This is a genomic window from Acidovorax kalamii, from assembly GCF_002245625.1.
GTDB classification, from domain to species: Bacteria; Pseudomonadota; Gammaproteobacteria; order Burkholderiales; family Burkholderiaceae_C; genus Acidovorax; species Acidovorax kalamii.
This window is the reverse complement of sequence record NZ_NOIG01000011.1, coordinates 506,296-563,966: the sequence shown is the minus strand read 5'-3', so window position 1 is coordinate 563,966 and position 57,671 is coordinate 506,296. Positions and strand designations below refer to the sequence as shown.

At 65.6% G+C, this 57,671-nt stretch carries 45 protein-coding genes (1 of these 45 running past the window's edge); 28 read left to right on the top strand and 17 right to left on the bottom strand.

Going from position 1 to position 57,671, the window contains the following annotated elements; genetic code table 11:
• On the bottom strand, nucleotides 1–939 hold the start of the coding sequence (locus tag CBY09_RS24260) for a bifunctional diguanylate cyclase/phosphodiesterase (protein ID WP_094291175.1). 1,887 nt of this gene lie to the left of the window's left edge; only the first 939 of its 2,826 coding nucleotides appear in the window; its start codon is at nucleotides 937–939; the stop codon falls past the left edge of the window.
• Between the two features lie 179 nt (nucleotides 940–1,118).
• Here CBY09_RS24260 and CBY09_RS19365 point away from each other — a divergent pair, with 179 nt between their 5' ends.
• From CBY09_RS19365 to rsxB, 3 genes are all read left to right on the top strand, one after another.
• Nucleotides 1,119–2,204, top strand: a complete 1,086-nt coding sequence (locus CBY09_RS19365) for a GTP pyrophosphokinase (RefSeq protein ID WP_094291174.1) — start codon at nucleotides 1,119–1,121, stop codon at nucleotides 2,202–2,204.
• 139 nt (nucleotides 2,205–2,343) lie between these two features.
• On the top strand, nucleotides 2,344–3,942 hold the full coding sequence (locus tag CBY09_RS19360) for a polyhydroxyalkanoate depolymerase (RefSeq protein ID WP_094291245.1): 1,599 nt from the start codon (nucleotides 2,344–2,346) through the stop codon (nucleotides 3,940–3,942).
• Nucleotides 3,943–3,980: 38 nt separating this feature from the next.
• Nucleotides 3,981–4,622, top strand: a complete 642-nt coding sequence (gene rsxB, locus CBY09_RS19355) for an electron transport complex subunit RsxB (RefSeq protein WP_094291173.1) — start codon at nucleotides 3,981–3,983, stop codon at nucleotides 4,620–4,622.
• A gap of 57 nt (nucleotides 4,623–4,679) precedes the next feature.
• On the opposite strand, the gene CBY09_RS19350 is transcribed toward rsxB, so the two are convergent.
• Nucleotides 4,680–6,164 carry a methyl-accepting chemotaxis protein gene (locus tag CBY09_RS19350; RefSeq protein ID WP_094291172.1) on the bottom strand — a complete coding sequence of 495 codons (1,485 nt, stop codon included), beginning with the start codon at nucleotides 6,162–6,164 and terminating at the stop codon, nucleotides 4,680–4,682.
• A 172-nt stretch (nucleotides 6,165–6,336) separates the two neighbouring features.
• On the opposite strand from CBY09_RS19350, the gene dapC reads away from it, so the two are divergent.
• The 6 genes from dapC (at nucleotide 6,337) to CBY09_RS19320 (ending at nucleotide 14,092) form a co-directional block, all read left to right on the top strand.
• Nucleotides 6,337–7,542 carry a succinyldiaminopimelate transaminase gene (gene dapC / locus CBY09_RS19345; RefSeq protein WP_094291171.1) on the top strand — a complete coding sequence of 402 codons (1,206 nt, stop codon included), beginning with the start codon at nucleotides 6,337–6,339 and terminating at the stop codon, nucleotides 7,540–7,542.
• A gap of 45 nt (nucleotides 7,543–7,587) precedes the next feature.
• The gene (gene dapD, locus CBY09_RS19340) at nucleotides 7,588–8,421 is read left to right on the top strand and encodes a 2,3,4,5-tetrahydropyridine-2,6-dicarboxylate N-succinyltransferase (RefSeq protein ID WP_094291170.1); all 834 of its coding nucleotides are present in this window, start codon (nucleotides 7,588–7,590) and stop codon (nucleotides 8,419–8,421) included.
• 68 nt (nucleotides 8,422–8,489) lie between these two features.
• On the top strand, nucleotides 8,490–9,653 hold the full coding sequence (locus CBY09_RS19335; protein ID WP_094291169.1) for a PilT/PilU family type 4a pilus ATPase: 1,164 nt from the start codon (nucleotides 8,490–8,492) through the stop codon (nucleotides 9,651–9,653).
• A 163-nt stretch (nucleotides 9,654–9,816) separates the two neighbouring features.
• Nucleotides 9,817–11,010, top strand: coding sequence for a succinyl-diaminopimelate desuccinylase (gene dapE, locus CBY09_RS19330; protein ID WP_094291168.1), 1,194 nt, complete (start codon nucleotides 9,817–9,819; stop codon nucleotides 11,008–11,010).
• On the top strand, nucleotides 11,007–11,948 hold the full coding sequence (gene prmB / locus CBY09_RS19325; protein WP_094291167.1) for a 50S ribosomal protein L3 N(5)-glutamine methyltransferase: 942 nt from the start codon (nucleotides 11,007–11,009) through the stop codon (nucleotides 11,946–11,948). The genes dapE and prmB overlap by 4 nt, the downstream gene beginning before the upstream one ends.
• 110 nt (nucleotides 11,949–12,058) lie before the next feature.
• Entirely contained in the window at nucleotides 12,059–14,092 is a 2,034-nt protein-coding gene (locus CBY09_RS19320) for an ABC-F family ATP-binding cassette domain-containing protein (protein WP_094291166.1), read from the top strand.
• Nucleotides 14,093–14,588: 496 nt separating this feature from the next.
• Here CBY09_RS19320 and phbB read toward each other — a convergent pair whose 3' ends face one another.
• The 3 genes from phbB to CBY09_RS19305 form a co-directional block, all read right to left on the bottom strand.
• Nucleotides 14,589–15,326, bottom strand: a complete 738-nt coding sequence (gene phbB / locus CBY09_RS19315; protein WP_094291165.1) for an acetoacetyl-CoA reductase — start codon at nucleotides 15,324–15,326, stop codon at nucleotides 14,589–14,591.
• Nucleotides 15,327–15,652: 326 nt separating this feature from the next.
• On the bottom strand, nucleotides 15,653–16,831 hold the full coding sequence (locus CBY09_RS19310; RefSeq protein ID WP_094291164.1) for an acetyl-CoA C-acetyltransferase: 1,179 nt from the start codon (nucleotides 16,829–16,831) through the stop codon (nucleotides 15,653–15,655).
• An 80-nt stretch (nucleotides 16,832–16,911) separates the two neighbouring features.
• The gene (locus CBY09_RS19305) at nucleotides 16,912–18,612 is read right to left on the bottom strand and encodes a PHA/PHB synthase family protein (RefSeq protein WP_094291163.1); all 1,701 of its coding nucleotides are present in this window, start codon (nucleotides 18,610–18,612) and stop codon (nucleotides 16,912–16,914) included.
• Nucleotides 18,613–18,737: 125 nt separating this feature from the next.
• Here CBY09_RS19305 and CBY09_RS19300 point away from each other — a divergent pair, with 125 nt between their 5' ends.
• A complete protein-coding gene (locus CBY09_RS19300; protein ID WP_094291162.1) occupies nucleotides 18,738–19,055 on the top strand; it encodes a hypothetical protein in 318 nt (105 codons plus the stop codon).
• On the opposite strand, the gene CBY09_RS19295 is transcribed toward CBY09_RS19300, so the two are convergent.
• The 3 genes from CBY09_RS19295 to CBY09_RS19285 form a co-directional block, all read right to left on the bottom strand.
• A complete protein-coding gene (locus CBY09_RS19295; RefSeq protein ID WP_094291161.1) occupies nucleotides 18,975–19,844 on the bottom strand; it encodes a purine nucleoside phosphorylase YfiH/LACC1 family protein in 870 nt (289 codons plus the stop codon). The two genes, CBY09_RS19300 and CBY09_RS19295, sit on opposite strands and share 81 nt — an antisense overlap.
• On the bottom strand, nucleotides 19,844–20,512 hold the full coding sequence (gene maiA / locus CBY09_RS19290; RefSeq protein ID WP_094291160.1) for a maleylacetoacetate isomerase: 669 nt from the start codon (nucleotides 20,510–20,512) through the stop codon (nucleotides 19,844–19,846). The genes CBY09_RS19295 and maiA overlap by 1 nt, the downstream gene beginning before the upstream one ends.
• Before the next feature lie 84 nt (nucleotides 20,513–20,596).
• Entirely contained in the window at nucleotides 20,597–21,052 is a 456-nt protein-coding gene (locus tag CBY09_RS19285; protein WP_063460880.1) for a MarR family winged helix-turn-helix transcriptional regulator, read from the bottom strand.
• A gap of 168 nt (nucleotides 21,053–21,220) precedes the next feature.
• Between CBY09_RS19285 and CBY09_RS19280 the strand changes: the two genes are divergently transcribed.
• Together CBY09_RS19280 and CBY09_RS19275 are read left to right on the top strand one after the other, a co-directional pair.
• Complete coding sequence (locus CBY09_RS19280; protein ID WP_094291159.1) at nucleotides 21,221–21,916, top strand: fumarylacetoacetate hydrolase family protein; 696 nt, start codon at nucleotides 21,221–21,223, stop codon at nucleotides 21,914–21,916.
• A 124-nt stretch (nucleotides 21,917–22,040) separates the two neighbouring features.
• Entirely contained in the window at nucleotides 22,041–22,592 is a 552-nt protein-coding gene (locus CBY09_RS19275; RefSeq protein WP_094291158.1) for an NUDIX hydrolase, read from the top strand.
• 74 nt (nucleotides 22,593–22,666) lie between these two features.
• Here CBY09_RS19275 and CBY09_RS19270 read toward each other — a convergent pair whose 3' ends face one another.
• From CBY09_RS19270 to CBY09_RS19245, 6 genes are all read right to left on the bottom strand, one after another.
• Complete coding sequence (locus CBY09_RS19270) at nucleotides 22,667–24,952, bottom strand: penicillin-binding protein 1A (protein ID WP_094291157.1); 2,286 nt, start codon at nucleotides 24,950–24,952, stop codon at nucleotides 22,667–22,669.
• A 38-nt stretch (nucleotides 24,953–24,990) separates the two neighbouring features.
• Nucleotides 24,991–27,078 (bottom strand): NAD-dependent DNA ligase LigA, encoded by a 2,088-nt coding sequence (ligA, locus tag CBY09_RS19265; RefSeq protein WP_094291156.1) that lies wholly within the window; start codon nucleotides 27,076–27,078, stop codon nucleotides 24,991–24,993.
• A 14-nt stretch (nucleotides 27,079–27,092) separates the two neighbouring features.
• Nucleotides 27,093–28,202 (bottom strand): cell division protein FtsZ, encoded by a 1,110-nt coding sequence (locus tag CBY09_RS19260; protein ID WP_094291155.1) that lies wholly within the window; start codon nucleotides 28,200–28,202, stop codon nucleotides 27,093–27,095.
• Between the two features lie 16 nt (nucleotides 28,203–28,218).
• Nucleotides 28,219–31,743 carry a chromosome segregation protein SMC gene (gene smc / locus CBY09_RS19255; protein WP_094291154.1) on the bottom strand — a complete coding sequence of 1,175 codons (3,525 nt, stop codon included), beginning with the start codon at nucleotides 31,741–31,743 and terminating at the stop codon, nucleotides 28,219–28,221.
• A gap of 294 nt (nucleotides 31,744–32,037) precedes the next feature.
• Nucleotides 32,038–35,061, bottom strand: coding sequence for a bifunctional diguanylate cyclase/phosphodiesterase (locus tag CBY09_RS19250; protein WP_240515782.1), 3,024 nt, complete (start codon nucleotides 35,059–35,061; stop codon nucleotides 32,038–32,040).
• A gap of 336 nt (nucleotides 35,062–35,397) precedes the next feature.
• Complete coding sequence (locus CBY09_RS19245; protein WP_094291152.1) at nucleotides 35,398–36,858, bottom strand: short-chain fatty acyl-CoA regulator family protein; 1,461 nt, start codon at nucleotides 36,856–36,858, stop codon at nucleotides 35,398–35,400.
• A gap of 148 nt (nucleotides 36,859–37,006) precedes the next feature.
• On the opposite strand from CBY09_RS19245, the gene CBY09_RS19240 reads away from it, so the two are divergent.
• The 9 genes from CBY09_RS19240 to CBY09_RS23910 all read left to right on the top strand — a co-directional run bounded on the left by CBY09_RS19240 (nucleotide 37,007) and on the right by CBY09_RS23910 (nucleotide 47,884).
• Nucleotides 37,007–37,402: an acyl-CoA thioesterase gene (locus CBY09_RS19240; protein WP_094291151.1), complete on the top strand. Its 396-nt coding sequence runs from the start codon at nucleotides 37,007–37,009 to the stop codon at nucleotides 37,400–37,402.
• Nucleotides 37,399–38,556, top strand: a complete 1,158-nt coding sequence (gene prpC, locus CBY09_RS19235; protein WP_094291150.1) for a bifunctional 2-methylcitrate synthase/citrate synthase — start codon at nucleotides 37,399–37,401, stop codon at nucleotides 38,554–38,556. Before CBY09_RS19240 ends, prpC begins: the two co-directional genes overlap by 4 nt.
• Before the next feature lie 171 nt (nucleotides 38,557–38,727).
• On the top strand, nucleotides 38,728–41,364 hold the full coding sequence (gene acnD / locus CBY09_RS19230; protein WP_094291244.1) for a Fe/S-dependent 2-methylisocitrate dehydratase AcnD: 2,637 nt from the start codon (nucleotides 38,728–38,730) through the stop codon (nucleotides 41,362–41,364).
• 35 nt (nucleotides 41,365–41,399) lie between these two features.
• Entirely contained in the window at nucleotides 41,400–42,593 is a 1,194-nt protein-coding gene (gene prpF, locus CBY09_RS19225) for a 2-methylaconitate cis-trans isomerase PrpF (RefSeq protein ID WP_094291149.1), read from the top strand.
• Nucleotides 42,594–42,671: 78 nt separating this feature from the next.
• On the top strand, nucleotides 42,672–43,532 hold the full coding sequence (locus CBY09_RS19220; RefSeq protein WP_094291148.1) for an isocitrate lyase/PEP mutase family protein: 861 nt from the start codon (nucleotides 42,672–42,674) through the stop codon (nucleotides 43,530–43,532).
• 160 nt (nucleotides 43,533–43,692) lie between these two features.
• A complete protein-coding gene (locus CBY09_RS19215; RefSeq protein WP_094291147.1) occupies nucleotides 43,693–45,054 on the top strand; it encodes a sensor domain-containing protein in 1,362 nt (453 codons plus the stop codon).
• 109 nt (nucleotides 45,055–45,163) lie between these two features.
• The gene (locus CBY09_RS19210; protein WP_094291146.1) at nucleotides 45,164–45,631 is read left to right on the top strand and encodes a CopD family protein; all 468 of its coding nucleotides are present in this window, start codon (nucleotides 45,164–45,166) and stop codon (nucleotides 45,629–45,631) included.
• A 124-nt stretch (nucleotides 45,632–45,755) separates the two neighbouring features.
• Nucleotides 45,756–47,612, top strand: coding sequence for an ABC transporter ATP-binding protein (locus CBY09_RS19205; RefSeq protein WP_094291145.1), 1,857 nt, complete (start codon nucleotides 45,756–45,758; stop codon nucleotides 47,610–47,612).
• A 44-nt stretch (nucleotides 47,613–47,656) separates the two neighbouring features.
• Nucleotides 47,657–47,884, top strand: coding sequence for a hypothetical protein (locus CBY09_RS23910; protein WP_165773941.1), 228 nt, complete (start codon nucleotides 47,657–47,659; stop codon nucleotides 47,882–47,884).
• Nucleotides 47,885–47,994: 110 nt separating this feature from the next.
• Here the strand turns inward: CBY09_RS23910 and CBY09_RS19200 are convergent, their stop codons facing one another.
• Entirely contained in the window at nucleotides 47,995–48,834 is an 840-nt protein-coding gene (locus tag CBY09_RS19200) for a hypothetical protein (RefSeq protein WP_133066309.1), read from the bottom strand.
• Between the two features lie 821 nt (nucleotides 48,835–49,655).
• Between CBY09_RS19200 and CBY09_RS19195 the strand changes: the two genes are divergently transcribed.
• From CBY09_RS19195 to CBY09_RS19180, 4 genes are all read left to right on the top strand, one after another.
• Nucleotides 49,656–49,985 carry an EthD family reductase gene (locus tag CBY09_RS19195; RefSeq protein WP_094291143.1) on the top strand — a complete coding sequence of 110 codons (330 nt, stop codon included), beginning with the start codon at nucleotides 49,656–49,658 and terminating at the stop codon, nucleotides 49,983–49,985.
• A gap of 99 nt (nucleotides 49,986–50,084) precedes the next feature.
• Complete coding sequence (locus CBY09_RS19190; protein WP_063460338.1) at nucleotides 50,085–50,462, top strand: Fur family transcriptional regulator; 378 nt, start codon at nucleotides 50,085–50,087, stop codon at nucleotides 50,460–50,462.
• 299 nt (nucleotides 50,463–50,761) lie between these two features.
• Nucleotides 50,762–50,923, top strand: coding sequence for a hypothetical protein (locus CBY09_RS23905; protein WP_165773940.1), 162 nt, complete (start codon nucleotides 50,762–50,764; stop codon nucleotides 50,921–50,923).
• A gap of 116 nt (nucleotides 50,924–51,039) precedes the next feature.
• A complete protein-coding gene (locus tag CBY09_RS19180) occupies nucleotides 51,040–52,308 on the top strand; it encodes a hypothetical protein (protein WP_094291141.1) in 1,269 nt (422 codons plus the stop codon).
• 122 nt (nucleotides 52,309–52,430) lie between these two features.
• On the opposite strand, the gene CBY09_RS19175 is transcribed toward CBY09_RS19180, so the two are convergent.
• A complete protein-coding gene (locus CBY09_RS19175; protein ID WP_094291140.1) occupies nucleotides 52,431–54,407 on the bottom strand; it encodes a tetratricopeptide repeat protein in 1,977 nt (658 codons plus the stop codon).
• A gap of 266 nt (nucleotides 54,408–54,673) precedes the next feature.
• Here CBY09_RS19175 and CBY09_RS19170 point away from each other — a divergent pair, with 266 nt between their 5' ends.
• Complete coding sequence (locus tag CBY09_RS19170; protein WP_240515781.1) at nucleotides 54,674–54,943, top strand: helix-turn-helix domain-containing protein; 270 nt, start codon at nucleotides 54,674–54,676, stop codon at nucleotides 54,941–54,943.
• Nucleotides 54,944–55,036: 93 nt separating this feature from the next.
• On the opposite strand, the gene CBY09_RS19165 is transcribed toward CBY09_RS19170, so the two are convergent.
• Nucleotides 55,037–56,029, bottom strand: a complete 993-nt coding sequence (locus CBY09_RS19165) for a Bug family tripartite tricarboxylate transporter substrate binding protein (protein ID WP_094291243.1) — start codon at nucleotides 56,027–56,029, stop codon at nucleotides 55,037–55,039.
• Between the two features lie 403 nt (nucleotides 56,030–56,432).
• Between CBY09_RS19165 and CBY09_RS19160 the strand changes: the two genes are divergently transcribed.
• Nucleotides 56,433–57,404: a Bug family tripartite tricarboxylate transporter substrate binding protein gene (locus CBY09_RS19160; protein ID WP_094291138.1), complete on the top strand. Its 972-nt coding sequence runs from the start codon at nucleotides 56,433–56,435 to the stop codon at nucleotides 57,402–57,404.
• Between the two features lie 46 nt (nucleotides 57,405–57,450).
• Nucleotides 57,451–57,671, top strand: a 221-nt coding sequence (locus CBY09_RS24165) for a dihydrodipicolinate synthase family protein (protein ID WP_240515780.1), incomplete at its 3' end; no start/stop codon positions are given.

Below are 57,671 nucleotides of genomic sequence, written 5' to 3'. Positions count from 1 at the left end.
CGCGGACGCAGCACCTCTGTCGCCCCCGGGGGCCACCGGTGCCTTGTCGGCCGATGTCCCGTACAGGCGCAATCCATCCGGTTTGGCCACGCCGTCGTACAGAGTGATCTCGATGTCCGGGTCCAGCTCACGCGCCATTCCGGCGATGACGTCGCCCGCCCGGAACGGGGCCGAAACCCAGCCAACCAGACCGGCCCGGCGCACCAGCTGCGTGCTTGTGTCTGCCTGCGGGGCGTAGATAGGCAGGTACATCACCACCCCAGGCTGTGCTGCTGTCGTCGAGGTGTCGTTTTGCAGCAGGGTGAGCGGTGCGCTGAGCGCCAGTTCCCCGCTGTCCCTGGCCCGCTCCAGCGCCTCGCGTGCTGCTGGAATGGTCAGCGTGTCATATCCCAGCGCACGCACGTTGTCGCCCCGCAGTGGCTCGATGTGCGTGATGGGAGCGTATGCAGCGCGCACACCCGGAGGGAGGACGCTGTAGTGGGGAAACCCGCGCCGACGCATGTCGGCAATGTGCAGGTCAATTTGTGGCTCAAACAGGTGAAGTATCAGAGATACCCCCTGCAGGCCGGGCCGGGTCTCCTGCAATTGCAGGGCCTCCACGTAGGTCTTGAACTCCTCTCTGCTGATGCGCTCGGAACCCTCGAAGTACCCTTTCACGCCGCGCAGCACCACCTCATACGTGGCCATGCGGTCCTTGAGGTTGTAGGCCACCTGGTCGGCTGCGACCTCAAAATTCAGAGCGTTCTTGGCCTGGACATTGTCTTCCTCGCCCTGCCAATAGAGATAGGAAAGACCCAGTGCCAACATACCCACCAGCGGTGGCAGGACCAGGGGCACCCAGCGCCGCCTGGTGATGGCGCTGGCGCTGGTTACATCCTCCCGCACGCCAGCGGCGGTGGTATCGTCGTCAGCAGGGACTGGAAGGTGAGATGGAGGCATGGCAAGGCACCAAGGCGTGCACCATTATGGGCCTGCGTTCAGCGCCGCCAAGTGCTGTTTGGCAGCTGGGGCAAGCTCTGCGCCGGCAGGCATTGCCCTGATTGGCCCGGTCCTGCACCAGAGCTTCGGCACTCCTTGGTGGTTGGTTTTCAATTCGGCGCATTCTGCGCACCCCGCACATGGCATCACTTGACTTTGACCTGGAAGAATCACAGTTTCGCACCTACTACGCGCAACAGGCCACGGCGCTGCAGGCCGCATGCACTGCCATCACCAGCCTGGTGGCGGCTGCGGTGGCGCAAGCGGGGGGCATCGACATCGCCAAGGTGGAAGGCCGCGTGAAGGATGCCGACGAGTGCATCCGAAAATTTGTGCGCAAGTACCGCCCGGCGCTGGAAGAAAGCAACACGCCCTATGACATCCAGAGCTACATCTCCGACCTCATCGGGGTGCGGGTGGTGTGCCTGTATGGGGACGAATTGGAGAAGGTGGCGCAGATCATGCGCGCCCGTTTTGCGGTGATTGACGTCACGGACAAGGTTGCGGCCGTGGAGAGCACCGAGGCATCGTTTGGCTACAAGGGCCTGCACCTGGATCTGCGCCTGGGCGCCGCAGAGCGCGACTTGCCGGAACACGCGGCCTATGCCCACTGGGCGTTCGAGCTGCAGGTGCGCACCATCATCCAGGACTCCTGGAGCGTGCTGGACCACAAGATCAAGTACAAGAAATCCATCCCGCAGCAGCTCAAGCGGCGCATCAATGTGCTGTCGGCCTTGTTCGAGCTGGCCGACCGGGAGTTCCTGCAGATCCGCGACGCCACGGCGGCCGAGCTGTTGCAAGCCCCCGACGAGACTGCCGACACTGCGCTGGACGCCCCTGCCGACGCGCAGGCCCCCCACAAGGCGGCAGGCGGCAGCAGCGAGCTGAACGCCTTCACCTTCCTCAAGATCGCCACCCATTTCTTCAAGGACTTCGAGTTCGAACCCTCCAAGGTCGATGGGTTTGTGGACGACATCCAGGCCTGGTCGCCGCGCATGACACGCGCGCGCTTCAACACCCTGATGCGCGAGACCATCGGCGTGGTCAAGCGCTACAAGCAGCACTTCGAGGAGCAGAACCCCCAGGGCAGCTTCAACCCCTACACGGTGATGCGCCACTGTCTGTACCTGAGCAACAAGACCGCCTTCCGCGCGGCGCTGCGCAATTCGGCGCGCGAGGCGTTCGAAGCCTGGCTGGTCGACAACACCGACCCCCGGCCGCATTGACCAGTTTGACGAGGCGCCACGGGCCGGGCAGCCGGAGGCCCCGCATGTCGCATAGGCGACTTGGCATTGGTGGTTTTACTCCATGCGCTTGTTACCAAGTGCTGCTATATTGCACTGCAACAAATCGGAGTTTCGCCCCATGCTGTACCACATCTACGAAACCCAGCGCTCCCTGATGGAGCCCTTTACAGACTTTGCGCAGGCGGCTTCCAAGTTGTTCAGCAACCCGGTGTCGCCCCTGAGCCAGACATCGGCAGCCCAGCGCATGGCAGCGGGCTACGACCTGCTCTACCGCCTGGGCAAGGACTACGAAAAGCCCGCGTTCGACATCCACACGGTGGACGTGAACGGCATCGGTGTCGCCATCCATGAGCGCATCGAGGTGAACAAGCCGTTCTGCGAGCTGCGCCGCTTCAAGCGCTTTTCGGACGACCCCGCCACGCTCACCAAGCTCAAGGGCCAGCCCGTGGTGCTGATCGTGGCGCCCCTGTCGGGCCACTACGCCACCTTGCTGCGCGACACCGTGCGCACCATGCTCAAGGACCACAAGGTCTACATCACCGACTGGAAAAACGCCCGCCTGGTGCCGCTGTCCGAGGGGGAGTTCCACCTGGACGACTACGTGAACTACGTGCAGGAATTCATCCGCCACCTGCAGGGCCAGTACGGCAACTGCCATGTGATCAGCGTGTGCCAGCCCACCGTGCCGGTGCTGGCGGCCGTATCGCTGATGGCCAGCCGCGGCGAGAAGACGCCGCTGACCATGACCATGATGGGCGGCCCCATCGACGCGCGCAAGTCGCCCACCGCCGTGAACAACCTGGCCACGAACCGCAGCTACGAGTGGTTCGAGAACAACGTCATCTACCGCGTGCCCGACAAGTTCCCTGGCGCGGGCCGCCGCGTGTACCCGGGCTTCCTGCAGTACACGGGTTTTGTGGCGATGAACCCCGACCGCCATGCCAACAGCCACTACGACTACTTCAAGGACCTGATCAAGGGCGACGACGCCAGCGCCGAGGCCCACCGCAAGTTCTACGACGAGTACAACGCCGTGCTGGACATGGATGCGGACTACTACCTGGAAACCATTCAGACCGTGTTCCAGGACTACAAGCTGGTCAACGGCACCTGGGATGTGCGCTCGCCCACGGGCAAGATCGAGCGCGTGCGCCCGCAGGACATCACCACCACCGCCTTGTTCACCGTGGAGGGTGAGCTGGACGACATCTCCGGCTCGGGCCAGACCGAAGCCGCCCACGACCTGTGCAGCGGCATCGTGCGCAAGGAACAGCGCCACCTGGAGGCCAAGGGTGCAGGCCACTACGGCATCTTCAGCGGCCGCCGCTGGCGCGATCTGGTGTACCCCAAGGTGCGCGAGTTCATTCTGGAACACGAACTGCCCCGCGCCCAGGCCGCTCCATCCAGCGCTGCGCCCGAGGCCAAGGCAGCAACGCCCTCTGCCAAACCAAAGGCCGCCCCTCAGCCCAAGACCGCAGCAAAGACGGCTCAAGCAGCCAAGGCAGCACCTTCGGCCCCGCGCGCCCGCGCAGCAGCCTCCAAAACTGCCGCGCCCACCGCCACCGTGGCCACACGCTGGGTGAAGACAGAGGGTGCTGCACAGCCGACCGGTGCAGCAGAGCCGGCGCCTGCCGACCTCGGTACAGCCAAGGCCACGGCGGTCACGGCAGCCCCGGCCCGCAGCGCCAGCCGCAGCAGCAAGGCGCGCAAGGCTTGATCCGCCAGCCGGAAGCCCAACCCGCCCGCGCCGCCCCGATGGAACTTGCAGCGCGGATTGACGCCGCGCTGCCCCAGACGCAGTGCACACGCTGCGGCTACCCTGACTGCGCTACGTATGCGCAGGCCATCGCCAGCGGCGAGGCCGCCATCAACCAGTGCCCGCCCGGTGGCTCCGAGGGTGTGGCGCGTCTGGCGGCCATCACGGGCCAGGCCGTGCTGCCACTGAGCGCCGAACACGGCGTGGAAGGCCCGCGCACTGTGGCCTTTATTGACGAAGCCTGGTGCATCGGCTGTACGTTGTGTATCAAGGCCTGCCCCACAGACGCCATCGTGGGCTCCAACAAGCGGATGCACACCGTGATCGAGCCATATTGCACCGGGTGCGAGCTGTGTATCCCCGTCTGCCCGGTGGACTGCATTCAGCTGGAAACCGCTAGCGGCGCAGCCACCGGCTGGGCCGCGTGGTCTGCCCCCCTGGCCGAGCAGGCCAGGGCGCGCTACCAGCAGCATCGCCAGCGGGTGCCTTTGGAAGATGCGGAAGAAGAACCGGCAGCGGCGATGGACGCGCCTGCACCTGACTCCACCAGCCCCCCAACCAGCGCCGCCGACGCGCGCAAGGCCGCCATAGCAGCGGCCATGGAGCGCGCGCGACAGCTCAGGGAACAAAACCCGCGCTGAGATCCGGGGGCTCGCCCCTTCGACCATGCCACGGGGGCAGAGGGAAAAATCACCCCGTCAACGGGCCGCCAGCGACTTGTAGACCCCACAGCCTACGTACAAGTCCCCCACACGGCTCACATAAGACATCTTGGTCTGCACCGCACCCGTGGCCGGGTTGTTGATGTCGTACTCCACCCAGCCAGGGGCCCGGTCGGCCTGCGCCACGATGTCGCTCACCAGCCGGTCGCCCGCAATGCCGGGGATGTCCTGCACCCGGGTGCCCACCTTGGCGGGGTTGCCCCCAAACGCCCGGTAGGTCCCTGCGCTGTCCAGCACAAACACATACATGTCCCGATCGTGGTACGGCTGGTTCTTGTCCGTCAGGCTGCGCAGGAACTGCTCCTGCGAGGTGGTTTTGTAGAGGGCCACGGCCTTCTGGACCAAGGCCACCGCTTCATCGGCCGTGCCCTGCTGCAACCGGAATGCCGCCACCGCCCGAGACAGGGTGGAGGCACGCTGCTCCAGCGCCTCGGCCTGCGCCACCGCCTGGCCCACCATCTGCGCGTTGTGCTGGGTGATCTGGTCCAGCTGCTGCACGGCCGAACTCACCTCGCTCAGCCCTGTGCTTTGCTCTGCACTGGAGCCGGAAATTTCCGTCATGCTGGCGGCCACACTGCGAATACCGCCCGCCATGTTGGCAATCCCATCCCCTGCCGAGCGGATCAACCCGGCGCTGGCCTCGACCTGGCTCACCGAGGCGCCGATCAGCTCCCGGATCTCGCGTGCCGCATCGCCCGAGCGTTTGGCCAGGGTACGCACCTCACCCGCCACCACGGCAAAGCCCCGGCCCTGCTCGCCCGCCCGAGCTGCCTCCACCGCAGCGTTCAGCGCGAGGATGTTGGTCTGGAAGGCAATGCTGTCGATGACGCCAATGATTTCGGTCATGCGGCGGGCGCCCTGCTGGATGGCCTCCACCGACTGGACCGCCCGGGCCATGGCCTCGGCACCCGCATCGGCCGCCTTGCGCACATCGGCCGCCCGCGCATCGGCGCTGCGGGCGGTCTGGGCGTTGTTCTGCACGGCCGACGAGAGCTGCTCGACACTGGCAGCGGTCTGCTCCAGGTTGGCGGCCTGCTGCTCGGTGCGGTCGGCCAGCGAGCGGTTGCCTTGTGCCAGGCTCTGGCCCGCATGGGCTACCAGGGCCGCATTGCTGCGGATGTCGGCCACCATGGACGACAGGGTGAGCACCATCTGGTCCAGCGACTGCGCCATGGCCCCCACTTCGTCCTGGCCGTACACACCGGCACGGGTACTGAGATCGCCTTGGGTGGTCTTTTCCATGGCGCGGGACAGCCCCTCTAGGTCGGACGACAGACTCAGGTACAGCGCCAACAGCCCATAGAGCAAGGCCAAAGCCCCCACTGCCCCGCCCCATCCCGGCGCCGCAGCGGTGGCAACCAGCACCACCGCCATCAACACACCCAGCGTCACCAGTTTGCCGGGCAGGTGCCATCTGCGCATCCACCAGAGTCCGGGGCGCAGTGGTAGAAATCCAGACATCTTGTCTCCTGTTATGGTTCTTTCCAGCGGCGGATGCTATGTCCCCGCTCTTACGTCGGATTGACACAGGGCCCCCGGGGCGACAGGCCTGCTTCCGCAGCGGCGCCTGACGGCCTGGCCACACCTGGCGCACAGGCCTTTGCACAGTGGCCATCGCCCATAATGTCGCACCATGAACCCCCTGCTCTCCCACCTTCAGCCCTACCCGTTCGAGCGGCTGCGGCAACTCTTTGCGGGGGTCACGCCCCCGGCGGCCTACAGCCCCATCAGCCTGGGCATGGGTGAACCGCGCCATACTACACCGCAGTTCATCAAGGATGCACTTAGTAACAACCTGGAAGGATTGGCCAGCTACCCCGCCACGGCAGGCGAGCCCCGGTTGCGCGAGGCCTTCACACGCTGGCTGAACCAGCGCTATGCACTCACCCTGGATGGGGGCACCCAGGTCCTGCCCGTCAACGGTTCACGCGAAGCGCTGTTTGCGTTCGCACAGACCATCATCGATCCCTCCAAGGGCCAGCCGCTGGTGGTCTGCCCCAACCCGTTCTACCAAATCTATGAAGGTGCCGCGCTGCTGGCGGGTGCTCAGCCCTATTACGCCCCCAGCGACCCGGCGCGCAACTTTGCGGTGAACTGGGACACGGTGCCCGAATCGGTGTGGGAGCGCACACAACTGCTGTTTGTGTGCTCGCCCGGCAACCCCACTGGCGCCGTGATGCCCCTGAGCGAGTGGCAAAAACTCTTCGCGCTGAGCGACCGTTACGGCTTCGTGATTGCTTCGGACGAGTGCTACAGCGAGATCTACTTCCGCGACGAACCACCCCTCGGCGGCCTGCAGGCTGCAGAAAAACTGGGGCGGCGCGACTTCAAGAACCTGATCTCCTTCACCAGCCTGTCCAAACGCAGCAACGTGCCCGGCCTGCGCAGCGGCTTTGTGGCGGGCGATGCGGCGCTGATCAAGTCCTTCTTGCTCTACCGCACCTACCACGGCAGCGCGATGAGCCCCATCGTGCAGGCCGCCAGCATTGCCGCCTGGGGCGATGAGCAGCATGTGGTGGAAAACCGCACGCGCTACCGCAAGAAATTTGCCCAGGTCACCCCGCTGCTGGCAGGCGTGATGGAGGTAGCCCTGCCCGACGCCGGTTTCTACCTGTGGGCCAAGGTACCGGATGCCCTGGGGATGACCGATGCCGAGTTCGCGCGGGCCCTGCTGGCTCAATACAATGTCACGGTGCTACCCGGCAGCTACCTGGCCCGCGAGGCCCAGGGCAGCAACCCCGGCGCCCAGCGCGTGCGCATGGCCCTGGTGGCCGAAACCGAAGAGTGCGTGGAGGCCGCGCTGCGCATTGTGCAGTTCATCCAGTCCCGCACTGCCTGATTTCTGAATCCCGATCCACAGACTGACCGACTGACAGACAACAACATGACCCAACAACTGCAAACCATCATCGACAACGCCTGGGACAACCGCGCCAGCCTCTCACCTGCCGCCGCGCCCAAGGAAATCCAGGACGCCGTCGAGCATGTGATCGCCGAGCTGAACAACGGCAAGCTGCGCGTGGCCACCCGCGAAGGCGTGGGCCAGTGGACCGTGCACCAGTGGATCAAGAAGGCCGTGCTGCTGTCCTTCCGCCTGAAGGACAACGAAGTCGTCAAGGCTGGCGACCTGGGCTTTTATGACAAGGTGCAGACCAAGTTCGCCCACCTGACGGAAGAAGAAATGAAGGCCACCGGCGTGCGCGTGGTGCCGCCCGCCGTGGCCCGCCGTGGCAGCTTCATCGCCAAGGGCGCGATCCTGATGCCCTCATACGTGAACATCGGCGCCTATGTGGGCGAAGGCACCATGGTGGACACCTGGGCCACCGTGGGCTCGTGCGCACAGATCGGCGCCAACGTGCACCTGTCTGGCGGCGTGGGCATTGGCGGCGTGCTGGAGCCTCTGCAGGCCGGCCCCACCATCATTGAAGACAACTGCTTCATCGGCGCCCGCTCCGAGGTGGTTGAAGGTGTGGTGATCGAAGAGAACTCCGTGCTGGGCATGGGCGTGTACATCGGCCAGAGCACCCCGATCTTCAACCGCGCCACCGGCGAGATCAGCTACGGCCGCGTGCCCTCGGGCTCGGTGGTGGTGAGCGGCAACCTGCCCAAGACGGCAGCCAACGGCGCGCCCTACAGCATGTACGCCGCCATCATCGTCAAGCAGGTCGATGCGCAAACACGCTCCAAGACCAGCATCAACGACCTGCTGCGCGACTGATTCCGCTGCACAAGGGCGGCCTGTTCGGCCGCTCTGCCGACAGAGACTGACAACAAGAGGGACACACCATGAGCACAATGGAACGAATTCTTCGCCTGATGGCTGAGAAAAAGGCCTCCGACGTCTACCTGTCGGCCAACGCACCAGCGCTGATCAAGATCAACGGCGAGTGCGTGCCCATCAACAACCAGATCCTGCCGCCCGACGCGCCGCGCAACCTGCTCTCCGAAGTGGTCCCCCCGGACCGCATTGAAGAGCTGGAGGAAACCGGCGAACTCAACATGGGGGTGCCGCTCAGCGGCGTGGGGCGTTTCCGTATCAGCGCCATGCGCCAGCGGGGCAGCTATGCGGTGGTGATCCGCTTCATCTCGCAGCAGATCCCCGAGTTCGACACCCTGGGGCTGCCGCCTGTGATGCGCGAGCTCATCATGGAAAAACGTGGCCTGATCCTCATGGTGGGCGCCACGGGCTCGGGCAAGAGCACCTCGCTCGCGTCCATGATCGACACCCGCAACGAGGCCATGACGGGGCACATCCTCACCATCGAGGATCCGGTCGAGTACCAGTTCAAGAACAAGAAATCCATCGTCAACCAGCGCGAGATCGGCAGCGACACGCAATCGCTGCAAACCGCCTTGAAAAACGCGCTGCGCCAGGCGCCCGACGTGATCCTGATCGGCGAAATCCGCGACCGCGAAACCATGTCGGCCGCTATTGCCTACGCCCAGTCCGGCCACCTGTGCCTGGCTACGCTGCATGGCAACAACAGCTACCACGCGCTCAACCGTATCCTGAGCTTCTACCCCGTGGAAGTGCGCCCCACCATGCTGGGTGACCTGGCCTCGGCCATGAAGGCCATCATTTCACAGCGCCTGGTGCGCACCGTGGACGGAAGCCGTGCCCCCGCCGTGGAGGTCATGCTCAACACCAAGCTGGTGTCGGACCTGATCGAAAAAGGCGATTTCTCGGGCGTGAAGGAAGCCATGGAAAAATCCATGGCCGAGGGCTCGCAAACCTTCGAGGAAGCCCTGGCCCACCTCATCATGGACGCCAAGATCGACCGCAAGGAAGGCATGTCCTACGCCGACTCGCCCACCAACCTCATGTGGCGCCTGCAAAACGACTTTTCCCTGGCCGCCAACGCCGCCAAGGCCCAGAAGGAGGCACGCGACACCCCCGATGACGCCCCTTCGTTCACCGAAATCGTGCTGGACGTCAAACCAGCGGCATGAAATGTCTGCCCCCTGAGTCGCCTGCGGCGCCTTCCCCCCTGGGGGACGACGCCCTCGCTGCGGGGCGGCCCTTGCTAGGCGTCTCTCGCCTAAGCCGCGCTGATGCTTAAGCATCGCTCTCTACTCACCGCTGACTGCACGGCCCCATCCCACCGAATCCCCAATGTCCCGTACCCTGCACCTCGCCGAACAGCTCATTTCCCTGCCCTCCGTCACCCCGGAGGATGCGGGCTGCCTCGACCTGCTGGCCGCGCGGCTGGCCCCGCTCGGGTTTGAGTGCGAGCGCCTGGACAGCGGCCCGGCCGACTTCCGCGTCAGCAATTTGTGGGCAAAAAGGCCTCTACCGCGCGACCAGCTTGCCCAAGTAGCTATCAAAACCGTAGTATTTGCAGGCCACACCGATGTGGTGCCCACCGGTCCGCTGGCACAGTGGGGTAGCGACCCGTTCGTGCCCACGCACAAAGACGGCAAGCTCTACGGCCGCGGCGCCAGCGACATGAAGACCTCGATCGCCGCCTTTGTGGTGGCCGTGGAGGAGTTCCTGGCCGCCACGCCCGAACCCTTGGTCCAGCTCGCCTTTTTGCTCACCAGCGATGAAGAAGGCCCCTCGGTGGACGGCACCAAGGTGGTGGTCGAGCAGCTCAAGGCGCGCGGCGAGCCGCTGGACTACTGCATCGTGGGCGAGCCCACCTCGGTCGAAAAGACCGGCGACATGATCAAGAACGGGCGGCGCGGCACCCTGAGCGGCAAGCTCAGCGTGCGCGGCATCCAGGGCCACATCGCCTACCCGCAACTCGCGCGCAACCCCATCCACCAAGCCCTGCCCGCACTGGCCGAGCTGGCCGCCACCGTGTGGGACAACGGCAACGCCTTCTTCCCGCCCACCAGCTGGCAGATCAGCAACATGCATGGTGGCACCGGCGCCACCAACGTGATCCCGGGCGAGGTCGTGATCGACTTCAACTTCCGCTTCTCCACCGAATCCACGGCCGAAGGCCTGCAGCAGCGCGTGCACGCCGTGCTGGACCGCCACGGCCTGGAATACGACCTGCGCTGGACGCTGGGCGGCCAGCCCTTCCTGACCACGCCGGGCGAGCTGGTCACCGCCGTGCAGCAGGCCATCACCGCCGAGACGGGCATCAGCACCGAACTCTCCACCACCGGCGGCACCAGCGACGGCCGCTTCATTGCGCAGATCTGCCCGCAGGTCATCGAACTCGGCCCACCCAACGCCAGCATCCACAAGATCGACGAGCATGTGGTCGTGGCCGACATCGAGCCACTCAAGAACATCTACCGCCGCACACTGGAAAACCTGCACGCGCAGGCCTTGGCGGCGACGGCGGTGCCCGCATGATCACGCCCGCAACACCACCCCGTACTGCCGTCACGGGCGACACCATTGGCGCCCTGGTCGAATCTGGCGCCCAGTGCCTGCGTGCGGCCCGCGTGTCCTTCGGCCACGGCACCACCAACGCCCATGACGAAGCCGCCTGGCTGGTGCTGTGGCGCCTGGGGCTGCCGCTGGACAGCGACCTCTCGGACGCCTCGGATTCAATAAAAAATCAGCCCGTACCGCCCGACCAGCTTGCCTTGGTCGCTACACTTTTTGAAGAACGTATCACCACCCGCAAACCTGCCGCCTACCTCACACGCGAGGCTTGGCTGCAGGGCGTGCCCTTTTACGTGGACGAACGCGCCATCGTGCCGCGCAGCTTCATTGCCGAACTGCTGGCCGACGGCAGCGTGGACGGTTTTCTGAGCGAAAACACCCACCAGGTGCTGGACCTGTGCACCGGCAACGGCAGCCTCGCCGTGCTGGCCGCCATGGCCTGGCCCGAGGTGGAAGTGACCGGCGCCGACATCTCGCCCGACGCCCTGGCCGTGGCCCGCATCAACGTGGACAAACACGGCCTGCAGGACCGCATCCGTCTGCAACTCTCCGACGGCCTGGCCACCCTGCCCGGCCCCTGGGACCTGATCCTGTGCAACCCGCCCTACGTCAACGCCGCCAGCATGGCCGCACTGCCCAGCGAATACCGCGCCGAGCCCGAACTGGCCCTGGCCGGTGGCACTGACGGCATGGACTTCGTGCGCCAGCTGTTTGCCGCCGCACCCGCCTGCATGACAGAAGATGCCGTGATCATTCTGGAGATCGGCAACGAACGCGCGTACTTCGAAGCGGCGTTCCCCCAACTGCCCGTTTTCTGGCTGGAAACCAGCGCTGGAGAAGACCAGGTTTTGCTGGTCACCCGACAGGCCTTGGGCGCCCAAGCCCGCCTCACGGCACAATAGAGGGTTGCGCCCACGCCTTGTGCATCGGTTCTACCGATTTGCACTCGCTCTGGCCCCCCGATTTTTCATGCCACCCGCCTTGTGCGGGTGCGTCTTTTTCTGAGTTCCGGATGATCACCCTCAAGAACGTTACCCTGCGACGCGGTACCAAGGTCGTGCTCGACAGCGTGTCCACCACCATCAATCCCGGCGAAAACGTCGGTCTGGTGGGCCGCAATGGCGCGGGCAAGTCCAGCCTGTTTGCCTTGCTCAGCGGCAAGCTGCACGAGGATGGGGGCGATTTCTACATCCCCACCAGCTGGCGCATGGCCGAGGTTGCGCAGAACATGCCGGAGACCGACCAGTCGGCCACCGACTTCGTGCTGGAGGGCGACACCCGCTTGGCCGAGGTTCAGCAACAGCTGGCCGAGGCCGAAGCCAGTGACGATGGCATGGCCATCGCCCATGCCTATTCGGACCTGCACGATGCCGGCGCACACGACGCCGTGGCGCGCGCCCAGGCGCTGATCCTGGGCCTGGGCTTTCGCGTGAGTGAGCTGGATCAGCCGGTCAATAGCTTTTCGGGCGGCTGGCGCATGCGCCTGCAGCTGGCGCGCGCGCTGATGTGCCCCAGCGATCTGCTGCTGCTGGACGAGCCCACCAACCACTTGGATTTGGACGCCCTGGTCTGGCTCGAAGCCTGGCTCAAGCGCTACGCGGGCACCATGATCGTGATCAGCCACGACCGCGAGTTTCTGGACGCCATCACCAACGTCACGCTGCAAATCCAGCAAGGTGAGCTAAATCGCTACGGCGGCAACTACAGCAAGTTCGAAGAACTGCGCGCCCAGCAGCTGGAGCTGCAACAGGCCAGCTTTGCCAAGCAGCAGGAGAAGATGGCCCACCTGCAGAAGTTCATTGACCGCTTCAAGGCCAAGGCCAGCAAGGCCAAACAGGCGCAAAGCCGGGTCAAGCAGCTCGAACGCATGGAGAAGATTGGGCCTGTGCTGGCCGAGGCAGAGTTCACCTTCGAGTTCAAGGAACCTGCCAACCTGCCCAACCCGATGCTGGCCATCAGCGACGCATCGTTTGGCTATGTGGACGACGATGGCGTGCCCACCACCATCCTCACGGGCGTGAACCGCTCGGTGCTGGCGGGCCAGCGCATCGGCATCCTGGGTGCCAACGGCCAGGGCAAGTCCACGCTGGTCAAGACCATTGCACGCACCATGAAGGCCCTGGGCGGCAGCATCACCGAAGGCAAGGGCCTGAACATCGGCTACTTTGCCCAGCAGGAACTGGACGTGCTACGTCCCGCCGAAAACCCGCTGGAGCACATGATCCGCCTGGCCAAGGAGCTGGGGGCAGAAGCCAAGCAGCCGAGCCGCGAGCAGGACCTGCGCAGCTACCTGGGCAGCTTTAACTTCACGGGTGACATGGTCAAGCAGGCCGTGGGCACCATGAGCGGAGGCGAAAAGGCCCGACTGGTGCTGGCCATGATCGTGTGGCAGCGCCCCAACCTGCTGCTGCTGGACGAACCCACCAACCACCTGGATTTGGCCACCCGCGAGGCACTGGCCATGGCGCTCAATGACTTCGACGGCACCGTCATGCTGGTCAGCCACGACCGTGCGCTGCTGCGCTCGGTCTGTGAGGACTTCTGGATGGTGGGCCGGGGTGTGGTCGGGCCGTTTGACGGCGATCTAGATGACTACCAGCGTTACCTGCTCGAAGAATCCAAACGCCTACGCGAAGAGGCACGCCTGGCCGAGCAGGCACAGGTGGCGGGGGCAATGCACCCTGCAGATGTGCCCAAGGTCGCACCGTCAACTTCAGCCGCCCCGGTCGCCGCCCCAGCCCCTTCGGTGCCTGCAGCCCGGGATGGCCGCGAACAGCGCAAGATGGACGCCCAGACACGCCAGCAGCTCGCCGAGAAGACCCGTCCCCTCAAGAAAGAGCTGGAGCAGATCGACAAACGCTTGGCAGCACTGTCTGCCGAACGGGCCAGCCTGGAGCAGAAACTGACCGAGCCCCTGCCCCCCTCCGAGATCGCCGAGTGTGGCCGCCGCCTGAAAGCGGGGAACGACGAAACCGCTCAGCTGGAAGAACGCTGGCTGGAAATTTCTTCTGCACTGGAAGAAATTTCGGCAGCCACCCCGACCTGAGGATGTAATTTCCTGTAAACGATCGACCTTTTTTTTGGCATCTATCGCCCTACAGCAAATAGATTTACGCTATACAGTTTATAGCATTTTTTGTTGTAAACAGTCGGGCACTTGCGGTTGCATTTTTTTGCGAAACGCTGTCAACGGACTGTGAATGGGCCGCGTTGTTGGTACATCACAGGAGTTTTCCAGCATGAACACCACCGCAATCTTGTCCGCTTGGCCCGAAGACGAACGCGATCGCAAGCGCGCCCCGACCCGCTTCTGAACGAAGGCGCGGCAGCTCGTTTCCCCATTCGCAGCTCACACAATGGCCGCCACCAAAGTATCGCAAAAATCATGCCATGGCATGTTTGGCGCGCTCACTTCTCAGCCCATTGTTTGAGTCCATCGAAGAAAGGTCCACAGGCAGCCCCTTCCCTCCTGCTCCTCCCAACAAAAAACCCCGCATTGCGGGGTTTTTTTGTTTTCCCAAGGGGCCCACAGGCCCCAAGGATCAGCCCATGTGCAGGCCGCCGTTGACCGAGAAGTCGGCACCCGTGGCATAGCCGCCTTCTTCCGAAGCCAGCCAGGCAATGATCGAAGCGATCTCGCTGGGTTCACCCAGGCGCTTGACGGGCACGGTGGCAACGATCTTTTCCAGCACGTCGGGGCGAATCGCCTTGACCATGTCGGTGCCGATGTAGCCCGGGCTCACGGTGTTGACCGTCACGCCCTTGGTGGCCAGTTCCTGGGCCAGTGCCATCGAGAAACCATGCATGCCCGCCTTGGCTGCAGAGTAGTTGGTCTGGCCCGCTTGGCCCTTTTCGCCGTTCACCGAGCTGATATTGATGATGCGGCCCCAGCCCTTTTCGACCATGTCGGCCACCACCTGCTTGGTGACGTTGAACATGCTGTTGAGGTTGGTTTCGATCACAGCGTCCCAGTCTTCGCGCGACATCTTGAGGAACATGCGGTCGCGGGTGATGCCGGCGTTGTTCACCAGCACGTCGATGGTCCCATGCTCGGCCTTGGTCTTGCCAAACGCTTCCACCGTGGAATCCCAATCGCCCACATTGCCCACCGACGCATAGAAGGTGAAGCCCAGGGCTTTTTGCTCTGCCAGCCACTTGGCGTGATCACGGGTAGGGCCACAGCCGGCGATGACCTTGAAGCCCTCCTTGTGCAGTCGTTGGCAAATGGCGGTTCCGATACCACCCATGCCACCGGTGACATACGCGACTTTCTGGCTCATGTGATTTCTCCTTGTTAGTGATTTGCCCAGCACCCACTCTACCGAAGAAAACAGGCCCCGCCGTGAAGGAAAACACTGAAGCCCTTTCCTTTTTGGCATATCGGCATGCGTCACACATCTGACACAACGCGGGACCTCTTCCCAGTCACATTTTTGGTGCACGGCGCATGCTCGTGGCCGCCTGATGCACATCAAGGGGGCATGGCAACGATCAGAAACAAAAAAGCCGCGTTGCAACAACGCGGCTTCTCACTCAGGCCAAGACCAGCGCATTCACACCGGATGGCGAGACGCCCAGGAACGCGGCGGTGGCGACCGTCAACCCATCAGCGTTCCAGCGCCAAGGACACGCCCATGCCGCCGCCGATACACAGCGCGGCCAGGCCTTTCTTGACATCGCGGCGCTGCATCTCGTGCAGCAGCGTCACCAGGATGCGGCAGCCGGACGCACCAATGGGGTGGCCGATGGCGATGGCACCGCCATTGACGTTGACCTTGGCGGGGTCGATGGCGAGTTCCTTGTTCACGGCACAGGCTTGTGCTGCAAAGGCTTCATTCAGTTCGAACAGATCGACATCGGCAGCGTTCCAGCCGGCACGCTGCAGGGCCTTGCGCGATGCAGGCACGGGGCCCATGCCCATGGTGGCGGGGTCCAGGCCGCTGGTGCCGAAGGCCGCAATGCGGGCCAGGGGCTTGAGGCCGAGAGCCGCAGCCTTCTTGGCGCTCATCACCACCACGGCGGCGGCGCCGTCGTTCAGGCCCGAGGCGTTGCCCGCCGTCACACTGCCCGCCTTATCGAATGCAGGGCGCAGGCCTGCCAGGGCCTCGGCGTTCGTCTTGCGGTTGAGGTACTCATCGGCATTGAAGAGGATGGGGTCGCCCTTCTTCTGTGCCAGGCTCACGCCCACGATTTCGTCGACAAACTTGCCTGCGTCCTGCGCGGCGGCGGCTTTTTGCTGGCTGCCCAGGGCCAGGGCATCCTGCATGTCGCGGGTGATGCCGTAGGCCTTGGCCACGTTTTCGGCCGTGATGCCCATGTGGTACTGGTTGTACACATCCCACAGGCCATCGACGATCATGGAATCGACCATCTTCCAGTCGCCCATGCGCTGGCCGTCGCGCGAACCATTGAGTACATGGGGCGCCAGGCTCATGTTCTCCTGGCCGCCAGCCACCACGATTTCGCTGTCGCCCCAGGCAACGGCCTGGGCGGCCAGCATCACGGCCTTCAGGCCCGAACCGCACACGGCATTGATGGTCAGCGCCGGGGTTTCCTTGGCCACACCGGCCTTCATCGATGCCTGGCGGGCGGGGTTCTGGCCTACGCCAGCCGTCAGCACCTGGCCCATGATGACTTCGCCGATCTGGTCGGACGACAGGCCCGCGCGCGCAATGGCTTCGCGGATCACGATGGCGCCCAGTTCGCTCGCGGGCGTCTTGGCCAGCGCGCCACCAAACTTGCCCACAGCGGTGCGGGCGGCCGAAACGATGACGATGTCTTCCATGGAATGTCCTTGTGGTTGGAGGTTGTTGCTGGGTAATTTTCGGGGTGCAGAAAGCCAGGGCGGGTCAGGACTTTTGCGTATCAGGACTTCTGCTTAACGTAGCTGCCGGGGGCGGGCTCCAAGGCCTTGAACTTGGTGCCCTTGCCATAGCCCTTGGGCGCCGCAATCTGTTTGCCCGCATGGCCCTTGAGCCAGTTCGACCAGTCGGTCCACCAGCTGCCGGGGTGTTCGGTGGCGCCTTCCAGCCATTGGTCCAGGGTGGCGGGGAACTTGCCATCTGCGCGTATCCAGTGGCTGCGCTTGCCCTTGGCAGGGGGGTTGATCACGCCTGCAATGTGGCCCGATGCACCCATCACAAACCGCTTCTTGCCCGGCAGCACCTGGGTGGACGCATAGGCCGCCGTGGCGGGCACGATGTGGTCTTCGCGTGAGCCGTAGATGTACACGGGCAGGTCCACCTGGCCCAGGTCCATCTTCTCGCCGCACACCGTGAGCTTGCCGGGCTTGATGAGGCTGTTTTCGAGGTAGAAATTGCGCAGGTACCAGGCGTAGAAGGGGCCAGGCAGGTTGGTGCTGTCGCTGTTCCAGTAAAGCAGGTCAAACGGAGGCGGCGTTTCGCCCTTGAGGTAGTTGCCCACCACGTAGTTCCACACCAGGTCGTTGGGGCGCAGAAAGCTGAAGGTCGAGGCCAGGTCTTGCCCCTTCATCAGGCCGCCGTTGCCCATCTGCATCTCGCGGAACTTGACGAACGCCTCGTCGATGAACACATCGAGGATGCCGGTGTCGGAGAAATCAATCAGTGTGGTGAGGAAGGTGGCACTGGCCACAGGCTCGTCGCCGCGCGCTGCCAGCACGGCCAACGCATTGCTGAGGATGGTGCCCCCCACACAGAAACCCAGTGCATTGATCTGCTCGGCCCCCGTGATGTTCTGCACCACGTCGATGGCGGCCATCGCGCCGTCTTCCACATAGTCGTCCCAGGTCTTGTGGGCCAGGCTGTCATCCGGGTTGCGCCAGCTCACCACAAAGGTGCGGTGGCCTTGTTCGATGGCATAGCGGATCAGCGAGTTCTCGGGCTGCAGGTCGAGGATGTAGAACTTGTTGATGCAGGGCGGCACGAGCAGGAAGGGGCGCTCGTACACCTTGGCGGTGAGCGGCTTGTATTCGAGCAGCTGAAAGAGTTCGTTCTCATACACCACCGCGCCTTCGGTGGTGGCCACGTTGCGCCCCACCTCGAACAGGCTCTCGTCGGTCATCGACACATGGCCCTGCGTTATGTCGTGCAACAGGTTCTGCATGCCCTTGGCAATGCTCTCGCCCTTGGTCTCGATGGCTTTTTTCTGCGCTTCAGCGTTGAAGGCCAGGAAGTTGCTGGGTGCCATGGCGGCCATCCACTGCTCCACGCCAAAGCGGATGCGGGCCTTGGTCTTTTCGTCGGCCTCCACGGCGTCGGCCAGGCCCATCAGGGTGCGGGCGTTGAGCAGGTAAGCGGCGGCCGAGAACGCGGCCACCGGGTTGCTGGCCCAGCCCTCGCCAGCAAAGCGCTTGTCCTTGACTTCGGGCGTCCCTTGCAGGCCCTGGGCCCACAGCTCCTGGGCTTCTTTCAGGTATTGCTGCTGCAAGGCCTGCAGCTTAGGCTGCGACAGCTGCAGCGCCGGGGGCGTGGGCATTTGCGCGCCCAGGTCCATCTTCTGAAACGATTGCAGCGCCTGCGACCAGCTTTGCCCGAAAATCTGTTGGAACTGCTGGGCGCTCTCAGCCCAGGGTGATTCAGAATTCATGCTCTTTCCTCAATGGTTGATCGCTCGCAGCGGCAGAAGACCTTGGCGATCTCCCCCTCGGGTTCATTGTTGCCGACCCATTGGCGCATGGCAACGGATCCGGCACTTGCAGTGAACACAAGTCAATGTACCTCATCGTCATCGCCTGGACCTACGTCACCCTCATGATGGCCGTGGCCGAAGCCACCAGCCCCACGGGGACGCTGCTCGGCGCCATCATCACCTTTGTGCTGTATGGCGTGCTGCCCATGGGCATCCTGGTCTACATCCTGGGCACACCGTCGCGCAAGCGGGCCATCAAGGCGCGCGAAGCCGCCGAGCAGGCCGCCTACGATGCGGAGCAGGCAGCGGCTGCAACCGCATCAGCCACGCCAGATGCAGGCAGCGAACCGGCCGCTGGCGCCGAGCACGGCGGCGTCGCGCCGGTGCGAAAAGAACCGTGAGGCGTTGGTCACCGTGCACCAGGGCGCCGTGCTGTCATTGCCGTAGATCTGGGTGATGCCCAGGGCCCGCAGCCGCAAGCGGGCCAGGCCTGCCAGATCGCACAGGTACTTGCCCGGGACATCTGCGCGGGGCACAAAGCAGGATTGCGCGGCAACATCCGCATCGCAGAACGTCGCACGCACCTCGGCGCCGACTTCAAACGCCTGGGGGCCGATGCAAGGGCCCAGCCAGGCCAGCGTGTCCGCAGCCACGGCAGGCGCCACGGCGATTGCTCCACTTTTTATAGCTATTGAGGCAGCAGGAGCGCGCGCAAGGGCCTCAAAATCCTCAAAAGTGGACTCCAGAACCCCCCACCCCCCCGTCCCAGCCAACCCCCGCCAGCCCGCATGGGCCGCAGCCACCACCTGGCCATTGCGGTGGGCGAACAACACCGGCAGGCAGTCGGCCACCATGATGGTGCAGACGGCACCCGGGGCCGTGGCCACACAGGCGTCGGCCTCGGTGCCGTCGGGCGTGGCGGCATCCAGGTGGACTACGCCGACGCCGTGCACCTGGTTCAGGAACACGGCCCGGGCCGCTGCCGCGTGTGCCTGCAGCGCCGCTTGCAATGTCTGCCGGTTGGCCTGCACCGCAGCCGGGTCGTCGCCCACATGGGTGCCCAGGTTCAGGCTGTCGTAGGGCGGCTGGCTGCTGCCCCCCATGCGCGTGGTACACAGCGCCCACACGCCGGGCGGCGCGGGCCAGTCGGGCACCAGCCAGTCGGCGCCCACAGGCACAGGGGCGGCCATCAGGCCTCGAAGTCCGGGCAGGCCGAGGGCTGCGCTTGCTGAAACGCTGGCAGCGCCATGCAGGCCTCAAACGCTCCCATCGTCAGCGGCATGCCGTCCATGTTCACGTTGAACCGCTGGCCATTGAAAATCTGCGGCACCAGGCAGCAATCGGCCAGGGTGGGCGTGTCGCCCCAGCACAGCACCGACGGGGCCAGGCCCTGGGCGGCACGCTCCTGCGCCAGCAGCGCAAGCTGCCGCTCGAAAGCCTCCAGCCCGCTGCGCACCCAGTGGCGGTACCACGCGTTCTTTGCGTCCTCGTCCACCTTCAGGTCGCGCACCAGGTACTTGAGCACACGCAGGTTGTTGAGCGGGTGGATCTCGCAGGCCACCATCTGCGCCAGAGCCCGCACGCGGGCGCGGGCCAGCGGGGTGCCGGGCAGCAAGGCGGGCGTGGGGTGGGTCTCGTCCAGGTACTCGATGATGGCCATCGACTGCGACAACGCCGTGCCCCCGTCCGTCACCAGCGTGGGTACCAGCGCGTCACCGATGCGGCTGGCGTACTCCGGCGCCTTGTGCTCGCCTTTGACGAGGTGCACGGGCAGATAGTCGTAGGCCAGGCCCTTGATCTGGAGTGCGATGCGCACACGGAACGAGGCAGAGGAACGGAAGTAGTTGTAGAGCTGCATGGGGAAACCCGTCGATGAATCGATGAACCGGTGGAGGGGCCGGGGATGTTGGTGCGGCGGCGCCCCGGCGGCCAAGGGCGCAGGTCAGGCGCCCGAGGTGCCTGCCGGGTCCTGGTGGTTGTAGACCACTTTGGACAGGATGGACATCAGATCCACCCGCTCCTGCGCATTGAGCGGAGCCATCAGGCGCTCTTGCACGCGCTGTGCGGCATCGCGCATCTGCAGAGCGGCCACTTCGCCCTCGGGCGTGATCCACAGGAGCTTGCGGCGGCGGTCGCGGGTGTCGGGCTCGCGGCGGATCCAGCCGCGTTTTTCCAGCCGCCCGATGACCGAACCCGAAGTCGCCGCATCAAACGCCACCCGCGCGGCCAGCGTGACCTGGTCTTCGCCCGGCTGGGCCAGCAGCTCGTGCAGGATGGCGAACTGCACCGGCGTCACGTCGAACCCGGCGGTTTCTTCCATGAAAAGCGCCACGGTCCGCTGGTGGGCGCGGCGCACCAGGTGGCCCGGCGTGTTGTGGAAATCGAAGCTCTTTGCCATGGGCGCGAGTGTAGCGCCCCACAGCAGGCGGCCCGCAGCCATGGCACACTGCCACGGGGTGCGTACCACCCCACCCGGCCAACACCCCCGGCTTGCGCACAACCCGGTGACAGCGACATGCTGCACCGCTGGTTGGCGCAGGCCCCACCCCATGAAAGACCGACAGACATGAGCTACGTGTTTACCCCCGCCCCCGTGGCCAGCGTGCCCGTGGTGGGCAGCGACAACCGCTTCCCTGTGCACCGCATCTACTGCGTGGGCCGCAACTACGAAGAACACGCCAAGGAAATGGGCTTCACCGGCCGCGAGCCACCCTTCTTCTTCATGAAGCCTGCCGACGCCATCGTGGTGGTCAACACCGGTGAAACCGGCCAGCTGCCCTACCCCAGCCTCACTGCCAACCTGCACCACGAGATCGAACTGGTGGTCGCCATCGGCAAGGGAGGCAAGAACATCCAGGCCGCCGATGCACTGAGCCACATCTACGGCTACGCCGTGGGCCTGGACATGACCCGCCGCGACCTGCAGAACGACATGAAGAAGCAGGGCCGCCCCTGGTGCATCGGCAAGGGCTTTGACGCCAGTGCTCCCATCGGCCCCATCACCCCGGCCGCGCAGGCTGGCGATGTGGCCAAAGCCGCGATCTGGCTGCAGGTCAACGGTGCCGACAGGCAGCGCAGCACGGTGGCACAGCTCATCTGGAACATCGCCGAAACCATCGAGCACCTCTCGGCCGCGTGGGAGCTGCAGCCCGGCGACCTGATCTACACCGGCACCCCCGAAGGCGTGGGCGCCGTGGTGCGCGGCGATGTGCTGGAAGGTGGCGTGGAAGGCCTGGGCACGCTGCGACTGAGCGTGGTGTAAGCCCGCCTGGAGCCTGTACACGGCCCCGCCGGGGGGCGTGCACAGGCCCGTGATACTCATTTTTTGATAGCTATCAGCGCTTACCCAGCGGGCGCAGAGGCCATTTTTAGATCAAAATCCCCGCATGACTTTTCGCAGCCCCATCAAACACTGCCGCGCCTGCGGCACCGCCGTGGTCTACCGGCTGCCGGACGACGGCGACACCAAACAGCGCGCGGTGTGCCCCGCCTGCAACACGGTGCACTACGAAAACCCGTTGAACGTGGTGGGCACCGTGCCCGCACTGCCTGATGGGCGCATCCTGCTGTGCAAGCGCAACATCGAGCCACGCTGGGGCAAGTGGACGTTGCCTGCGGGCTTCATGGAGCTGGACGAGACCACCGCCCAGGGTGCGGCGCGCGAAACGGACGAAGAAGCGGGCGCACAGATCGAGATCGGCCCCCTGTTCAGCCTGCTCAACGTGCGCCGCGTGGGCCAGGTGCATCTGTTCTACCGCGCCACACTGCTCAGCGACCAGTTCAACCCCGGGTATGAAACCATCGAGGCGCGGCTGTTTGCAGAAGACGAAGTGCCGTGGGACGAGATTGCCTTTCGCACCGTCAAGGAAACGCTGGAGGCTTACTTCGCAGACCGCAAGGCCGGGGCCTTTGGCCTCCACGTGATCGATATCGAGTAGCAGCGCGCGCCGCAGGCTTTCTGAATCCGTTGGCGCTGGCGTCCGCCGCTACCTGCCAACGTTACACGCAGTCTTCAGCCGCCCACCCGCTCCTCCGCAGGCACAGGCGGGGCCACATTGCCCGGAACACCTGGCGATCCCCCAGGCATGGACGGCTGGTTGGGATCGCTGCGGAACAGCCCCCGCAGCCAGTCGCGCATGGTGTCCAGTGAGCTGTCGGGCGGCGGCGCCGTGCGGGTGTCGAACTCATCCACAAACCTTGCATTGCCATCGATCACCTTGCTGCGGATGGCCTGCTGCATGAACTCGCCCACCATGGGCAGCGCGCTGCGGGCGCCCTGCCCCCAGTGGTCGCTGCGCAGGGTGATGCGGCCGTCGTTGAAGCCTGCCCAGGCGCCCACCACCACGCGCGGGTTCATCAGGATGAACCAGCCGTCGGTGTTGTCCTGGGTGGTGCCCGTCTTGCCCGCTACATCGGCCTGGATGCCGTAGCGGCTGCGGATGGCGGTGGCTGTGCCATGGTCAATGGCGCCCCGCATGGTGTTGCGCAGGGTTTGCGCAGCGCGGGCGTCGAACACCGCCTCGGGGGCAGTCGGGGCAAAGGTTTCCAGCACCTTGCCATGACGGTCTTCGATGCGGGTGATGAGCACCGGCTCCACATAGCGCCCCAGATTGGCGATGGAGCTGTAGGCCGACACCATTTCCTTGAGTGTGACCGGGCTGGTGCCCAGCGCGAGCGAGGGCACCTCTTCGAGCTTGGACTGGCGCACGCCCAGGGCCCGCGCCACCTCGGCCACACGGGCAGGGCCCACCTGGTGCATGACCTGGGCCGTGATGGTGTTCTTGGAGCGTGCCAGGCCATCGGCCAGCGTCATGGGTTCGTCGCTGGGCGGGCCGCCGTCGGTGGGCCGCCACACGCGGCCGCCACCCAGGGGGATCTCCACCGCTGAGTCCATGAGCGTGTCGTCGGGCGACGCGCCCTGCGCAAAGGCTGCGCCATACACAAAGGGCTTGAAGGTAGAGCCAGGCTGGCGCCGCGCCGCCTGCACATGGTCGAACGGGTCTTGCGCAAAGTCGCGGCTGCCCACCCAGGCCAGCACATGGCCGGTGACCGGGTCTTGCGCCAGAAAACCGGCCTGCACGCGTATCTTCTCGGCGCGCAGTTTTTGCAGGAAGGCGGTGTCATCCAGCAGCGCCTGCAATGCCTCTTCGGGGGCCTGGCCCTTGTCCACGGCGTTGCGGTACTCGGCGCTTTCGCGCACCAGCGTCTGCACCAGTTCGCTCTTCGGGCCCCAGCCATTGCGCTGCGACCAGGCGGTATCGGCCACGCCCTGCAGCTGGCGCCCCTGGCGCAGCACGGCCTGGTTGGCGATGGCCTGCAGGCGCGAGTCGATGGTGGTGCGGATCACCAAGCCATCGGCGTACAGGTTGTAGCCATGGCTGTCGGCCCACTCGATGAGCTGCTTGCGCAACTGCATTGCGAAGTGCGGCGCCGGGCCCATCACCTCGGTCTGGCGCTCGAAGTTGACACGCAGCGGGCGTTTTTGCAGGGCCTCCAGCTGTTTCGCTTCCAGCTTGCCGCGCTTGACCATTTGCGACAGCACCGTGTTGCGCCGCGCCTGCGCGCGCTCGGGGTTGAGCACGGGGTTGTAGTAGGCCGTGCCCTTGAGCATGCCGATCAGCGTGGCACTCTCCAGCACATTGAGCTTGTCGGCCGACTTGTCGAAATACGTGCGTGCGGCCATCTCGATGCCGTAGGCGTTGTACAGAAACGGCACGGTGTTGAGGTAAGTCTCCAGGATCTCGTCCTTGGTGTAGGACGCCTCGATCTTCAGGGCTGTGATCGCCTCCTTGAGCTTGCGCGTGAGCGCCTGCGGGAACACGCGCGAGCGGCCAATCTCGTCCGGAAACAGGTTGCGCGCCAGCTGCTGCGTGATGGTGGAGCCGCCCTGCGGGTCACCGCGCAGTGTGTGCACCACCGACGACGCCGTGCGCCGCCAATCAAGCCCGAAGTGGTCGTAGAAGCGGTGGTCTTCGGTGGCGATGAGCGCATTCACCACGTTGGGCGAAATCTCGTTCAGCTCCACCCATTCGCGGTTGGCCCAGCGGTATTCGGCCAGCAGCTTGCCATCCACCGACATCAGCTGCGCGGGCAGCTCGCTTTTGGCCTTCCGGATGTCGCTGATGGAGGGCGTGAACGGGATCAGTACCAGCGTGTAGGCCAGCACGGCGGCAGGCAGTGCCAACACACCCCACAGCAGCGCGCGGCGCAGCGGACGGGGCATCCAGGCGAACAGACCAGCCAGCCAGCGGAACAGTCCCGCAGCGCGGGCCTGGAGAGAAAGCAGCAAGGTGCGCATCAAAAAACCAGATAAAAAGGAGCGCAAAAAAGAGCGCGTCAGGCGCCGGTGCCGGCCAACAAAGCCAGCATGCCCGCTTCATCCAGCACAGGCACGCCCAGCTCTTCGGCCTTGGCCAGTTTGCTGCCCGCTTCGGCGCCTGCCACCACGTAGCTGGTCTTCTTGCTGACCGAACCGGCCACCTTGGCGCCCGCGGCCTCCAGCATGTCCTTGGCCGCGTCGCGGCTCAATGTGGGCAAGGTGCCGGTCAGCACCACCGTCTTGCCCGCGAGGATCTGCGGGGCACGTTCAGCCACCGGGCCCTCGGGCCAGGCCACGCCGCAGGCGCGCAGTTGCTCGACCACCTCGCGGTTGTGCGGTTGTTCAAAAAAGGTGCGAATGGCCTTGGCCACGATCGGGCCTACGTCATTGACGGCCAGCAGTTGCTCTTCCGTCGCATCCATGATGGCGTCGAGCACCCCAAAATGCCGCGCCAGATCCTTGGCCGTGGCCTCGCCCACGTGGCGAATGCCCAGGGCAAACAGGAAGCGCGGCAACGTGGTCTGCTTGGATTTTTCGAGCGCAGCCAGCACGTTCTGCGCCGATTTTTCGGCCATTCGCTCCAGCGCAATCAGCGAGGTCAGGCCCAGCCGGTACAGGTCGGGCAGTGTGCGGATCACGTTGGCATCCACCAGCTGGTCCACCAGCTTGTCGCCCAGGCCCTCTATGTCCATGGCGCGGCGCGCGGCAAAGTGCAGGATGGCTTCCTTGCGCTGCGCGGCGCAGAACAGGCCGCCGGTGCAGCGGTGATTGGCCTCGCCCTTTTCGCGCACCACGGCGCTGCCGCAGACGGGGCAGGCCGTGGGCATGCGGAAGTTGGGCACATAGCCTGTGCGCTTGCCCGGCATCACACCCACCACCTCGGGGATCACATCGCCCGCACGGCGCACGATGACCGTATCGCCTACGCGCACGCCCTTCTTGCGGATCTCGAACAGGTTGTGCAACGTGGCGTTGGTGACGGTGACACCGCCCACAAACACCGGCGCCAGGCGTGCGACCGGGGTGATCTTGCCGGTGCGCCCCACCTGCACATCGATGCCTTCGATCCTGGTGGCCATCTCCTGCGCCGGGTACTTGTGCGCCACGGCCCAGCGCGGCTCGCGGGTCTTGAAGCCCAGATCGCGCTGCAAATCAAGCCGGTTGACCTTGTAGACCACCCCGTCGATGTCATACGGCAACGCATCGCGGCTGGCGCCCACCTGCTGGTGAAATGCTACTAATTCAGTAGCACCCGCCGCAATCCTTACCTGCGCCGCGACGGGAAAGCCCCAGGATTTCAACGTCTGCAGCATCTCAAAATGCGTGCGGAACTGGGGCCCGCCCTCGCCCGGCGGCGTGATGGCGCCCAGGCCATAGGCAAAAAAGCTCAAGGGCCGCTGGGCGGTGATGCTGGAGTCGAGCTGGCGCACCGCACCGGCGGCCGCGTTGCGCGGATTCACAAACGTCTTGCCGCCCTGCTCCCGCTGGCGCTCGTTCAGCGCATCGAAGTCGGCACGGCGCATGTAGACCTCGCCACGCACCTCCAGCAGCGGTGGCACGCCTTCACGCAAGGTCAGCGGAATCTGCCGGATGGTGCGGATGTTGTGCGTCACATCCTCCCCCACCTCACCATCGCCGCGCGTGGCGGCCTGCACCAGGCGGCCGTTTTCATAGCGCAGGCTCATGGCCAGGCCGTCAAACTTGGGCTCGGCCACGTATTCGATGGCGGGGTCTGCCTCGGTCAGCCCTAGCTCGCGCCGCACGCGCGCATCAAACGCCTGGGCGCCCGTCGCTTCGGTGTCGGTCTCGGTGTGGATGCTGAGCATGGGCACCGTGTGCCGCACGGGGGCCAGGCCTTCCATCACCGCACCAATCACGCGTTGCGTGGGCGAATCGGGGGTGACGAGATCGGGGTGCGCAGCTTCGAGCGCCTGCAGCTCGCGGAATACACGGTCGTACTCGGCGTCGGGGACGGTGGGCTCGTCCAGCACGTAGTACTGGTGGGCCCAGTGGTTGAGCTGGTCGCGCAATGCTTCTATTTTGATAGCTGGTTGCGCAATATCTACGGGCGCAGGGGCCGAAAAAAGATCCAGATTGTCGGTCATGGCCGCACCAGCACTCAGCTGAACAAGCGCCGCGCCAGCACGGAGCCCGCCGACAGATCCCGCCCATCAAGCTGGTCGTACAGCAGCTCCAGGTCGCCCGCGATCGGGTCCATCGCCATCGCGGGCAGCGGGGTGCCGTTCTGGTCGCACAGCACACCGTCCATGGCCTGGCACAGGGCGGCGGCCACGTCGCGCAGGCGCGCAAAGGGCTGTTCGGTGCGGTGGACCTGGGCGACGTCCAGGCTCAGCGTGATGTCGCGAATCGCGGACTGGTCGGGGTCATCGGCCAGGGCCGCCTGGGTGTCGAAACCCAGGGTGAGCAAGGGCGGCAGGCCCTGGGTGCTGGCGGGCAGCACCAGGCGGCCGGGCATGGCGCCGGGCACAAAGCCCAGACGGGCGGCATTCTGCTGCACGTAGCCGGGGCTCCACGCGGCCTGGCGGGCGCGCAGCATGAACATGAGCTGGGCGTCGTGGTCGCTGGCGAACTGGTCCAGCTCGCGGGCGCGGGCTACTTCCTGCAGCATGTCGGGGAAGTCGGGGGCAGCGTTGATGGCGTCTGCAAAGGCCTGGGCCTTGACCACGAACTCGGAGAACTCGATCTCGTTCAGCGCCCCCATGCGGTTGGCCAGCTGCACGCCCGCCTGGAACGACTGGTAGCGCTGGCCGGGGGCCGGGGTTTCCCACTGCTGGGTGGCTTCGTTCAGGCCTTCGATGGCAAAGGGCTTGCTGCCTGCACGGCGGGTGGGTGGCAGCGCGGCCAGGGCTGCGTCGCCGGACACGACATGCTCAGGCTGCAGCGAGGCGATCACATCGATAAGCGGGTCCAGCCCAGGGCGGCGCTCTGAGGAGAACGGAGGTACGGGCAGTTGCAGCGTATCGCCCTCGTCCACAGCGTGGGTGGAGGGGTCTGGGCCCCGGTCCAGACCATGGAACTCGCCGCTGGGCACCGCTGCAGCGGCATCAAAGCCGGGCTCCTGGCGCAGTGCAGGTTCTGCCGCATGTTCGCTGTCCTGCGGCAAGGCGCGCTTGGGCGCGTTGCGGCGCGAGGTCCAGGTGTTGTAGGCCACGATCAGGGCCAGCACCAGGCCACCGATGATGGCCAGACTCAGTTGCAATGTGCTCATGTTTGAATGAATGGGTTCAAGCGTCCACCATCGACAAAGCGGACTCCATGTCCACCGCCACGATGCGCGACACGCCCTGCTCCTGCATGGTCACGCCGATCAGCTGCTCGGCCATTTCCATCGCGATCTTGTTGTGGCTGATGAACAGGAACTGCGTACCCTTGCTCATGCTGGACACCAGCTTGGCGTAGCGTTCGGTATTGGCGTCGTCCAGGGGCGCGTCCACCTCGTCCAGCAGGCAGAACGGCGCGGGGTTGAGCTGGAAGATGGCAAACACCAGCGCGATGGCCGTGAGCGCCTTTTCGCCGCCTGACAACAGGTGGATGGTCTGGTTCTTCTTGCCGGGCGGCTGCGCCATCACCTGTACGCCGGAATCGAGAATTTCGTCGCCCGTGATGATGAGCTTGGCCTGGCCGCCGCCGAACAGCTCGGGGAACATGCGGCCAAAGTGCGCGTTCACGGTGTCGAAGGTGCCCGAGAGCAACTGGCGCGTTTCGCCGTCGATCTTGCGGATCGCGTCTTCCAGCGTGTTCATGGCCTCGGTGAGGTCGGCGGTCTGCGCATCGAGGAACACCTTGCGCTCGCTGGCCAGCTTCAGTTCATCCAGCGCGGCCAGATTGACCGCGCCCAAGGCGGCGATCTCGCGGTGCAGGCGGTCGATTTCGCCTTGCAGGCCGCCCATGCGCACATTGCCTTCAGTGATGGACTGTGCCACCGCCTCCAGGTCGGCCTGGGCGTCGGCCAGCAAGGTCGTGTACTGCTCCAGGCCCAGGCGCGCGGCCTGCTCCTTGAGCTGGAATTCGGTGATGCGCTGGCGCAGCGGGTCCAGGGCACGCTCCAGCTGCATGCGGCGTTCATCACTCGCGCGCAGCTTGGTGGTCAGGTCGTCGTATTCGCTGCGCTGGGCGCCCAGGGCCTTTTCGCGCTCCATCTTCAATTCGAGCGCAGCTTGCAGGCCGCCTTGGGCGGCGGCGTCAGAGAGACGGGCGAGTTCATCGCGCGCACGCTGCTCTTCGTCGGCCAGGGCCTTGGCCTGCTGCGTGGCGGTTTCGATAGAGCGGTTGAGCTCGGCGCGCCGCGCCTCCAGGCTGCGCTGCGAGAACGTGGCCTCCTGCGCCTGGCGCTCCAGAGTGCGCTGCTGCTCGCGGCACGCGGCCAGCTTGCGTTCGGCCTCGATGACTTTGTCGCCCAATTGGGCCTCGCGCTCCTGGCTGTCGGCCAGTTGCATGTCCAGCTCTTCAAAGCGTGCCTCGGCGGCCACGCGGCGCTCCTGCAGGTCGGCCAGCTGGGCCTCCACCTCAGCCAGGTCGCCATCGATCTGCTGGCTGCGCGCGCGGGTTTGTTCGGCCAACTGCGTGAGGCGCAGGGTCTCGACCTGCAGCTCATGGGCACGGCTCTGGGTTTCGGTGGCTTCGCGGCGTGCGGACACCAGGCGTTGCGAGGCGTCGGCATAGGCAGCCTCGGCGCGGACCAAGGCGGTGCGCGATTCCTCGGCGATCAGGGCCTGCGCGCGCAGCTCCTTTTCAAGGTGCTCGATCTCCTGCGCGCGGGCTAGCATACCGGACTGTTCGGAGTCCTGCGCATAAAAGCTCACGCTGTGGGCGCTGACCGCATGGCCCGTGGGCACAAACACCACCTCGCCGGGCTGCAGCTGGCTGCGGCGGGCCAGAGCGTCGTCCAGCGTGGGCGCGGTGTAGCAACCCTGCAACCAGTCCACCAACACGGCGCGCAGGCCCGCATCGTTCAGGCGCAGCAGGTCTGACAGGCGGGCGTGGGGGGACGATGTTTCTGGGTGGCCCGCGGCGGGGGCGCTGTAAAAGGCCAGGCGCGCGGGCGGTGCATCCGTGCCGCCGGAGCCCAGGAAGCCGCGCACCATGTCCAGGCGCCCCACTTCCAGCGCTGCCAGGCGCTCGCGCAGGGCCGCTTCGAGCGCGTTCTCCCAGCCAGGCTCAATGTGGATACGGCTCCACAGGCCTTGCAAGCCGTCGAGGCCATGTTTGGCGAGCCAGGGGCGCAGCTTGCCATCGGTCTTGACCTTTTCCTGCAGCGCCTTGAGCGCCTCCATGCGGGCCGACAACTCGGCCTGGCGCGCGCTTTCACTGTTCACGGCCTGCTGGCGGGCACGGCGGTCTTCGTCCAGCTGGGGCACGGACTCCTGCAGCTCGTACAACCGTGCCTCGGTGGTTTCCGCAATCTCTTGCGCTTCTTCGAGTTGCTCGCGCAGATTGGTCAGGCGGGCTTCATCGGGCGCAGCCAACGCATTGCGGTCGGTGCGCAGGCGTTCAAAGCGGGCGTCGAGCTGGCGGCTTTGCTCGTCAAAGCTGCGCTGCTCGGCAGCGAGCACGCCGATCTGCTGCTGCACCTGCACCACGCTGCTGCGCTGCTCTGCCGTGCGGGCCTGGGCCTGGCGCAGCGCTTCTTCCAGATCGGGCAGCTGCATAGCCTGTTCTTCAACTTGGGCGGCGAGCAGCTCCGCACGCTCTTCGGCGTCCACGCCCGCACCGGCCAGGTTTTCCAGCTCCACGTCGGCGTCTTCCTTGCGGGCCTGCCACTGGGCGATCTGCTCGGCCAGCTGCACCAGGCGCTGCTCCACGCGCTGGCGGCCTTCGACCACATAGCGGATCTCGGCTTCGAGCTTGCCGACCTCGGCCGTGGCTTCGTAGAGCTTGCCCTGGGCCTGGTTGACCTGGTCACCAGCGGCGTAATGGGCCTGGCGGATGGTTTCGAGGTCGGACTCGACCGCGCGCAGGTCGGCCATGCGCGATTCGAGGTCGTTCACGGCCTGCAGGCCGTCCAGGCGCACCTTGTTCTGCTGCTCTTCGGCTTCGGCCCGCTTCAAAAACCACAGCTGGTGCTGCTTGAGCGTGGCGTCGGAGTTGAGCGCGTTGTACTTGGCGGCCACCTCGGCCTGTTTTTCGAGCTTTTCGAGGTTGGCGTTCAGCTCGCGCAGGATGTCTTCGACCCGCGTGAGGTTCTCGCGCGTGTCGTGCAGGCGGTTTTCAGTCTCGCGGCGGCGCTCTTTGTACTTCGAGACACCGGCGGCCTCTTCGAGGAACAAGCGCAGCTCTTCGGGGCGCGATTCGATGATGCGGCTGATGGTGCCCTGGCCGATGATGGCGTAGGCGCGCGGGCCCAGGCCCGTGCCCAGGAACACGTCCTGCACGTCGCGGCGGCGCACGGGCTGGTTGTTCAGAAAGTAGCTGCTGGTGCCGTCGCGGGTGAGCACGCGGCGCACGGCCACCTCGCCGTACTGGCCCCACTGGCCGCCTGCGCGGTGGTCGGAGTTGTCGAACACCAGCTCCACGCTGGCACGGCTGGCCTGCTTGCGGGTGGTGGTGCCGCTGAAGATCACGTCCTGCATGCTCTCGCCACGCAGCTCGCTGGCCTTGCTCTCGCCCAGCACCCAGCGCACCGCGTCCATGATGTTGGACTTGCCGCAGCCGTTCGGGCCCACCACGCCCACCAGTTGGCCGGGCAGCATGAAGTTGGTGGGTTCAGCGAACGACTTGAAACCGGAAAGCTTGATGGAGGTAAGACGCACGGGTCAGGGGGCGGGCAAAAATGGGAGAAGCGGGGATGGGAAGCTGCGCCGGACGGGCGTTCCGGCGGGGAACACGCCGGCGGCAGCCACGGCGGAATGATACCGCGCCGCCTGCGTGCCCCCCTGCTCTGGCGGCTTGGGGCGGCTTCCTAAGCTGTGTATTGCGGAAACATTTGGTTAAAACAGGCCTTCCCGCGCATCCAGCATGACTCTACAGCTATCAATTTTGAACAACCAAACCCGGCTGGGTCACCCGGCAAACAGCGCCTGGAAAGCCCTTGCCCCGCCCGGCGTTCAGGCCTGGGGCGGCAACCCGTCTACCGCATTGGTGCGGTGCACCAGGGCCTCGAACTCGGCCACGGGCAGCGGGGGGCTCAGCAGGTAGCCTTGCCAGGCATGGCAGTTGTGCCGCTCCAGAAACTCGCGCTGCGCCTCGGTTTCCACCCCCTCGGCGATCACGCGCAGGCCCAGGCTGGTGCCCAGGGCCACCACGGTGCGGGCAATGGCCGCGTCGTTGGGGTCGGTGAGCACGTCGCGCACGAAGCTCTGGTCGATCTTGAGCTGGTCGAGCGGCAGGCGCTTGAGGTAGCTCAGTGAGGAGTACCCGGTGCCGAAGTCGTCGAGCGAAAAGCCCACACCGTAGCCCTTGAGCTGGCCCATCTTGTCGATGGTGTCTTCCACATCTTCCAACAGCAGGCCTTCGGTCATCTCCAGCTTGAGCTGGCGGCCATCGACCCCGGCACCGGCCAGGGCGGCGAGCACCTGGGCCACAAAGCCGCTCTGGTGGAACTGGCGCGGGCTCACGTTGACGGCCAGGCTCAGGGGCGCCAGTGCGGGCTGCAGGGCCCACGACGCCAGGCGCTGGCAGGCGGTCTTCAGTACCCATTCGCCCAGCGGCAGGATGAGTCCGGTCTCCTCGGCCAGCGGGATGAAATGGGCGGGCGACACGAATCCATCGCGCGGATGGCGCCAGCGCAGCAGGGCCTCGGCGCCGATGATGCGGCCATGGTCGATCTGAGGCTGGTAGTACAGCTCGAACTGCCCCTGGGCCAGGCCCGTGCGCATGTCCAGCTCCAGCGCGGCCCGCGCGCTCACGGCGGCCTGCATCTTGGGATCGTAGAAGCGCAGGGTGTCGCGGCCCGCGTCCTTGGCCTGGTAGAGCGCCAGGTCTGCGCGCTTGAGCAGCTCGTCCGCCGTCTCGCGCATGCCGCTGAACACCGCCACGCCCATGCTCAGCGAGCTGTGGTGCGTGTCGCCATCGAGCAGGTAGGGCTCGCGCAGCACGGCCAGGATGCGCTGGCCCACCTCTTCGCCGCGTGCCGCCGCCTCTTCGGGGCTGGCGCCCAGGTCTTCCAGCACCACCACAAACTCGTCGCCGCCCTGGCGGGCCACGGTGTCGTCTTCATGCACGCAGCCGCGCAGGCGGTGCGCCACCTGCAACAGCAGGGTGTCACCCCGGTCGTGGCCCCGGGTTTCATTGAGGGTCTTGAAGTTGTCCAGGTCCAGCATCAAAAGCGCACCGCTGCGGTGGTGGCGCGCACTGGTGGCCAGTGCCTGCTGCAGCCGGTCCATCAGCAGGCGCCGGTTGGGCAGGCGGGTGAGCGGGTCGTAATACGCCAGGGTGTTGATCTCTTCCTCGGCCGCCTTGTGCTGGCTCAGGTCCTGCATGGTGATGAGGCGCCCGCCATCGACAAAGATGCCGGAGATCTCCACCGGCTTGAGCTTGCCGTCGGCGCACCGGATGGTGTATTCGGCGGCGGGGATCACGCCCTGGTTTTTGGCCTCGATCAGCTTTTGCCGGGTGGCATCGCGCTCCACCGCGTCCGGGTAGGCGCGCTGCCACCAGGTGTCCACATCGGGGACTTCTTCCTGTGTGTAGCCGCAGATCTGCACATACCGCTCGTTGCGGAAGCTGATGAGGCCATCGTCCTGCACCAGGCACAGGCCCATGGGCAGGCGCTCCAGGATGCTGCGCAGGCGCTGCTCGTTGGCGCGCAGGGTTTCTTCCATGCGCTTGCGCGAGGTGATGTCCTGCACCACGGCAATGTGGTGGCCGGTGAACCACATCGACGACACGGTGAGGTCGCCCCAGACCACATGCCCGTCCTTGTGGATGTAGCGTTTTTCGAGCCGGTACTCGGGCAGGTCGCCGCTCTTGAGGCGCCGCACCTGGGCCATGTCGGCGGCCAGGTCGTCGGGGTGGGTGAGGCTCTGGAAGGTCTTGCCCACCAGCTCCTGCACGCTGTAGCCCAGGATGTCGGCATAGCGCTGGTTGGCACGCAAAAACTGGCCGGTGTCGGAATCCACCTGCGCCACCCCCACGGTGGCCTGGTTGAACAGGGCACCAAACCGCTCTTCGCTTTCGCGCCGCGCGTCGTCCGAGACCTGGGCGCGCACCAGCGCCAGGGTGCGCTGGCGCACCAGCAGCCCCACCGTGGACGCGGCCAGCAGCGACACCAGCACACCAGCCAGCCCCGCCAGCAGCGGCAGCCGCGCCTCTTGTGGCGCCAGGAACGAGCGCGTGGGATAAAAGGTGAGCTGCCAGCGCCGGTCGTGCACCACCAGGTCGCGCACCAGTGGCCGCGCGCCGGGCAGGCCGGGCGAGGTCTGCTCCAGCAGCGGGCGCACCGTGGTGTCGCGGGCGTCCGTGCGCACCGGGCCCTGGTCGGTCATGGCCACGGCGATGCCATTCAGAAAGCCCTGGCTGCCGAGGCCCTGCACCAGGTCGTACACCCGCAGGGTAGAGGCCACGGCCCCCACAAACCGCTGCTCGGCCGTGCCCGCCGTGGGGTCGAACACCGGCACGCGGATCACGATGCCCTGGCGGTATTTTTCTTCCTGGATCAGGTCGAATGGCGCCGACACCACGGTCTGGCCGCTGTCGCGGCTGTAGCGCATGGCTGCCAGATTGGTGGGCTGGGCGCTGATGTCCAGGCCCAGCACCCCTTCGTTACCCACCATGGGCCAGAGGTACTCGGCCACAAAGTATTCGGCACGCTCACCCGGCGGGTGGATGCGGAAGTTGGGGAAGCCATAGGGCGAGAGCGAGGTGTCCACCCGCACGCGGGCCTCGTAGGCTTCGCGTTCCGGGCCTGGCACCCAGCGGGTGAACGACAGGTTGCGCACCCCCGGGTAACGTTGGCCCACTTCCATCTCGCTGGCGGCGCGCTCGAAGTCCAGCCGCGACAGATGGGGGTTGGCAGTGAACAGGCCCCGCAGGCCGTTGACCACCTCCGTGTGCCCGGTGATGCGCTGGCTCAACGCATCGGAAAAAGCCCGCGCCTCCTGCACAAACCGCGCTTCGTCAATTTGTGCCATCGAATCCGCCTGGTGCGCTCCCAGCCACAGGCTGAGGCACAGCCCCAGCGCGGCCACGCCCAGGCCAGACCACCAGTGCCTGTAGCGGCCCGGCGCAAGCGGGCCGGCCGGGAGGGGGGAACTCGGGGGGAGAGTCAGACGAATGCCTCAGCCGGGGAGCAGGTTGGTGGGACGCCAGCCAGGCAACAAGTCGGCCAGCCAGAGCGGGATGGACGCAGGATAGCGGCAAACCCGGCCCAGCGGCACCAACATTTTGTTACCGCGCAACATTCAATAAAAAAGTGCCGTCTCCGCAACACTGTCATGCCTTGCAAGCTATGAAATGATGAGCGCATTTCATGACCGGTGGGTCGCGGCCAGCGGCGCAGCCACCGGATATGGGGCAAAACGGCTGTGGTTCTCATTCACATCCAGCGCCCGCCCGATGGGCGGGAAGGCGCGCTGCGGGCAGGCGTCCCGCTCGCACACCTTGCAACCCATGCCAATCGGCACGGCGGCCTCGGGGTTGGCGAGATGGAGCCCGCGTGAATACACCAGCTGCGGCGCGTGGCGGATGTCACAACCCAGGGCTACGGAGAACTCCTTGCCGGGCACACCCCAGCCGCCGCCGCTGCGCGATACCACACGCGCCACCCACAGGTAGGCGCGGCCATCGGGCATGCGTGCCACCTGCGGCACGATGCGGCCTGGCTGTGCGAAGGCCTCGTACACATTCCACAGTGGACAGGTGCCGCCGATCTTGCTGAAGTGAAAGTGTGTGGCCGACTGCCGCTTGCTGATGTTGCCCGCGCGGTCTACCCGGATGAAGAAGAACGGCACGCCGCGCGCACTGGGGCGTTGCAGGGTGGAGAGGCGGTGGCACACGGTCTCAAAACCCACGCCAAACTGGTGACCCAGCCGGTCGATGTCGTAGTGCGCCGCTTCGGCCGCCCGCAAAAAGGCCGTGTAGGGCAACACCAGCGCCCCCGCAAAGTAGTTGGCCAGACCGATGCGCGCCAGCGCCCGGGCCTGGTCGCCGGACAACCCGGCGCTGTCGGCCAAGCGCTGCAGCTCGGCGCCCTGCTCCAGAAACGCCAGCTGCGTCGCCATCTGAAACGCCCGCTGCCCCCGCTCCAACCCCGCCGCCAGCTGCAGCAGCCCGGCCTCGGCCTGGAACACGCGCTGCGCCTGGCCAGGCAGGTCGGCCGCATCCACCACGCGCACCCCGTGGGCCACGAGCAGGCGTTGGGCCAGCGCCTCATCGGCCCGGCCGGGCAGCAGGCCCCACTCGGCGGCACATCGCTCGGCCGCGTCGTCCAGCTCGGCAATGTGGTTCTGGCGCGCAAAGAAGAAGTCGCGTACTTCTTCATAGGCCATGGGTGGGTGCGGGGCCAACACGCCCTCGCCGCTGCGGTCGTTGCCCAGGGCCGCCAGCCGCTCCAGCGCCTGGCGGTGCCGCTGGTGCAGCGCCAGCAGCGTGCGCGCCACGGCGGGCATGCCGGCGGCCAGCTCGCGGATCTCGGCGAGCGACACGGCTTCGCCCGCGCCCTCCCCGCCCACACCTGCAGGCAGGTCGGCCAGCACCTCGCGCAGGCCGGTGATAAGGCGCGCCTCGTCGTCGTCAGAGAACCGCTGCACGTCCACCCCGAACACAGCGTTGATCTTGAGCAGCACAGGCACGGTGAGCGGACGCTGGTTCTGCTCCAGCTGGTTCAGGTAGCTGGCCGACAGGTCCAAGGCCCGGGCCAGTGCCACCTGGGTCATGCCGCGCTCTTCGCGCAGGCGGCGCAGGCGCACGCCCATGAAGGTTTTTTTCATTGTTTCTTTCGCAGTGGGGCAACGCCATTCGTTCGCAAAACCAATTTGCAAATCATTCGCAAGCTTTGCAAATCACAGAAGACGCCTTCGCAATCATTCGCCAATTCAGGTCTTACGAAGGGATGCCATTGTGCGTAAATTGCGAAGCATGACAACCCCTCAAGGCACCGTCGAGCTGACGGAGATCGTCTTCCCCGCCGAAGCCAACCACTACGGCACGCTGTTTGGCGGCAACGCCTTGCAGCTCATGGCCAAGGCGGCGTTTCTGGCAGCGCGCGGCGCCGCACAGCGCGATGTGGTGATGGCGGGCGTGACCGACGTGCGTTTTCTGGCCCCTGTGCCCGTGGGCCATGTGCTCACGCTGCGCGCCTGGGTCACCCGCGTCGGCCGCAGCTCGCTCACCGTGTGCGTGACCGGTCTGGCCGCCACGCTGGGCTCGCCCCAGGATGAAGTGCTGAAGGGGATTTTTGAAATGGTGGCGGTGGATGGCAAAGGCCGCCCCACTGCCATCACCAACACATACGTAAACCAGGAGACCGCATGACTACCACCGTTGAAACCCCGGGCTTCAAGCCCAAGAAGTCCGTCGCGCTCTCGGGCGTGACGGCGGGCAACACCGCCCTGTGCACCGTGGGCCGCACGGGCAACGACCTGCACTACCGGGGCTACGACATCCTCGACATTGCCGAGGTCTGCGAGTTTGAAGAAATCGCCCACCTGCTGGTGCACGGCAAGCTGCCCACACGCGCCGAACTGCGTGCCTACAAGTCCAAGCTCAAGGCCCTGCGCGGCCTGCCGATGAGTGTGAAGCAGGCGCTGGAGCAACTGCCCGCCGCCAGCCACCCCATGGACGTGATGCGCACGGGCGTCTCGGCCCTGGGCTGTGCGCTGCCCGAAAAGGATGACCACAACCTGCCCGGTGCGCGCGACATTGCCGACCGGCTCATGGCGTCGCTGGGCTCCATGCTGCTGTACTGGCACCACTGGGCCAGCTCGGGCCGCCGCATCGAGGTGGAGACCGATGACGACTCCATCGGCGCGCACTTCTTGCACCTGCTGCACGGATCCAAGCCCAGCGCGGCGTGGGAGCGCGCCATGCACACCTCGCTCAACCTGTATGCCGAGCACGAGTTCAACGCCAGCACCTTCACCGCCCGCGTGGTGGCAGGCACGGGCAGCGACATGTATTCGGCCATCACCGGCGCCATCGGCGCGCTGCGCGGACCCAAGCATGGCGGCGCGAACGAGGTGGCTTTCGAGATCCAGAAACGCTACGACAGCCCGGATGAGGCCGAGGCCGACATTCGCCGCCGCGTGGAGGCCAAAGAGGTGGTCATTGGCTTCGGCCACCCGGTCTACACCGTGAGCGACCCGCGCAATGTGGTCATCAAAGGCGTTGCGCACAACTTGTCGCAAGAGGCTGGCAGCACCAAGATGTATGACATTGCCGAGCGGCTGGAAACCGTGATGTGGGAGGTCAAAAAGATGTTCCCCAACCTCGACTGGTTCAGCGCCGTGAGCTACCACATGATGGGCGTGCCCACCGCCATGTTCACGCCGCTGTTCGTCATTGCGCGCACAAGCGGCTGGGCGGCGCACATCATTGAGCAGCGCATCGACAACAAGATCATCCGGCCGAGTGCGAACTACACCGGGCCCGAAGACCTTGTTTTTGTGCCTATCGAACACCGCGCTTGAATCTCGCCTCCCCTTTCTTCCTCCCTCTCCCCTCGCGGGAGAGGGCCGGGGAGAGGGGGTGAACCCGCACAGCGTCACCTTGCAACCGCCCCTCTCCCCCAACCCCTCTCCCGCGAGGGGAGAGGGGAGTGAACAGCCGGGCACCACAATGCCCCGCCACTTCAGTCCATGATGAACACCCTGTTTCGCCGCCCTTTGCCGGGCACTGATCTTGACTACTTCGACGCCCGCGCCGCTGTCGAGGCCCTGCAGCCCCGCGCCTGGGCCACCCTGCCCTACACCGCCCGGGTCCACGCCGAAAACATCGTGCGCCGCGCCGATCCGGACACCGTCAACGACTGCCTGTGCCAGCTCATCGAGCGCAAGCGCGACCGCGACTTCCCTTGGTACCCCGCACGCGTGGTGTGCCACGACATCCTGGGCCAGACGGCGCTGGTGGACCTGGCGGGCCTGCGCGATGCGATTGCCAAAGAAGGCGGTGACCCGGCCCAGGTGAACCCCGTGGTGCCCGTGCAGCTCATCGTGGACCATTCGCTGGCCGTGGAATGTGGCGGATTCGACCCCGATGCGTTTGCCAAGAACCGCGCCATCGAAGACCGCCGCAACGAGGACCGCTTTCACTTCATCGAGTGGACGAAAAAAGCCTTCGCCAACGTGGATGTGATCCCGGCCGGGAACGGGATCATGCACCAGATCAATCTGGAGAAGATGTCGCCCGTGGTCCATACCGATCGGGGTGTGGCCTACCCCGACACCTGCGTAGGCACCGACAGCCACACGCCGCATGTGGACGCGCTGGGGGTGATCGCCATCGGCGTGGGCGGCCTGGAGGCCGAGAACGTGATGCTGGGCCGCGCATCGATGATGCGGCTGCCCGAGATGGTGGGCGTGGAGCTGACCGGCCAGCGCCAGGACGGCATCACCGCCACCGACGTGGTGCTGGCACTCACCGAGTTTTTGCGCAAGGCCAAGGTGGTGGGCGCGTACCTGGAATTCTTTGGCGAAGGCGCCGCCAAGCTCACCATTGGCGACCGCGCCACCATCTCCAACATGGCGCCGGAATATGGCGCCACGGCGGCGCTGTTCAGCATCGATGAGCAGACGCTGGACTACCTGCGGCTGACCGGCCGCGAGGCCAGCCAAGTGAAGCTGGTCGAAACCTATGCCCAAACCGCCGGTTTGTGGGCGGATGCGCTCGCGGGCGCCGTCTACGACCGTACCCTGCGCTTTGACCTGTCTACCGTGGTGCGCAACCTGGCTGGCCCCTCCAACCCGCATGCGCGCGTGGCCACGTCCGACCTGGCCGGCCGGGGCATTGCGGGCCCCTGGGCGATGCCCTCGCCCGGCGAAGGCACGATGCCCGACGGCGCCGTGGTGATCGCCGCCATCACCAGCTGCACTAACACCAGCAACCCGCGCAATGTGATGGCCGCCGCCCTGCTGGCGCGCAACGCCCATCGGCTGGGCCTCACGCGCAAGCCCTGGGTCAAGACATCGCTCGCGCCGGGCTCCAAGGCAGTGGAGCTGTATTTGAAGGAAGCCGGTTTGCTGGCCGATCTGGAGGCGCTGGGCTTTGGCATCGTGGCCTTTGCCTGCACCACCTGCAATGGCATGAGTGGCGCGCTGGACCCTGCGATTCAGCAAGAGATCATCGACCGCGACCTGTATGCCACCGCCGTGCTCTCGGGCAACCGCAACTTTGACGGGCGCATCCACCCCTACGCCAAACAGGCGTTTTTGGCCTCGCCCCCGCTGGTGGTGGCCTATGCGATTGCGGGCACGGTGCGGTTTGACATAGAAAAGGATGTGCTGGCGGTGGTGGATGGCAACCCCATCCGGCTCAAGGACCTGTGGCCCAGCGACGCAGAAATCGACGCCGTGGTGAAGGCCGCCGTCAAACCCGCACACTACCGCGCCGTGTACGAGCCCATGTTCGCCATCCGGCGGGTTGATGGCGAGCGCGTGTCGCCCCAATACGACTGGCGCCCGCAGTCCACCTACATCCGCCGCCCGCCCTACTGGGACACCGAGGGCATTGGCGCACTCGCAGCCCACCCGCGCACCCTGCAGGGCATGCGCCCGCTGGCCATCCTGCCCGACAACATCACCACCGACCACCTGTCGCCGTCCAACGCCATCCTGGGGGACAGCGCTGCGGGTGAGTACCTGGCGCGCATGGGCGTGCCGGAGGAAGACTTCAACTCCTACGCCACCCACCGGGGCGACCACCTCACTGCCCTGCGCGCCACGTTTGCCAATCCGCAACTGCTCAATGAGATGGCGGTGGTCGATGGCAAGGTCCAAAAAGGATCGCTGGCCCGCGTGGAGCCCGAAGGCCAGGTGATGCGCATGTGGGAGGCGATGGAGACCTATATGCACCGCCGCCAGCCGCTCATCATCATCGCGGGCGCCGACTACGGCCAGGGCTCCAGCCGCGACTGGGCTGCCAAGGGTGTGCGGCTGGCAGGGGTCGAGGTGGTGGTGGCAGAGGGGTTTGAGCGCATACACCGCACCAATCTGATTGGGATGGGGGTATTACCGCTGGAGTTTGAGGCGGGCACCAGTCGGCTGACGCTGGGCCTGGACGGCACCGAGACCTTTGACGTCGAAGGCAAGCTGAAGCCCCGCACACGCCTCACGCTGATCGTCCGGCGCAAGAATGGCGAAGTGCTCAACGTTCCCGCAGTCTGCCGCTTGGACACCGCCGAAGAGGTCTCCGTGTACGAGGCAGGTGGCGTTCTGCAACGCTTTGCACAAGACTTCCTCGCCAAGAGTGTTGATAAAAAGCAGGCCTTGGCGCGCGCCTAGCAAGCGCCAACCGCTATCAAATTTGATATTCCTCCATGAGCACCTCGTTGGCACCACAGATCCGCATCCCCGCCACCTACCTGCGCGGCGGCACCAGCAAAGGCGTGTTCTTCCGCCTTGACGACCTGCCCGCCCCCGCCCAGCAACCCGGCCCCGCGCGCGACGCGCTGCTGCTGCGCGTGCTGGGCAGCCCCGACCCCTACGGCAAGCAGATCGACGGCATGGGCAATGCGTCCTCCAGCACCAGCAAGGCCGTGATCCTCTCGCGCAGCACACGGCCAGGGCATGACGTGGACTACCTGTTTGGCCAGGTGTCCATCAACCAACCCTTCGTGGACTGGAGCGGCAACTGCGGCAACCTCTCGGCGGCGGTGGGTCCCTGCGCCATTCACATGGGGCTGATCGATGCGGCGCGGATTCCGCAGGACGGCACCATCCCCGTCCGCATCTGGCAGTCCAACATCGGCAAGACCATCGTGGCACATGTGCCCATCACCCACGGACAGGTGCAGGAAACGGGCGACTTTGATCTGGACGGTGTGACCTTTGCCGCCGCCGAGGTAGCGCTGGAGTTCATGGACCCGGCGGACGACGGCGACGCAGGGGGAGCCATGTTCCCCACGGGCAACGTGGTGGACACCTTGGAGGTGCCCGGCGTCGGCAGCTTCGCCGCCACGCTGATCAACGCGGGCATTCCCACCATTTTTCTCAACGCGCAGGACCTGGGCTACACCGGCACTGAGCTGCAAGGCACGATCAATGGCGACCCGGCCGCACTGGTGCGCTTCGAGGCCATCCGCGCCCACGGCGCCCTGCGCATGGGCCTCATCCAACACCTGGGCGAGGCCGCCACCCGCCAGCACACACCCAAGATCGCCTTCGTCGCGCCGCCCGCCAGCTACACGGCCTCCAGCGGCAAAGCCATTGACGCCAAAGACATCGACCTGCTGGTGCGCGCGCTCTCCATGGGCCAGCTGCACCACGCCATGATGGGCACGGCAGCCGTAGCCATTGGCACGGCAGCGGCCATACCGGGCACGCTGGTCAACCTGGCAGCGGGCGGTGGCGTGCGCAGCAGCGTGCGATTCGGTCACCCCTCGGGCACCCTGCGCGTGGGGGCCGAGGCAGCGCAACTCAACGGCCAATGGAAGGTGACCAAGGCCCTGATGAGCCGCAGCGCCCGCATTCTGATGGAGGGCTGGGTGCGAGTGCCTGGCGGTATTTTTTGAGGTTTTTTGGCCTCTTCCGCGCATCCATCATCCTCTTATAGCTATCAAAACAGTAGCAAATCAAGATCCTTGCGACTCATGAACACCAAACAACAACTCAAAGCCCTGGCCCAGGCCCGCCGGGGCGTCATCGTGCCCGGCGCATTCAACGCGCTTTCCGCCCGTGTGGTGGCCGACCTGGGCTTTGAAGCCCTCTACGTGACCGGCGCAGGCGTCACCAACATGTGGTTCGGCTTGCCCGACCAGGCCTTCATGGGCCTCACGGACATCGCCGACCACACGGCGCGCATCCGCGATGCGGTGGAGCTGCCGCTCATCGTGGATGCCGACACGGGCTTTGGCAACGCGCTCAACACTTACCACGCGGTGCGTGTGCTGGAGCGTGCGGGGGCCGACTGCATACAGCTCGAAGACCAGGTCAGCCCCAAGCGCTGTGGGCATTTCAACGGCAAGGAGGTGATCGGCATCGACGAGATGCTGGGCAAGATCAGGGCCGCCGTGGACGCGCGCCGCGACGCGGGCACCCTCATCCTGGCCCGCACCGATGCCTGCGCCACCCAGGGCTTCGAGGCCGCCGTGGAGCGCGCCCAGCGTTTTCAGGAGGCGGGCGCCGACATGCTGTTTGTCGAAGCCGTCACCACCCTCGACGAGATCCGCGCCCTGCCCCGGCGGCTGGCTGCGCCGCAGCTCATGAACATGGTGATTGGTGGCAAGACCCCCATCACCAGCGCAGAGGAGCTGGCCACGCTGGGCTACGGCCTGGTGCTGTATGCCAACGCCGCGCTGCAGGGTGCCGTGGCGGGGATGCAAAAGGCGCTCACGGTGCTGCGCGAGCAGCGGCGCATCGACGAAGACCCAGCCTTGGTGGCACCGTTTGCCGAGCGCCAGCGCCTGGTGCGCAAGGCCGAATGGGACGCGCTCGAGACCCGGTACACCTGAGACCCTCACCCGCGCCCCGGCACCTCACGGAGCGGGCGCAAACCGGCGGGCGGGGTCGGGGGCGTGTTTGTTTACCCACACAGCGCCACACAAAAGCGACGACAACCGCAGTGTGCGCGGCACAATGGGCTTCCACTCCTGCACCTTGCGCGCGCCGCCCATGCACAGCATTCCTTCTTTGAACGTGGTGGACCTGATGCTCGATGCCGTCTGCCTCGTCAACGTGGACAGCACCATTGTTTTTGTCAGCCCCGCGTTCGAGCGCATATTTGGCTACCTGCCTGAAGAAGTGGTGGGCAAGCGCATGCTGGACATGGTGCACCCCGATGACCTCGCCATTACCCAGCGCCAGGCCAAAAGCGTGACCGAAGGCAACCTGCAGCTGCAGTTCGAGAACCGCTACGTTCGCAAGGACGGCACCATTGCCCACATCCGCTGGACGGCGCGCTGGCTGCCCGAGCAGCAGATGCGGCTGGCCGTGGCGCACGACATCACCGAGCGCCGGCTCACCGAGTCCATGCAGGCCGTGATCTACGCGATCTCCGAGGCCGCCCACACCACACAGAACCTGCAGGCGCTGTTCCAGCACATTCACCAGATCATCGGGCGGTTGCTGCCCGCCACCAACTTTGCGGTGGCGCTGTACGATGCACAGGCCGATGCGCTGAGCTTCCCCTACCACGTCAACGAATCACTGCCTGCCCCGCCCCCCATGGCGCTGGCACAGGACGCGCTGTGTGCCGAGGTCATCCACAACGGCTGCACCCTGCTGCTGACCCCCGAGAACCGCACCGCCCACCCACCACCCGCCCCACAGCAGCGCCCGCCGCTGTACTGGCTGGGCGTGCCCCTGCAAACCCAGAAAGGCGCGATTGGCGCGCTGGTGCTGCAAAGCTACACCGAACAGGGCCGCTACACCGACAAGGACAAGGACCTGCTGCAGTTCGTATCCACCCAAGTGGCCGCCGCCATCGAGCGCAAGCAGATGCACGAACGCCTGGAGCACATGGCGCAGTACGACCAGCTCACCCACCTGCCCAACCGCCAGCTGTTTCTGGACCGCCTCAAGACCGCCCTGGCCCGCGCCCGGCGCGACCAGCGCCTGCTGTCGCTGCTGTTCATCGACCTGGACCGGTTCAAGGAGGTCAACGACACCCTGGGCCACGCCATGGGCGACCTGCTGCTGCAGCGGGTGGCGCAGCGCCTGCTCGAATGCGTGCGCGGCTCCGACACCGTGGCACGCCTCGGGGGCGACGAGTTTGTGGTGCTGCTCGAAAGCGGCCTGGCCCGCGACCACGCCACCACCGTGGCCGACAAGATCCTGTCGGCCTTCACCCAGCCGTTCGACCTGGAGGGCATTCGCCTGAACATCCAGCCCAGCATTGGCGTGGCGATCTACCCCGAACACGGGGGCGAAGAACACCACCTGCTGGGCCACGCTGACGAGGCGATGTACCTGTCAAAGAAAAGCGGCGGCAACCAGGTGCGCGTGGCACAGCAGACCGAGGCCCAGGCCCTCTGACCCAGGCCCTCCGGCAGGCAGGGCCAAGCCCCCCTGCAGCGGGCATTCGCTGCACAATCCGGGCCGCAGCAAGCCCTGCGGCCCGCCCCTCCCCACCAGGTTCCCCCCCATGCTCTACAACGCCCTCAAGCTCGCCCATGTCCTGTCCATCATCGTGTGGATCGGTGGCATGGTGTTTGCCCATTTCTTTCTGCGCCCGGCGGCACAGTCGCTGGAGCCGCCGCAGCGCCTGCGGTTGATGCACGACGTGCTGCAGCGTTTTCTGGGTGCTGTCACCGTGGCGGTGGTGGTGGTGCTGGTCAGCGGGCTGTGGATGATCGGCAACGTCGCGCGGCAGGCCGCGCAGTCAGGCGGCAGCTTTGCCATGCCGCTGGACTGGACCGTCATGGCCACGCTGGGCCTCCTGATGATGGCCATCTTCGGCCACATCCGTTTTGCGCTCTTTCGCCGCCTGCAGCGGGCGGTGGCAGCGTCCGACTGGCCCGCTGGCGGTCAGGCCATGGCGGCCATCCGCCAGTGGGTGGCGGTGAACCTGGGCCTGGGCGTGGCCATTGTGGTTATCACCCTGCTGCTGTAACCCATGGCAACACATTGCGCAGGCCGCCAGCCACAGTGCACCTACTTCAGGCGCGGACAACTCACTGCTGACATACCTTGGTCCTGCAGCTCCTCTACCATCGGGTAACGAGGAGCCTTGCTACGTGTTCAAGTATTTCGAAAGCCGCCTTCCCCCTTATCCCCCCGCCGAACCCCATCTGCCCCCGAAGGACTTCATGGCCTTTGTGTGGGACTGCACCCGTGGCCTGCGCGGCTACGTGGTGGCCATGGCGGTGCTGTCTGCGGCCATTGCCGTGTTCGAGGCCCTGCTGTTCGCCGTGCTCGGCCATGTGGTGGACTGGTTGTCCACCGTGGCGCCGCACACCCTGTGGGCTGAGCGCAAGGGCTCCATCCTGGGCATCGTGGCGCTGCTGATGGGCACACTGGTGCTGGTGGCCTGGCAGACCAGCCTCAAGCACCAGGTTCTGGCCATCAACTTCCCGCTGCGCCTGCGCTGGAACTTCCACCGTCTGATGCTGGGCCAGAGCATGGCCTTTTATGCCGACGAGTTTGCGGGCCGCATCACCACCAAGATCATGCAGACGGCGCTGGCGGTGCGCGACATGATCTTCACCACCACCGATGTGGTGATCGGGATGGGCATCTACCTCGTCACCATCCTTGTGCTGCTCGCGGGCTTCGATGCGCGGCTGATCGCGCCGTTTGCGCTCTGGATCGTGGCCTATGGGCTGGCCTGCTGGTACTTTGTGCCGCGCCTGGGCAAGGTGGGCAAGGCGCAGGCCGACGCGCGCTCGGTGATGACCGGGCGCATCACCGACGCCTACACCAACATTGCCACCGTCAAGCTGTTCTCGCACACGCGGCGCGAGTCCGAGTTTGCGCGCGCAGCCATGGATGCGTTCAAGCTCACGGGCTACGCGCAGATGCGGCTGGTGAGCCTGTTCGAGATCGTGAACCAGGCGCTGGTGGTGGCCATGATCCTGGGTGCCTGCGGCACGGCGCTGTGGCTCTGGACACTGGGCGAGGTGGGCGCTGGCGCCGTGGCCGCTGTCATCGCCATGACGCTGCGTGTGTCGGGCCACGCCCACTGGGTGATGTGGGAGATGACCACGCTGTTCGAAAGCGTGGGTACCATCCAGGACGGCATCAACACACTGACCAAACCCCGCACCGTGGTGGATGCACCCGATGCGCAGCCGCTGCAAGTCACGCGGGGCGAAGTGCGCTTCGAGAACGTGAGCTTTGCCTACGAGAACCAGGGAGCTGCATCCGGCAAAGGCCGCCCGGTCATCGATGCGCTGCAGCTCACCATCCGCCCGGGCGAAAAGATCGGTCTCATTGGCCGCTCCGGTGCCGGCAAATCCACCCTGGTGAACCTGCTGCTGCGCTTTCACGACGTGCACGCGGGCCGCGTGCTCATCGACGGGCAGGACATTGCCCATGTCACGCAGGACAGCCTGCGCCGCAACATCGGCATGGTCACGCAAGACACGTCGCTGCTGCACCGCTCCATGCGCGACAACATCCTCTATGGCCGCCCGGATGCCACGGAAGAGGACATGCACGCTGCAGCCCGTCGCGCCGAGGCCGCCGAGTTCATCGAAACGCTGAGCGACCTGCACGGCCGCACCGGCTACGACGCCCAGGTGGGCGAGCGCGGCGTGAAGCTCTCGGGCGGCCAGCGCCAGCGCGTGGCCATTGCGCGCGTGATGCTGAAAGACGCGCCCATCCTGCTACTGGACGAAGCCACCAGCGCGCTCGACTCCGAGGTCGAGGCCGCCATCCAGCAGAGCCTGGACAGCCTGATGGAAGGCAAAACCGTGATCGCCATCGCGCACCGACTGTCCACCATCGCGGCCATGGACCGGCTCATCGTGCTGGATGCAGGCCGCATCGTGGAGGAAGGCACCCACGCGCAGCTGCTGGCCCAGGGCGGCGTGTATGCGCGGCTGTGGGGGCATCAAAGCGGCGGGTTCCTGGGCGAGTCGGACGAAGACTAAGGGTCTGTTTGCGATCTCGCAGGGGATCACGTTGGAGCGCCATCGTGACGGACGTGGACGCTTCGGATGCGCTGCATGGGCTCATATGTCCATGCAAGCAGCCGGGGCGCCAAAGCTTCGAGTTGACCGGCCCGATTTCGCTTCGACCCTGCGGGCAGTGGTCTTTGCGGGTGGTCTGCGGCGTTGCAGCGTTGGTGGATATCAGAGCGATCTGTCGGGAGCTTTCGGCCCGCTTCTATGATGCTGAAGCTCGCGAATTCATCGAGATTTGAGTTTCGCTTTTCGGCCAAAAGCGCTCTGTGCGGCACACGAAAGCGGACGCTCAACGTTTGACTTAGGCGGCCTGCCTGAGGCGGGTCCGCTTGATGGGCATGGTTGGGCGTCACCCGAGGGTGTCGTCGAGCGACTTGTGGGAAGCCTTCAGATCGTGAATTCGCTCTTCAAGGGAATCGTCTTGGGCACGAATGGCATCCAAACGCTGAAGGAGAAAGTCCTCTCGAACTACCTCAATAACCGTCGTTTTCCGACTGTCGCCATCGTGCCAATTGAACTCCAAGCGCGCGATTTGAACTTCCTGCAATAGAACGGTTCCCTCTGGAGAGAACTTCGCTGTCAACAGTTGGCCGCTGACTACCAACATAGGGTGCCAAACGAAAAGTCGCCAATACTTTCCAGTCTCGTTTTCTGTCCATGCTTCAAATTCGGCGACTTGGTCTTCCGTGTACTCCGCGGCCTTGAGAAGCGACGAGTAAATATCGTCCGGATGACTAGCCATTAACTCTTCTTTGCCGCTCTTCTTGCTCAGGGCACAGAACTGCGAGAAGAGGTTGTTCCAATCCGCGCCCTTCTCATCGTAGATGTGAATTTCATTAAGGAACGGGCACGGGTTAGGGCTCGTACCAAACTTTACATAGCTCTCAAAATCTGCGTTTGGAGACGACGGCCGCTCCGTGAGAAGAACTATCGGGAAGCGGTTGTTGACAGCCTCAATCACGAAGGTCGTCTTGACGCACACGCCTCGACGAAATGATCCTGAGGCGCTCTCGGCCGTCATGTCGATCTCTCGCGCCTTACCTGTTCGAGGGTCCTTGTGAGACACATTGGGTTCAACGAAAAAGTCGGCGGCGGTGAGGAGGCGAACGAGTCGGGACTCCATAAGGTAGCCCGATCGTTCGAGTGCGTCGCGTACAGCGTCGAGTGGAATAGGGGGTTCTGCGTACATGGATGCCTTTGACGCCTAACGTGATGTATCCCGCAAACCCTGCGGGAGAAACCGGAGCGTGCGGAATATGCTGGACACTGATGGCTTCTGGAGCTGGCTTGCAGCATGGTTAGCAAGGGGTGACCTGTTCAATCGTCCATGTACAGAAATTCCGTGAAACCCGGCACGCCTCAACTCGGCAAACTATAGCTTGCCGTAGGCAGACACCGAGATTTCCAATAGCAGCATGCAGCAAGTCAAAGACAGCTTACGGGTGGCGCTTCTGAATGGCGGCTCAGGGCCCAAAGCAGACCCCCGAGAAATGGCTCGTTAGCACTCAATCAACTCTGCTTGATTGCTTCATTTCGCCGCGAGGTCGCCACTTCATAAGCCCCCCAGAGCGTGAGCACTAAGCCTATCAAACCGAAGCCGACTGCGACCCCGTGGGCGCCCAAGTGTGAGTACATAAACTCTTTCAGCCAACCCCATCTACCCGTAAAAGGCCTCGTGGACGGCTGGATGTATTCGTGCCAGCTCAACAACACCACACACACGCCCAATCCAACCTCTGTCCAGCCTCGCTCCCTGACACTGAAGGGGCGCCGTAGGTGCTTGCTTACAAGATCGTTGTCAACACTCATCTAGTCCTTTCCTAGGTGGCCGCTCCTGGCCGCTTGCGGCAACTGACGGAGGATACCTGCTGCGGGCGTTCATGGTGCCGGGCTGACCGGTCACCATCACCGGAACATGCACCTGGGTGACAGGCTGTCGCCCAGGCGGCTGTGCAGCGGCTGCGGTGTCCTTACGGTCGAGGCTTTCAACGACCGGATGGAAACCCACCCATGATCAAAGTCACCGCCGTATACCGCTGGCGCGAAGGCGCCACCTTCAACCACGACTACTACCACAGCGAGCACATGCGCATCGCCCGTGCGGCGCTGCAGCCGCTGGGCCTGGTGCGGCTGGAGAGCGACCGCGTGCTCTACCCTGGCGAGCCCCGCCCGGGCCAGGTGGTGGCGCTGACCAATGCCTTCTTCAGCGACTTGAAACAGGCCCAGACAGCAGCCAAGCAGACGATGGCCGAACTGGCGGCTGACATCCCCAACTACACCAACATCCAGCCGGAGTCTTACTTCGCGCAAATGCTGCCGCACGAAGTGCCGGGCGCTTAACGCCGCCCTTTTAGTGCAAATGCGGAACCGGGTGGCCTCAGCCGCCCGGATTTAGTTGATAATTCATTCTCATTAAACACCACCCCACAGCAAACCTCCATGGAACGATTCACCCGGCAACGCACAGCGATCTATGCCGTGGTCGCTGGCGCGCAGCGCCCGCTATCGCCCCAGGAGATCCTGGAAACCGCCCAGGTGTCGGTGGAGGGGCTGGGTTTGGCCACGGTCTACCGCAACCTCAAGGCGCTGCTGGAAGACGGCGCCATCGAAGTGGTGCAACTGCCCGGCGAGAGCCCACGCTACGAGCCCGCAGGCCAGTCGCACCACCACCACTTCCAGTGCACGCAGTGCGCGCGTGTTTTTGATGTGCATGCCTGCCCGGGCGACTTGAAGGGGCTGGCGCCACAGGGATTCCAGGTGCAGCGCCATGAATTGACGCTCTACGGCCTGTGTGCGGATTGCGCGCAGGCAGCATGAGCGCGAGGGCCGTCGCATTGCCCCGCCCCCAGGCGGGGCTACCCCAGTGGCTGGCCACAGCGCTGCTGTGCGCGTGGTGCGCCTTGTGTATCTTGTTTACCCAGACACTTGGGCTGGTGCACGGCATCGCCCATGGCCCGGTCCACGGGGATGTTGGCACGCAGGCCACACAGTCTGTTGGGGCCCACGCTGAAGCGCCCCACCAAGCCCACCCTGGGCATGCCGCTGGCAATGCGCAGGTCGCGCCGGGAGCGTTGGAAACCCTCTTCTCCCAGCACGAAGACGCTGAAGACTGCCGCTTGTTCGACGCCCTGGGCCAGCAGCCGGGCGCCGCAATGGCCGGGCCTGTGCCCCCGCCCGCAGTGCCCCCGTGCATGCAACGGCTGCGGCGCCTGGAAGGCGCTTTTGTGGCGCGCTGGGCCACGCTGTTTGACGCGCGCGGGCCGCCCTTGTCTCACTGAACCTCTCGGTAAACCACCTGCGACCGGCGGGCATGCGCAAGCACGCATGTCCCCCTGCGCCAATGCGCCCACACACCCTTATCGGGCCGCATCGACCTATTCAGTGAGAAAGAACCATGAAACATTCATCCCTTCAGGGCGGCCTGGCGCTGTCCCTCGTTCTGGCCTTGACCGCGTGCGGCGGTGGTAGCAGCGGCAGCAGCAGTGATGGTCCCCACCAGGACACACGCATCGACACCGCAGGCCGCCTGGCCATGGCCGAAGACGCGGCCACCGCACTGCGCATCTTTGACCTGGACAGCAGCGCCGTGGTGGCCAACATCCCTCTGGCCAACCCGCCGTCTGCCGTGTATGCCAGCCCCGGTCGGCGCTATGCGCTGGCCTTCCAGCGGCCGCAGGACACGGTGCAGATCGCCGATGCGGGCATCTGGCAGGAAGACCATGGCGACCACCTGCACGACTACAAGGTCACACCCAAGCTGCTGAGCTTCCGCATCACCGGCCCGCAGCCCACCCACTACGACGACCGCGCGGGCCAGGCCAGCATCTTCATGGACGGCCGTGCACCATCGGCCGTGGCCTCGGCCACCGTCTTCCAGGATGCCGATCTGAGCGCGGGCCGCGTGGGCGCGAGCATCAGCTTTGCGCAGCCCATGCATGGTTTTGCCGAACCCAATGGCAACTTCCTGGTCGCCACCTACCGGGCGCCCGATGCCACCGGCCCCACCCAGGCGGAGATCTACAGCCGCCAGGGCGCGCAGTACACGCTGGTGCGGCGCCTGGATGCGCAGTGCCCCAGCATGCACGGTAGCTTTACCAGCGGCGGCACCACCGTGAGCGGCTGCGCCGACGGCGTGCTGGCCGTGTCACCCCAGGCCACGGGCGCAGCAGCCGCCACCAAGATCGCCACCCCCACGGGCGTGGGCACCATTGCGGGCCACCCCAAGCTGGGGGCGCGATTCATCGGCATTGGCAACGCGGGCACGCCCTCCACCACCCGCTTCTACGACATCGACACGGCGGCAGCCAAGGCCACCCCGGTGGCCATCACCGGCTGGGCCGACGGCCGACTGCGCCGCGCGCACGGGTTTGACCGCGCGGGGCGCACCTTCTTTGTGCTGGACGACACCGGCGCCCTGCATGCGCTGGAGCGAGGGGCAACGGGCTGGGTGGTGAAGAAGACCATCACCGGCGCCATCCCGGCCATGCCCACGGCGGCGCCGTTCCCGGCCTTTGCGGCCAACGAGGCGCGCGACGAGATCTACCTCTCCGACCCCGGCGCGCGCCAGCTGGTGGTCATCAACACCACCACCCTTGAAGTGGCGCGCCGCACTGCGCTGGACTTCCGACCCACCTACCTCGCCTGGCTGGGGATCGCGCGCTAGGAGCGGCTGGCAAAACCCGTCTGGCGTCGTTGCCGCGTCTTGTCGTACTGCTTGTACTGCTTGCGACGCGGCACCCAGCAAGAACCGCTGCGCTGGTGTGTTATCGGCTCCAAGAAGGGGGTCTAGCGTGCGCGAAAGGCCTTGAACAGCAACCCCAGGCACACCGCCATGCCCAGCAACGGGATGGCGGCCAGCAGTGCCACCACGGCGCGCGCCAGGGGCGACCAGTCAAAGTCGCGCGCCGTGCGCCAGGCGCCGAAAGCCGCCACCAGGCCCAAGGCGAACATGCCCATGCGGAAACTCGCGCCGGGCTTGAAGAAGGCGAGGAGCAGCAGCACGCTGGCCACGCCCACCCCCAGGGCCACATGGCCCAGGTGCAGTGAGAAGCCCGAGCCCTGGGTGTCTGCGTCGGTGTCCTCATCCTCGTCATCGTTGCGTGTGCTGCGCGCACGGCTGGGTGCAGGCCGGGGAGCCTGCGGCGCCGCACCACCGGTCCGGCCCCAGTCCGATGCAGACAACCCGGCAGCGGCTGTCGAAGCAACAACTGCCGCCGCGGGCGCCGCGCCCCCTGGCGCCGCCACGGCGGCCGCCAGCCCGCGCTGCTGCAGCACGGCACGCAGACGGCCGGGCTCGCGCAGGGCCACCACCAGCGCCCGCACGGGCCCCTGCTCCTGCGGCTTGATGCCCAGGTCGGCCACCTGCATGGTGGTGCCTCGCGTGTTGGCCAGCATGAACAGCGCCTTGGCCACCTGCACGTCCTTGGGGCCACCCTTGCCGCTTTCAATGAAGGTGCCCAGGTTGTAGGTGGCGTCGGCATGGCCTGCCTCGGCCGCCTGGGCGTACCAGGCGCGCGCCTGGGCCAAATTGACAGGCCCGCCATAGCGGCCATGCTCGTCGTTGGTACCCAGGTGGAAGGCGGCGTGCGGGTCGCCCTCGCGTGCGTACCAGCCGGGCAGGTCGCGCAGGGGGTTGCCGGTCCACACCACAGGCGCTGCTGCCGCAGACCCGTGCGAGGCCGAAGCCATGGGCGCCAGGCTCAGGCCGCCGGGCGATTCCGCCTCTTCCTGGGCCTGCTGCTTTTTCTGCGCCCGCAGGCGTTGCTCTTGCGCGGCGGCGTTCCACTTCGCGGCCTCCTGCATGTCCACCGGCCCGCCCCAACCGCGCTCATGCATCAGGGCGAAAAGGCGTTTGGCGGGCTCGTGATCCCATTCGGCGGCACGCTGGCACCAATAGCGGGCGTTTTCAAAGTTGGGCTGCTCCCAGCCGATCACGGTCTCCAGCGCCTGCAGAAAAGCAGCCACCTCGTGCCCCTGGGCAGCGGCGGGTTGCAGGGCATCGGCCGCTTCGATGCGCTTGCGCGAATACAGCGCCAGCTGCTGGCTGCGGGCCACGGCGTCGTCCACCGCCTTGCGGTCGTTGTCGATGATCTGCAGCAGTTGTTCGCCCGGCGCCGACTTCAGGCGCGCCATCAGCACCTGGATGCGTGCCTGCGCCTCTTCGGGAAAGCGCTGGAAGAACGCCTGGGCATCCTTGCGGGTCTCTGCATCGTGGGCGCCCATCAGCTGCAGCGCGGCCGCCAGATCGAAGTGCCTGCGCTGGCCCATGGTGCCAAAGCGCAGCGCACGGCCCAGGGCATAGAGGGCGTGGGGGTTGCCGCGCGCAGCCCAGCGGCGGTATTCGGCCCAGGCAGTGGCGTCGTCGCCCGCCTTGCGAGCACGCGCCGCACGCTGCACGGGCAGATCGGGCTCTTCGGGCGCATCGCCGTTGCCCAGGTAGTGCACGCCGCTTTGCGGGTCGTACAGGTTCAGGCCCAGGCGCACTGCCTGCTCCCAGCCATCGTCAAACGGAGCGCCCCAATCCGAAGCGCGGGTGTTGATGCCCACGCCCCAGGTGGGGTCGGTCATTTCAGGGCCACCAAGGTAGATGTCCCAGAACCCGGGAGAGCGCTGCTCGACGGCCTGGGCCCAGGCCACGAACTTGGGGTTCATCGGCACCTGGCGGCCCGCCTCTGCGCGCTCGTACTGCGCGTCCGCCTCGGCCTTGGTGGTGGGCCAGGGCCAGTCGGCGGGCTTTTCCCAGATCTGGATGGTGTAGCTCACAGGTCCCTCCTCGGATGCCGCTGGGTGCGCGGCGTGTTGTGGTGTTGTCTTTCGTCAAGCGCGAGCGAATTCTAGGAGCGGCCCCACGCCACGCCCCAGAGGCGCACCCCACCAGTTTGTCCAGTGACGCACCCGCGCCACAGCCGGATGTGGGCACGCAGTTTTGGGTAAAAATGGGCTTCTCCGCCCGTCCACCCTGCCCAAGAAGCTCCTATTTTTATAGCAAACCTATGTCCCAGCCACCACGCCCTGCCCTCGCTCTCGCCATGCCCGTGCCCACTGGCGACCAGCTCAAGGCCGCCCGCACCGCCGCCGGGCTGAGCCAGGCCCAGGCGGCCGAACTCATGGGCTACCCGCTGCAGACCGGCAGCCGGGGCGGCGTGCAGTCGCGCACCTGGCAGGCGCTGGAGAGCATGAGCGACGAGCGCAACATGCAGGGGCCGGTGTTTGCGATGTTTCTGCTGCTGACGGGGCAGCACCCCGACTTTGTGCTGGCGGCGCGCCCGGCGGACGGCGGCGACAGCGCCACCGGCTGACCGGCACACAAACGCTGGCACCATAAAAAAAGCGGAACAGCCCGCAGGCGGTTCCGCAAAGTCTTCACAGGGAGATAAAAAGTACGCGGCGGCTCAGTCCACCTTGATGTTCGCCGCCTTGATCACCTGGGCCCACTTCTCCACCTCGGCCTTCTGGAAGGCGGCGATCTGCGTGGTGTTGAGGTCGGCGGGCTCCATGCCAAAGCCCTTCAGGCGGGTCTGCATGTCGGGCTGGGCCAGGATCTTGCGGATCTCGTCGTGCAGGCGCGAGACGATGGGTGCGGGCGTGGCGGCAGGCACAAAGATGGCCTGCCACGACTGCACCTGGAAGTCGGCCAGGCCGTTCACCCCAGACTCGGCCACGGTGGGCACGTCGGGCATCGAGGCCAGGCGCTTTGGCGAGGTGACGGCAATGGCGCGCAGCTTGCCGCTCTGGATGTGCGGAGCCGCCACTACGGTGGTGTCGAACATCATGTCCACCTGGCCGCTGATCACGTCCTGGATGGCCGGGCCGCTGCCCTTGTAGGGGATGTGCGTGAACTTCACGCCCGACTTGTAGGCCAGCAGCTCCACCGCCAGATGCTGCGAGCTGCCCGTGCCGGCCGACGCCGACGACAACCCGCCCTCCTTCCCCTTGGCCGCCGCGAGCACGTCCTTGAGGGTCTTGTGCGGGCTGTTGGCGGCCACCACCAGCACCACGGGGTTGGTGCCGATCAGCGTCACGGGGCTGAAGGACTTGATGGGGTCATAGCCCAGCTTGGGGTACAGGCTGATGTTGATGGCGTGCGAGCTGACGGTGCCGCCCAGCAGCGTGTAGCCATCGGGCGCCGCGCGTGCAGCGGCCTCCGAGCCCACGCTGCCTGCCGCACCGCCCTTGTTCTCCACCACCACCGTGGTGCCCAGCACGGGCCCCAGCTGCTGGCCGATGAGGCGGCCCAGCGTGTCGGTGGTGCCGCCAGCGGCAAAGGGCACCACGTAGCTGATGGTCTTGCCCGTGGGCCAGGTGCCCTGGGCGGCGGCGGGCAGGCCGATGAAGCCCACCGCAGCGGCAAGGGCCGCCGTGTGGATGAGGTGTCTGCGTTGCATGGTCAAAAGTCTCCTGGTGTGTCAAAGGTGAAGATGCCCCGGTGTTTGTGTTGAAGCTGGCGCCTCTGCTTGCCAGCCCTCTTCAGGGCAAGCCCTGTGGCCCTGCTACCCATGGAAACAGGACGCTCAGCCCGGGTTTGTCTCGGATTTGTGATATGTCGTCGTACAACATGATTCATATTGTGGATCCAAGCTCCACAAACTCCTCAAAGGGATTACCCGCAGTTTTCGGTAGCGCTGGCGCCATTTCTTCAAGGGGTTCAGAGACTTTTATCCGGCGAATTTGCTCCGCATTTACCCTGATTTTTCTGTACACCAGACCACTTTGCGACTCGGTGTCTTGTGTATTTATCGAGCATGTTGTACGATGACTAACAACAACCTGACCTATCGGAGACATTCCATGACCCTAACCCGCCGCGCCGTTCTTCTGGCCTGCACCGCAGCCCTTGCCGCCGCCTCTGCCACGGCCCAGACGGCCGACTGGCCCGCCAAGACCCTGCGCATCGTGGTGCCCTACCCGCCCGGCGGCAGCTCGGACATCATTGCGCGCTCTATCAGCCAGGTGCTGTCCGAGTCGCTCAAGCAAAGCGTGATCGTCGAAAACAAGCCCGGCGCCAACGGCAACCTGGGCGCCGACTTCGTGGCCAAGGCCGAACCCGATGGCTACACCATGCTGCTGTGCGACGTGGGCGCGCTGGCCATCAGCCCCTCGGTCTACACCAAGCTATCGTTCGACCCGTCCAAGGACCTGCGCGGCGTGACCATGCTGGCCTACTCGCCCCACCTGCTGGTGGTGCACCCCTCGGTGCCGGTCAGCAACCTCAAGGAACTGGTCGCCTACTCCAAGAAGAACGACCTGAACTTTGCCGTGACGGCCACAGGCAGCGCCCCCCACCTGGCCGGTGTGGCGCTGGAGCGCGCCAGCGGCGCACGCTGGCAGTACATCCCCTACAAGGGTGGCGTGACCGCCATCCAGGACACCGTGGCGGGCCAGACCCAGGTGCTGATGAACGGCATGCTGGCCACCCTGCCCCAGGTGCAGAACGGCAAGCTCAAGGTACTGGGCGTGTCCAAGTCCACGCGCATGCCGCTGATCGGCAACGTGCCCACCATTGCCGAGCAGGGCATCACCGGTTATGAGTCCGGCACATGGCAAGGCGTGCTGCTGCCACGCGGCACGCCCGAGGCCGTGGTGCAAAAGCTCAACAAGGCCCTCATCACCGCCATCCGCTCGCCTGAGATCCGCTCGCGCCTCGCAGGCCAGGGCGCCGAGGTCGTGACCATGACCCCCGCCGAGCAGGACCAGTTCTTTGCCAAGGAACGCGCGCGCTGGGCCAGCGTGGTCACCGCCGCCAACATCAAGCTGGATTGAGCCCCTGCTCCCGCATCCCCATTTCCTCTTATCGCCCCGCACTGACATGACCCCTCAAGACCTCAAAACCATCATGGGCTCCGGCCTGCTGTCGTTCCCCATCACGGACTTTGACGCGCAGGGCAACTTCCGCCCCAAGACCTATATCGAGCGCCTGGAGTGGCTCGCCCCCTACGGCGCCAGTGCCCTGTTTGCCGCCGGTGGCACGGGGGAGTACTTCTCGCTCTCGGGCCCCGAGTACAGCGAAGTCATCAAGACCGCCGTAGA

What these genes read in the sequence shown, in the direction of transcription:
- CBY09_RS19190 (WP_063460338.1), top strand. Translation starts at nt 50,085, where the DNA reads ATGGAACGATTCACCCGGCAACGCACAGCGATCTATGCCGTGGTCGCT.
- CBY09_RS19245 (WP_094291152.1), bottom strand. Translation starts at nt 36,858, where the DNA reads ATGAAAAAAACCTTCATGGGCGTGCGCCTGCGCCGCCTGCGCGAAGAG.
- CBY09_RS19285 (WP_063460880.1), bottom strand. Translation starts at nt 21,052, where the DNA reads ATGGCAAAGAGCTTCGATTTCCACAACACGCCGGGCCACCTGGTGCGC.
- CBY09_RS19170 (WP_240515781.1), top strand. Translation starts at nt 54,674, where the DNA reads ATGCCCGTGCCCACTGGCGACCAGCTCAAGGCCGCCCGCACCGCCGCC.
- prpF (WP_094291149.1), top strand. Translation starts at nt 41,400, where the DNA reads ATGAGCACCTCGTTGGCACCACAGATCCGCATCCCCGCCACCTACCTG.
- CBY09_RS19250 (WP_240515782.1), bottom strand. Translation starts at nt 35,061, where the DNA reads ATGGCACAAATTGACGAAGCGCGGTTTGTGCAGGAGGCGCGGGCTTTT.
- phbB (WP_094291165.1), bottom strand. Translation starts at nt 15,326, where the DNA reads ATGAGCCAGAAAGTCGCGTATGTCACCGGTGGCATGGGTGGTATCGGA.
- dapE (WP_094291168.1), top strand. Translation starts at nt 9,817, where the DNA reads ATGTCCCGTACCCTGCACCTCGCCGAACAGCTCATTTCCCTGCCCTCC.
- prpC (WP_094291150.1), top strand. Translation starts at nt 37,399, where the DNA reads ATGACTACCACCGTTGAAACCCCGGGCTTCAAGCCCAAGAAGTCCGTC.
- CBY09_RS19335 (WP_094291169.1), top strand. Translation starts at nt 8,490, where the DNA reads ATGAGCACAATGGAACGAATTCTTCGCCTGATGGCTGAGAAAAAGGCC.
- dapC (WP_094291171.1), top strand. Translation starts at nt 6,337, where the DNA reads ATGAACCCCCTGCTCTCCCACCTTCAGCCCTACCCGTTCGAGCGGCTG.
- CBY09_RS19195 (WP_094291143.1), top strand. Translation starts at nt 49,656, where the DNA reads ATGATCAAAGTCACCGCCGTATACCGCTGGCGCGAAGGCGCCACCTTC.
- CBY09_RS19305 (WP_094291163.1), bottom strand. Translation starts at nt 18,612, where the DNA reads ATGAATTCTGAATCACCCTGGGCTGAGAGCGCCCAGCAGTTCCAACAG.
- CBY09_RS19270 (WP_094291157.1), bottom strand. Translation starts at nt 24,952, where the DNA reads ATGCGCACCTTGCTGCTTTCTCTCCAGGCCCGCGCTGCGGGACTGTTC.
- CBY09_RS19300 (WP_094291162.1), top strand. Translation starts at nt 18,738, where the DNA reads ATGTACCTCATCGTCATCGCCTGGACCTACGTCACCCTCATGATGGCC.
- ligA (WP_094291156.1), bottom strand. Translation starts at nt 27,078, where the DNA reads ATGACCGACAATCTGGATCTTTTTTCGGCCCCTGCGCCCGTAGATATT.
- CBY09_RS19160 (WP_094291138.1), top strand. Translation starts at nt 56,433, where the DNA reads ATGACCCTAACCCGCCGCGCCGTTCTTCTGGCCTGCACCGCAGCCCTT.
- acnD (WP_094291244.1), top strand. Translation starts at nt 38,728, where the DNA reads ATGAACACCCTGTTTCGCCGCCCTTTGCCGGGCACTGATCTTGACTAC.
- dapD (WP_094291170.1), top strand. Translation starts at nt 7,588, where the DNA reads ATGACCCAACAACTGCAAACCATCATCGACAACGCCTGGGACAACCGC.
- CBY09_RS19275 (WP_094291158.1), top strand. Translation starts at nt 22,041, where the DNA reads ATGACTTTTCGCAGCCCCATCAAACACTGCCGCGCCTGCGGCACCGCC.
- prmB (WP_094291167.1), top strand. Translation starts at nt 11,007, where the DNA reads ATGATCACGCCCGCAACACCACCCCGTACTGCCGTCACGGGCGACACC.
- CBY09_RS19210 (WP_094291146.1), top strand. Translation starts at nt 45,164, where the DNA reads ATGCTCTACAACGCCCTCAAGCTCGCCCATGTCCTGTCCATCATCGTG.
- CBY09_RS19215 (WP_094291147.1), top strand. Translation starts at nt 43,693, where the DNA reads ATGCACAGCATTCCTTCTTTGAACGTGGTGGACCTGATGCTCGATGCC.
- CBY09_RS19220 (WP_094291148.1), top strand. Translation starts at nt 42,672, where the DNA reads ATGAACACCAAACAACAACTCAAAGCCCTGGCCCAGGCCCGCCGGGGC.
- CBY09_RS19240 (WP_094291151.1), top strand. Translation starts at nt 37,007, where the DNA reads ATGACAACCCCTCAAGGCACCGTCGAGCTGACGGAGATCGTCTTCCCC.
- CBY09_RS19200 (WP_133066309.1), bottom strand. Translation starts at nt 48,834, where the DNA reads ATGTACGCAGAACCCCCTATTCCACTCGACGCTGTACGCGACGCACTC.
- CBY09_RS19295 (WP_094291161.1), bottom strand. Translation starts at nt 19,844, where the DNA reads ATGGCCGCCCCTGTGCCTGTGGGCGCCGACTGGCTGGTGCCCGACTGG.
- CBY09_RS19350 (WP_094291172.1), bottom strand. Translation starts at nt 6,164, where the DNA reads ATGTCTGGATTTCTACCACTGCGCCCCGGACTCTGGTGGATGCGCAGA.
- CBY09_RS19365 (WP_094291174.1), top strand. Translation starts at nt 1,119, where the DNA reads ATGGCATCACTTGACTTTGACCTGGAAGAATCACAGTTTCGCACCTAC.
- CBY09_RS19165 (WP_094291243.1), bottom strand. Translation starts at nt 56,029, where the DNA reads ATGCAACGCAGACACCTCATCCACACGGCGGCCCTTGCCGCTGCGGTG.
- maiA (WP_094291160.1), bottom strand. Translation starts at nt 20,512, where the DNA reads ATGCAGCTCTACAACTACTTCCGTTCCTCTGCCTCGTTCCGTGTGCGC.
- CBY09_RS19180 (WP_094291141.1), top strand. Translation starts at nt 51,040, where the DNA reads ATGAAACATTCATCCCTTCAGGGCGGCCTGGCGCTGTCCCTCGTTCTG.
- CBY09_RS19320 (WP_094291166.1), top strand. Translation starts at nt 12,059, where the DNA reads ATGATCACCCTCAAGAACGTTACCCTGCGACGCGGTACCAAGGTCGTG.
- CBY09_RS19260 (WP_094291155.1), bottom strand. Translation starts at nt 28,202, where the DNA reads ATGAGCACATTGCAACTGAGTCTGGCCATCATCGGTGGCCTGGTGCTG.
- CBY09_RS19310 (WP_094291164.1), bottom strand. Translation starts at nt 16,831, where the DNA reads ATGGAAGACATCGTCATCGTTTCGGCCGCCCGCACCGCTGTGGGCAAG.
- CBY09_RS19360 (WP_094291245.1), top strand. Translation starts at nt 2,344, where the DNA reads ATGCTGTACCACATCTACGAAACCCAGCGCTCCCTGATGGAGCCCTTT.
- CBY09_RS19280 (WP_094291159.1), top strand. Translation starts at nt 21,221, where the DNA reads ATGAGCTACGTGTTTACCCCCGCCCCCGTGGCCAGCGTGCCCGTGGTG.
- rsxB (WP_094291173.1), top strand. Translation starts at nt 3,981, where the DNA reads ATGGAACTTGCAGCGCGGATTGACGCCGCGCTGCCCCAGACGCAGTGC.